Genomic DNA, 57,671 nt, shown 5'->3' with positions numbered 1-57,671 from the left:
GGCGCGGGCGATCTTCTTCCGCCCCGATGGCAGCATCCTGCGCGAGGGCGATATCCTGGCCCAGCCCAATCTGGCGGCGGTGATCAGCAATCTGCGCCGCAATACCGGCGACTTCTATCAGGGCATTGTCGCCCGCGAACTGGTGAAGTCGGTTCAGGCGGCGGGCGGCAGCCTGAGCCTGGAGGATCTGCGCGACATCCGCGCCAGTTGGCGTGACCCCATCGCGGTCAAGGTGGGCAACGAGACGGCCTATTTCGCGCCGCCCCCCTCGGTGGGCAGCACCATGAGCGCGCAGCTCACCGCCGCTCTTTGGGGTCGCTGGCGCGATACCCCTGCCGCCGACCGCCCCCATCTGATGGCCGAGGCTTCGGCACGGGCCTTCGCCGAGCGCGCCCGCTGGATGAACCCCAATGGCTGGAGCCCGGTGGACCCCGCCGAACTGGTGGCCGAGCCCCGCATCCAGGCCATGCTGGCCGATTACAGCCCCGATCGCCATAATCCGGTTACGGGTGTCAGCGCTCCTCCCGGCGATTCCTCGCTGGCCGCCGGTTTCGCCGCCATGGATTCCAAGGGAATGGGAGTGGCCTGCGCCGTCACTACCTATGGCCTGTTCGGCGTTGGCCGGGTTGCGCCGGGCACCGGCATCGTGCTGGCGGGCGCCCCCGGCCCCAACGGGCCGCCCTCGCTGACCACCATGCTGAGCCTTAATACCCATTCCAACGAAATCCACTTCGCCGGAGCGGCCTCGGGGGGCGGCACCGCGCCATCGGCCCTGGTCCAGACCTTCCTGGTCGCCACCGCCGACGACAAGCCCCTGGCCGAGGCACTGGCCACCCCCCGGGTGGTGCAGCCCGGCATGCCCGACGTCGCCTTCGTCGAGACCGGCGCCATCTCCGTTGATCCCGAACCGTTGCGTCAGCGCGGCCATCAGGTCAATCCGGTGGCCATGCCCAGCCGTGTTTCGGCGGTGCATTGCCCCAAGGGCTACCGTGACGCGGAAACCTGCGAGGCCGCCATCGACCCGCGCGGCTTCGGCATGGCGACCATGGTGGGAAAGCCCTGATGACCTTCAAGGCGGCGGAACGGGGGGCTATCTCCCCCTTCATCGTCATGGACGTCATGCGCGAGGCGGCAAGGCGTCAGGCCGAGGGCGCCGACGTCATCCACCTGGAGGTGGGGCAGCCCTCGGGCCAGGCCCCCGCCAGGGTGCGCGAGGCCGCCGCCCGCGCCCTGGTGGAGCAGCCGCTGGGCTATACCCTGGCCCTGGGCACCGATGGGCTGCGCCAGCGCATCTCCCGCCACTACCGCGAGAGCTATGGCGCCGATGTGGCGCCGGAGCGCATCTGCGTCACCACCGGCTCGTCGGCGGGTTTCCTGTTGTCCTTCCTGGCCGCCTTCGCCCCCGGTGACCGGGTGGCGGTGGCGGCGCCGGGCTATCCCGCCTATCGCAACATCCTGAAGGCGCTGGACATCGAGTGCATCAACGTACCGGTGGGCGCCGACAGCCGCTGGCAATTATCGGCCGAGGTGCTGGCCGGTGTGCCCGGCCGCCTGGACGGCGTGGTGGTGGCCAGCCCGTCCAACCCGACCGGCAGCATGCTCGACGCCGCCCAGGTCGCCGCCCTGGCGGCATGGTGCGAGGGTAACGGGGTTCGCCTGATCTCGGACGAGATCTACCACGGCATCAGTTATGGCCGGACCGCCGGCACGGTGGCGGGCATGGCGGCGGCGCCCCATGCGGTGGTCATCAACAGCTTTTCCAAGTATTACGCCATGACCGGCTGGCGGCTGGGCTGGATGGTGCTGCCCGACGATCTGACCCGGTCGGTGGAATGCCTGGCCCAGAATCTGTTCATCTCGCCCCCGACCCTGTCGCAGATCGCCGCCGAGGCGGTGTTCGACTGCACCGAGGAACTGGATGCCCGCGTCGCCGCCTATGGCGCCAATCGCGACATCTTGCTGAACGAGTTGCCGGGAGCCGGGTTCGACCGGCTGGCGCCGCCGGACGGTGCCTTCTATCTGTACGCGGATATTTCCCACCTGACCGGGAACAGTGCCGAGTTCTGCCGCCGCATGCTGGCCGAGACCGGCGTCGCCGCCACGCCGGGGGTGGATTTCGACCCCGTTGACGGCCACCGCACCATGCGCTTTTCCTATGCCGGATCGGCCGCGGATATGACCGAGGCCACCCGACGGCTGAGGGCCTGGCGCAAATAGAGGGTCATACTCACGGCCGTAATGCCTGACTGTTGGCCTGGCATTATGGCACCCTCAAACGCCGGGCGGCGGACCTCGGTCCGCCTTGGCTCCCGCGCCATGGGGCGCGCGGCCGCACTTGCGGCCGTCCAGCGGTCGAAAGTTTCGACCGCTGGTATCAGATCAGGTCGCGGGCCGAGGTGGTCATCTCGTCGGCGGTCTTGAACACCGTGGCGTTCATGGAATAGGCCTTCTGGGTGATGATCATCCGGCTGAACTCGTCGGCCAGATCCACATTGGAGGTCTCGACCGCCGACGAGGAAATCTGGGCGCCGCTGCCCTGCTCGCCGATGGCGCCGATACTCATGTCGCCCGCTTGCTGGGTGCGGCGGAACATGGTCCCGGAAATGGGATCAAGCTGATCGGCGGCGGTGAAGGTCGCCACCGGCACCATGGCCAGGGTGCGGGTCCGGCCATTGCTGAAATGGCCGATCAGTTCGCCGGTCTTGATGAATTCCATGCCGTCCAGCACGCCCGACTCATAGCCGTCCTGCTCGATGGTGCGGATGTCGATGGCGGTAGGCTTGCTGCCCACATACTGGGTCAGCTTGGACACGTCCAAGGCGACGGTATTGGTTCCGGCCGCCGTGGCCGCCGCCGTCCGGGCGGTCTGGGTGGCGGTATTGGCGGTATCGAAGGCGTCGTAGAGGGCCGTGGAATAAGTGGTCAGATCCGCGGCGGTGGCGGGGGCCGCGATGGCCACGGCACCGATGGCCGTATCCAACGCGGTCTGATAGGTGGCCAACTGTGCCGCCGTGGCCGGCATGGAGGGCTTGGTCACGCCTTGGACCGCCGTCTCCAGCGCCGTGGCATAGGGCTGCAGCACCGTCGGGATGGTCACCGCCGCCGGTTCAGTGGCGGTGACGCTGGGAGTCCAGGCATAGCCCAGGGTGATGGTCTTGGGCGACAGGATCTGACCGGTCCCGCTGAAGGTAATGGGGATCGACTGACCGGTACTGCCGTCATCGGCGGTGAGCGTGGTCATGGACCCCGTCGCGCTCTCGTTCTTGACGCGCATATACCAGGTGCCGCTGGTGGTGTGCTCGAAGCCCAGGGTCAGATTCTGCGGGTTATAGGCATTGTCGTAGACGGTCAAGGTGATGGGAACGTCGGTGATGGTGGGCTTGTTGGAATTGAGATCGATGCTGGGCGTGGTCGTGGTGGTGGCGCCTGCCGACCAGGCGATGGCGAGGTCGGCGAATCCGGTGCCCGAGGCCGAGGTGGCGGGCGCTGTCAGATTGCCGAAACGGTCCATGGTCACCGTGACCGGAGAGCCGGTAATGGTGCCGACGCTGCCCGAGGCCGGATTGGTCGGCAGCGAGAAATCAACCGACCAGTTATCGCCATCCACCCGCGTCCAGGTCATGGTCAGATCCTGGGCGGCGCCTGTCCCGTCGGTGACGCTGCTGCTGTCGGTAAAGCTTTGCGGGCTGGCGGTGGAACTGGCATCGGCGGGCAGGTTCATGATGGCCTGCATGGCGGTGGTCGCCACGCCGGTGATCAACTGACCCGGCTCGGTATAGATGGGCACCAGACTGCCCCCGCCTCCCGAAGACGACGAGGTCGAGCTTGAACTGGTGACCGGCGAGGACGCCGTGGTGACCTGACCGGGAATCTTGCCCTGGGCATCGGCCATCCACCCCATCAGGAACTGGCCGCTAGCGGTGGTGAAATAGCTTTTGGTGCCGATGGCACGCTGCTGGAAATTGCCTTCGCGGGTGTAGAGGGTTCCCTGGGAATCGGTCTCGGACACCGTGGACTGGGGATTGCCGGTGGTATCGGGCGCGGTCACCACGAAGAAGCCCCGGCCATTGATGCCAAGATCGCTCCAACTGTTGGTGGGCGTGATCACCCCTTGCTTGGTGATCAGATAGCGATCGACGGCACGGACCCCGAAGATGTCCAGGCCGGTGGTGGCGGTGGCGGTGGTCGGGCTGTTCTGACTGGTGCCGGGCGAGCTGTGGCTCTCCGACATCACCGTCTTGAACTCGGTGCTCTTGCGCTTGTAGCCGGTGGTATTGACGTTGGCGATGTTCTGGGAAATCGATCCCATCGCATGATCCATCGTCTGCATCGCCAGGCTGGCGTTATTGAATGCACCAAATAACATCGTCGCCTCCATCCACGACGGACACTGATCCGCCAAAGGACTTTGCAAGCGACAGGCCAACTAGCAACGCCTTGCTTTTCAATGGGTTGCCGAAAGGAGGGGCGGCAGCTTTGACCGCCATGGGCAGGCAGGAACCGACCCGGCGGCAGAACTTGCCTATCCTAATGGGACAGGAAGGAGTCCGGCTCGGGGCCGGCGCCGGTGCATTCCGCCACCATCTTGACCAGGCGGTAGGTGGCGGGGTCGAAGCGTAGCGCCACGAAGGCGCCTTCATAGCGCACGAACCGGCACATGCCGCCGATGCCGTGGTTGATGTCCATCTTGCCGTCCTTGGTGGGATACAAGGTGAAGCGCATGGGACCATCGGCCAGGGCGAAGCCGGATTCCAGCTTCATGCCCCCGGCCGAGATGCCCGCGACCTTGACCAGCTTGCCGCCGATATTGACCATCAGCCCCGCCCCCTGGAAACGGGGATAGCGGCGGCGGTCCTTTCCGTCGGCATCTCCTTGGTCGGGCATGGTCCGGTTTCCGAAGTCCTGTTCGCGGGGCCGACGAAGCCTATTCGATCGTGAAGTACTTGTGAAGCTTGCCCACGTTGATCAGGGCCTCCACCTGGCCGGACGCCCCTTTCAGGATCACCTCCCGCTTATCATGGGAGGCGGCGTCGCGAACGATCAGCAACATCCCCAGCGCCGAGGAATCAACGAAGGACACCCGGGCCAGATCGAAGCGGATACGGGCGGGCTTGTCCTGGTTGATGCGGGCGAGAATCTCGCGGAACCCCTTGTAATCGGCGTGGGTCATCCGACCGTCCAACACCACGGACAGACTGCCATTTCCTGATTCGAAGGCGAATTCCATGCCGATTCCTTTCCTCGGGGGGGCGACGATCACGTCTTACCCATTCCATATGTCACAACTTTCCGCCAAAATCGATGGGGAGCACGATCATGCCGCCATCGAATATTCAATTGGTCTCGCCGGACCTATCCCCGGCCGAATTAGAATCCCTGGGTCAGTCCTGTGGTTGGGGAACCGTGCCCAGCCCACGACGGATGATGGCGGCCGAGCGGCTGAGCCCCTTGTCGCTGGCGGCGGCGCTGCGCCCCCCCAATGCCGGCGTGATCGAGATCGAACGCGGGCACCCCTGTCGCCCCGGAGATAGTTTCCTGCACCATCTCCAACTGGGAGGACTGGGCTTGGCCATCGCCACCGGCACCGCCCACCGCTGCGATCTGGCCTTCACCTTCACCACCGCCTTGATGCTGCATTATCCGCAATGGCAAAGCCGCGAGGAAAGTATCGCCCGGGTCCTGCACGAGGCGGTAACCAACGCCATCGTCCACGGCAATCTCGATGTCGCGACGCCAACCGCCGACCTGGACGGATTCCACGCCTATTGCGCCGCCCTGGACGCCGCCCTGGACGACCCCGCCAAGGCTGGACGGCCGATTGAAATCTCGGCCGTCCACATCGATGGCCTTGGGCTGCAACTGGCGGTGCGAGATCACGGCCGTGGCTTTGTTCCGGCACCCGTCGAGACGCATACCGCCGAACCGCGCGAACACGGCCTGTCCATCATTTCGTCCCTGAGCAGGCTGCGCATCCTTGAGGGGGGCCGTTGCGCCGAGATCACCTTCCGGGACGAGGAGTCATGAATCTCGAAGATCTCCTGGTCCTGATCGTCGAAGACAACGCGGTCAATCAGCGGCTATTGGCAACCATCGTCCAGTCCATTGGCGTCAGCCGCATTGAAACCGCCTTCAACGGGCGCGAGGGGCTTGAAGCCATCGCCCGTGCCAAGCCCGACCTGGTGCTGCTCGACGTCATGATGCCGGTGATGGATGGCTACGAAATGTGCCGCCGCCTGCGCATCGAGCATGGCCAGACCGACCTGCCGGTCCTGTTCGTTACCGCGCTCAACAATCCGGAAAGCCGGGCCGCCTGCTTCGACGCCGGGGGCACCGACATGGTCAGCAAGCCCCTGAACATCGCCGAGGTGACCGCGCGGCTGCGGGTCCACCTGCAGAACCGCATCCTGCTGGCGGGACTGCAGGCCTACCGCACCCGCATGAGCGAGGAGGTGGACCTGGCCCGCTCGACCCAGGAGGCGCTCCATCCCAATCAGCGGCAGTTGGACCTGATCGCCGAGCGCACCGGGGTGACGGTCTGCGGCTCCATCGAAACCTCGTCCGAGCTGGGTGGCGATTTCTGGACCGTCTACGAGACCCATCGCGGCGATCTCGGCATCCTGGTGGCCGACTTCACCGGCCATGGCGTCGCCGCCTCGTTCAACACCGTGCGCCTGCATGCCCTGATGGCCCGCCGTCCGTGGGAACTGCACGGCCCCGGTGAGTTACTGGAATTCCTGAACCACGAACTGAAGCGGCTGTTGCAGCCAGGCCAGTTCGCCGCCGCCCTGGCCTGCGAATTGACCCCTGGCACCGGGGCCCTGACCTGCGCCGGAGCCATGACGCCGCAGCCCTTGGTGATGCGAGCCAATGGCAGTATCGAGGGGATCGAGGTCTCGGGTCCGCCATTGGGGGCTTTCATGAATGCCACCTATGGCCTGGAATCCATGGTCCTGGAGCCCGGGGAGACCCTGCTGGCCTATTCCGACGCCCTGGTGGAAAGCGTCGACCACGCCCACCAGCCGGTGGTGGATCAACCCACCCTGCTGGACTGGATGCGCGAGATTGGCCCGGCGGGCGATCTGGTGGGCGGTGTCTGGTCGCGCTTCCATCAACGCCTGCCCGGCCGCCCACCCGACGACCTGACCCTGGTCACCCTGCGACGGGGAGCCTAGAGTTTGTCCGGTTTAGGTGGGAGCATACTCTCTACCCGTCATGGCCGGGCTCGACCCGGCCATCCATGGACCCCCGGATCAAGTCCGGGGGTGACGACAGGGAGGGCCGGTTCCGCCAAACTCTGACAGCCTATAGCGCGGCTGCGCATCGACTATTTCTTCTGGCGGGTGGCGAGCCACAGGCCGCCGAAGATCATCACCCCGCCCAGGCCGTGGAACCAGTGGAAGCTTTCGCCCAGCAACGCCACCGCCAGCACGGCGGTGAACAGCGGCATCAGATAGGTGTACTGCCCGGCCACGGCGGCGCCCAGGGCGGCAACCCCCTTGTTCCAGAAGGTATAGGCCAGCAGCGACGGAAACACCGCCGTGTAGAGAATGGCGGTGGCGGCGGTCCAGGTGACCTCCATGGTGACGCCCGAGGCGATCTCCCACAGATAGAGCGGCAGGATGAAGACGGTGCCGATGGCGATCAGCACCGCCAGCAGGGTCTGTCCCGGCACGTCAAGGGGATAGCGCCTCAGCATGGCGGAATAGATGGTCCAGGACAGCACCGCCGCCAGCATCAGCAGATCGCCTGCCGCCAGCCCCAGACCCATCAGGCGGGCGGGATCACCCCGGCCGATGATGAACAGCACGCCCGCCAGGGACAGGGCGATACCCAGGCCCTGGGCCAGGCGGATAGGAGTCTTCAGCCAGACCCGGCTGAGGATCAGCAGCATCACCGGCATGGAGGTGGCCACCAGGGTGGCGTTGATGGCGGTGGTGGTCTGGAGCGCCAGATAGAGCAGGGTATTGTAGGCGGTGACGCTGGCCACGGCCATCACCGTCACCACCTGCCAGCGGGCACGGATCAGCGGCGCCACCCGGATCATGTCCCGTGCGGTGAAGGGCAGGATGATCAGCAAGGCGATGGCCCAGCGCCAGAAGGACAGGGCGATGGGCGGCACCTGCCCGACGGTGGCGCGGCCCACCAGGGCATTGCCCGCCCAGAACACGATGGTCAGCGCCAGCAGCAGGTGAAAGCGGGCATGGCTTCCCATCACAGATCCGCCAGTTCGACGGTGCCGATCTCGTCCAGGGACGGGAACAGGCGCCGGGCGATGCGGGCAAAGCGCTCGGGGGCGTCGGTGGCGATCAGGCTGAGGCCACCCGCCCCCCCGACCGGGGCTTCCAGGCCGCGCAGGGTCTCGGCCAGCATGGTCGATGTGGCTTCGGCACAATCCACCAGCCGCACTCCCGGCCCGGCCAGACGCGCCAGGGCGGGCGCCAGCAATGGGAAATGGGTACAGCCCAGCACGAGGCAGTCATCGCCGCCCAGGCGGTCGAACAACGGAGCCAGATAATGGCGGGCGACGCTTTCGACGATGGCGCCATCGGTCAGGCCCTCCTCGGCCAGCGACACGAACAGCGGACAGGGGACGCAGGTCACCCGGCACCCGCCGCGCCGCCGGGCGATGGCGCGCTCATAGGCCTGGGACCGACAGGTCCCTTCGGTGGCGGCCACCACGATACGGCCCGAGGCCGAAGCAGCGACAGCACCGGCGGCACCCGCCTCCACCACGCCCAGCAGCGGCAGCTCCGGGAATCGCTCGGCAATGGCCTCCAGCGCCACCGCCGAGGCGGTATTGCAGGCCACCACCAGGGCCTTGACGCCCCGGCCCACCAGGAATTCCGCCGCCTGCACCGCATAGCGGGTCACCGTCCGCGGCGATTTCGGACCATAAGGCTGGCGCGCCAGATCGGCCAGATACAACAGCTTTTCGGCGGGCATGGCGCGCCGAATGGCGGCGGCCACGGTCAGACCACCGATACCTGAGTCGAAAATTCCAACTGGATAATGCTTTGGCATAGGTTCCGATAAGGTGAAACCCTGAGTGGCGGGGGCGGCAGCCAGGGGGTTGGGCTTATTGATCATGGCCATGACTGGTTGCACAGAGAAATCACCAAGGCCGTCTGGAGGGAACACGGTTTCGGAGTCTTGGACATCACCGACAAATATCCTATAAGCTGCCAGTCGTCACTTCGACATTAGTGGCCACGGCGCGCAAGGGGCAGGCGTTTTGGATCGCATCGAACAACCACACGGCACCACGGCAAGCGTCCTGCCGCCTCCCCGGCCGGTCCGGTGGTCGCTGGTCCGCAAGGTTTCCCTGGCCCTGGTTTCCATCCTGCTCTCGACCCTGCTGCTGGCCGGGTTCTTCGCCTACTACAAGTTCGAGAGCGTTTACTCTTCCCTGGTGCAGTCGCGCTACAGCTTCGTGGTGTTCACCATCAAGAAGCGGGTCGAGGACAATCTGAATCTCGGCCTGGCCTTGCGCCAGTTGCGCCAGGTCCAGGATATCCTGGAACGCGAGAAGATGCGCGACGCCCAGGTCATCGCCGTGGAAATCTTCGACGCGCGGGGCGAGGTGCTGTTCGACACCGATCGCGGCGCCATCGGCAGCCGGGTGGCGGCCAATCTGGTCGAGGCCTTGAAGGGAGCTCCGGGGCAGCCCTTTGGCGCCACCGACGAGGACGCGCTGATCGTCGGCCTGCCGCTGGTGAACAATCTGGGCAAGGTCGAAGGCGGCGTCGTGCTGCGCTATCCCGCCGTCTACGTCAATTACGGCGTCAGCGGCCTGCTGCTGGAACTGAGCAAGGGTATCCTGCGCAATCTGGTGGTGTTCTCCATCCTGGCGGTGGCCGGGCTTTACCTGCTGTTCGGACGGGTCGGGCGTCGGCTCGACGCCATGGAGCGCAGCCTGAACACGGTCATGACCAATGGCGGCCCCGCCGTGGTCGACCGGCCGGGCGACGCCTTCGAGGAACGCTTCGCCGATTTCGTCGCCAAATCGCGCGAGGCGGTCGATCACATCCATGACGCGACCCAAGAGGTCGGCCGGTTGGACCGACTGCAATGACCCTGGACCGCACCCGCCCGCTGTTCATCCGCCTGCTGCTGCTGGCCCTGCTGGTCCTGGTGCCGCCGGTGGCCTTGCTGGCTCATGGCGCCATGGACGATTTCGCCCGTGGCCTGGTTCCGGAAATGGACAAAAAGGCCGCCGTGGTCGGCCGCGACCTGGCGTCGAGCATCGAGCGCGCCGTCAATTACGGCATTCCCCTGGACAAGCTGCATGGCATGCCGGAATTCTTCGAGCCGGTGCTGGGCGCCAATCGCGAAATCCGCTATCTGGCGGTGACCGACCGCGACGGCCGCATTCTCTTCATCAGTGGCGCCGATGCCGCTCTGCTAGCCCCCTTCTTCTCATCCGCCGATTTCGACATCGCCGCCTCGCGCAAGGCCCTGATCGACAATTTCGTCGATATCACCCAGCCGCTGATGTTCAAATCCGCCCTGATCGGCCATCTGCATGTGGGCCTCGACCAGGACTATGTGCAAAGCCGGGTGCTGGAGATCGGGGTCGATATCGGGGTGGTGACGCTGGTGTCCTTGCTGGTGGCGGTGGAAATCCTGCTGTTCGTTGTCACCTTCAACATCACCGGCCCCATCCGCGCGGCCTCGACGGTGATGGACCGGGTGCGGCATGGCGATTTCAGCGCCACCTGCGGCGTCACCTCGGAAGACGAGGTCGGCCGCTTCATCCATACCTTCAATGCCGCCATCCGCTATGCCGACGGGCTGTTCCGCCGCCTGGAAGCCTATCTGGACGAGGTCAAGACCGCCCATTTCGATAAGACGGTGGTCGAACGCGTCGCCGAGATCGAATCCCGCATCCGCTTCCTGTTCCGCTTCTCGCGCAGCAGCCAGCCCGAGGTGGTCAACGAGCATCAGGCCACCGATATCCGCCTGCCGCTGTTCCTGTTCGTGTTCGCCGAGGAAATCTCGCGCTCGTTCATGCCGCTTTACATCCGTGACCTCTATATGCCGGTGGACTGGCTGCCGCTGGAGATGGCCATCGCCCTGCCCATCGCCGTCTTCATGCTGTGCATCGCCGCCATTTCCCCCGCCGCCGCCCTGGTTTCGGCCAGGCGCGGCAGCCGCCGGGTGTTCCTGATCGGCCTGGCGCCCGCCACCATCGGCTTCCTGATGTCGGCGCTGGCCACCAATGTCTGGGATTTCACCTTGTGGCGGTCACTGACGGCGGTGGGATACGCCCTGGTGACCATGGCCTGCCAAAGCTATATCGCCCAGGCATCGCGCCAGCAGAACCGGACCCAGGGGCTTGGCGTCTATGTGGGGGCGGTTTTGACCGCCAGCATCTGCGGCACCGGCATCGGCGGCGTTCTGGCCGAACGGGTCGGCTTCGCCGCCACCTTCATGATTTCCGCCATCCTGGCGGTGATCGCCGGATTGCTGATCCATCGCCTGATGGAAGCCGCCCAGCCCGCCCAGGATGCCGCCCCCGAGCGCAGGGTGGCCTTTCTGCCGCTGCTGCGCAATTGGCGGTTTTCCGCCCTGGTCCTGTTCGCCGCCATTCCAAGCAAGATCGCGCTGACCGGCTTCTTCTTCTATCTGATGCCGCTGTCCCTGATGCGCAGCCCGGATACCGACCTGGGCGACATCGCCCGCATGATGATGCTCTATCCCATCGCGGTGGTGATCCTGTCGCCGCTGGCGTCACGGCTGGCCGACCGCATGGGCTGGAAGGCTGGTCTAGTGGCCATCGGCGGGCTGATCGGCGGCGCCGGTCTGGTCCTGCCCATGGTTTCGCCGGACAGCGACCTGCTGGGGCTGGCCATCGTCCTGCTGGGAGTTTCGCACGGCCTCTCCGCCTCGCCGCAGCTGGCCATGATCCCGGATATCTGCTGGACCGAATGCCGCAATATCGGCCAGACCAACGTCCTGGCCTTCCTGCGCCTGACCGAGCGCATCGGCAGCGTGATCGGGCCGTTCCTGGCCGCCGCCTTCATCCCCCTTTTCGACTATACCGGTGCCGTTGTGGCGCTGGGCTGGGTGGTGCTGGGCATGAGCACCGTCTTCGCCCTGTTGTCCTTCGCCTTTGGCTCGGGACCGCATATCGAGGCGGAGGACACGGAATGACCCTGTCCACCGCCCTCCGCCGACTCGCCGCGGCCCTTCTGCTGATGATGGTCGCCGTCTGGCCCGCCGCCGCCGCCGAGGACAAAGCCGCCGTCAAGCCGAAGCCGCTGCGCATCTACATGGCGCTGTGGCGCGGCTGGGAAGAGGCCGCCCAGGGCTTCAAGGACTATTTCATCAATCAGAACATCCCGGTGGAACTGATCGTCCGCGACGCCGCCCAGAACAAGGACAAGCTGAAGGAGTTCGTGGCCGAGGCCAAGCAGATGAAGGTCGACCTGGTCTTCACCTGGGGCACCACGGTCTCGGAGGAGATGCTGGGCCGCATCGACTCGGTGGACCCCACCCGCCACATCACCGACATCCCGGCCATCTTCGCCATCGTGTCGCAGCCGCTGGGCAGCATGGTGTCGGATTTCGCCTCGTCGGGGCGCAACATCACCGGCACCATCTATCTGGTTCCCACCGAGACCCAGGTCAACCTGATCCAGTCCTACCGACCCTTCAAGCGCCTGGGCGTGGTGTTCAATCCGCTGGAGCGCAACGCCCAGGTGGCCATCGCCGAACTGACCGCCATTGGCGCCAAGACCGGATTTTCCGTGGAATCGCGGGCGCTGGAGTTGAGCGACGGCAAGCCCGATCCGGCCAGCATCAAGGGAAAGGTCGCCGAACTGAAAGCGGCGGCGGTGGACTTCCTCTATATCGGCCCCGACACCTTCTTGAACGTCAACCGCGACATCCTGACCGGCGCGGCGCTGGAACATGCCATCCCCACCTTCGCCGCGGGCGAGAATCCGGTGCTGACCTCCAAGGCGCTGTTCGGCGGCGTCTATCGCTATTACACCGTCGGCCAGCTATCGGCCTACAAGGCCGAGCAAATCCTGCTGCACAAGATCAAGCCCGCCGACATTCCCATCGACCCGCCCAAGCGGCTGTCCATCATCATCAACATGCCGGTGGTGCGCCAGTTGGGACTGTACCCGCCCATGAAGCTGCTGGGACTGGCCGAGGTCATCGACCCGACCCAGGAGGGCAAGGCGAAATGACGCGGGCCGCGACCACCATCGGACGGAGGGGCCCATGCTGCTGCGCACGCGGGTAACCCTGATCGTCACCCTGACCTATACCCTGCTGGTGGCGGGGCTGACCTTCGCCGGTTTGAAGAGCGAGGAACTGGCCGACGAGCGCTATGCCAGCGCCACCTTGAACGGCCAGCAAATCTTCTGGGACAAGCTGGTGGAAAACACCGTCCAGCGCCTGGATGCCGCCACCCCCATCCTGCTGGCCAATCAAGGGATGATCGAGGCGACCGGACGCAAGAGCCCGTCGCAGATCCGCGAAGCCATGGCGGCCTCGGTCGGAGACTTGGCCCGCCGCACGGCCGTCGCCCATTACGAGATCGTCGGCCTTGATGGCGAGTTGCTCTATTCCTCCAAGGGATCGCTGCTGGACGCGCCGCTGGTGGATTCCGGCACCATCCGCCTGATCGCCGAAACCCGCAAGCCGCGCACCGGCATCATGCAGAACAGCGACAAGCGCTTCATCGTGGTGCTGACCCTGCCGCTGGCCCTGGCCGATGGCAGCGTGGTCGGCGTCGCCACCATGGTCTCCGACCTGAAGCCGCCCATCGCCGAATTCAAGGCCTCCACCGGCGCCGATGTCTATCTGGTGGATCGGTCGGGACACATGACCGATGGCACCGAGGCCGGGCTTTGGCAGGTGTTCGACGGCAAACTGTCGGTGCGCAAGAGCCGCCTGGAAACCTGGCGCGACGGCAACCTGTTCTATTCGGTCGTGGTCTTTCCCCTGGGCGATGGCCAGGGCCGGGTGATCGGTGCCCTGGTCAGCGTGCGCGACTCCACCGAGACCCAGGCCCGCCAGTACCAGATCCGCATGATCTCCATCGGCGCGGTGGCCGGATTCCTGGTGCTGGTGCTGGCCGTGTTCTCGCTCTATCTGCGCCGGTCGTTCGACCCTCTGGACCAGGCCATCACCGTGCTGAACGCCCTGTCGCGCGGTGATACCTCGGTGACGCTGGACGTCCAGAACGACAACGACGAGATCGGCCGCATCGCCAGCACCGTCGGCGTGTTCCGCGAGAATGCCATCAAGCTGGACCTGCTGGAGGAGAGGCGCGAACGCCAGCGCCGCCGCCAGGAACTGTTCATCCGCCTGCAGATGCTGAAGCTGTCCGAGATGCTGGAGCAGGATGCCCGCGAGGCTGTGCTGGAGGACCTGAAGCAGATCGAGGCCCTGTCCAGCCGCGAGGTGGGCGCCGATGGCACCCCTGATGGCGGCAAGGGCGAACTGGAAGTGCTGGCGGTGGCATTCCAGACCATGTCGTCGCGTATCCGCGAACAGCATGAACACCTGGAAAAGCTGATCACCGAGCGGACACGGGATGTGGAAATCCTGCGCGAAGCCTTGCGCACCCGCGACCAGTTGGCCCTGCTGCGCCAGGAGCTCGACTTCGCCCGCGAGCTGCAGTTGAGCTCCCTGCCCCAGGTCTTCCCCCCCTTCCCCGACCGGCAGGAATTCCAGATCCATGCCTCCATGGTTCCGGCCAAGGAAGTGGGAGGCGACTTCTACGACTTCTTCCTGATCGACCACCATCATCTCGGCTTCGTCATCGGCGACGCCTCGGGCAAGGGCGTGCCCGCGGCCATGTTCATCGCCATCACCCGCAGCCTGGTGAAGGCCGTGGCGCCGCTGTCCTCCTCTCCCGGCGAATGCATGGCCTTCGTCAACACCATGCTGTCGCGCGACAATCCCCAGACCCTGTTCGCCACCTGCTTCTATGCCGTGCTCGACACCAGGACAGGCGAGGTTGCCTTCTGCAATGCCGGTCATCCGCCACCGCTCATTCGCCGGGCCGACAGCACGGTGGAAGCCATCCGTGATGTCTCGGGCGTTGCCCTGGGCGTGATGGAGGACCTGGAATACGAGACCGGCAGCTTCACCCTGCAGCCGGGCGACGTGGTGCATATCTACACCGATGGCGTCACCGAAGCGCAGGACGCCAGCGACACCCTGTACGAGGAATCCCGCCTGATTCACGAATTGAGCGACATCGTCGACACCCGCCCCGAAGCGGTCATCGCCGCCGTGCTGAAGACGGTGGATGAATTCGTCGGCACCGCGCCCCAGTTCGACGACATCACCATGCTGACCCTGCGTTTCGACCAACCCAGCTCCGATAGCGATCTGGTGAACGAACCACAGCGGCGCCTGATGCTGACCGGCTTCCAGGGCGGCGAATCCGAGTCTGGCGCCAGTCAGGGCGGCATTGCTGCTCCCGCCGCCATCGAGCCGCCGCCAGCCGCCGCGCCGCCCCCCGCTCCCGCCGTGCTGAAGGGGGTAATCCGTCCGCCCCTGCCCAAACCGCAGCGCACCAGGGTCGAACCCGATATCCTGGCCGTCACCATAACCAATGATGTATCAGAGCTGGAAAATCTCGCCGAACAAGTCGATGCTTTCGTGGAAAAACACGGACTCCCAGAGAAATTGGCCTTCAACCTGAATGTCTGCCTGGACGAATTGATCACCAACATCATTTCTTATGGATATGATGATGATGGAGCCCATGACATCGGCGTAAAATTCAGTTACGACGGCGTTGAGTTCGTTACCGAGATCGAGGATGACGCCCGGGAGTACGACCCATTCACCGAGGCCCCCGAACCCGACCTTGAACTGGAAGTGGATGATCGCCCCATTGGCGGCTTGGGTGTGTTCCTGGTAAAGGAATTCATGGACGCGACTGACTACCGGCACGAGGCCGGCCACAACTGGACGACGCTCCGCAAGACCATCGGAGAGCAGGAGAGTTAGGATTCATGGAAATTCGCGAAGAAACCGTCGGCGACGCCACGATCCTGTCCCCTCTCGCGCGAGTGGACAGCTCGTCCGCCAAGATTTTCGAGGCCAAGGTGCTGACCGTGGTCAACAGTGGCACGCCCAAGATCGTCATCGATTTCAGTGAACTGAATTACATCTCCAGCGCCGGGTTGCGGGTGGTGCTGGTGGGGGCCAAGATGATGCGCGGTGGACGCAAATTCGTCCTGTGCGGCATGACCCCCAATATCCGGGAAATCTTCGACGTTTCCGGCTTCACCAAGATTCTCTCCATCTATCCCGACCGCGCCGCCGCCCTCGCCGCCGCATAGATGCCCCCACCCCGAAGGCGATGGTGTCGACCGCGCCTTCGGAGTAGGATGGAATGCCTGACACAGAGGTTTGATCAGGCTTGGGAAGAGAGACGCCACAATGAATGATCCGCTGAAGAACATGCTCGTTCTGCAAAAGGCCATGCTGGACGGCTGGATGACATCCTCCAACCAGATGCTGCAGTATTGGCAGCATGTGTTCGACCTGCAGGAAAAACTGTTCAATCAGGCCACCAGCTTCGCCCGCAATCATGTGGAAATCGACGACGGCCCCTCGTTTACCGGCAAATACGGCAAGCGACGCTTCGACATCGACCCCGAACGGGATGTCTGATGTCTGAGGCCTGATCGGGGGGGAGAACGGGCGTTGAGCGATTTGCGGAACGGATTCGGGCAGCCGGTGGGCGAGCCGGTGCCCGGCTGGACGGGTCGGCCGCGCCCCCCCCATGCCGTGGTGGAGGGTCGCTTCTGCCGCCTGGAGCCGCTGGATTGCGATCGCCACGGCCCCCAGCTCTATAACGGCATCACCGAGGACAAGGAAGGACAGACCTGGACCTATCTCTATTATGGTCCCTTCGAGTCCGAGTCCGATTTCCGGGCTTGGCTGTGCGCCGCCGCCGCCAGCACCGATCCGCTGTTCTTCGCGGTGGTGGACAAGGTCACTGGCGTGGCGTTGGGTGTGGTCAGCTATCTCAGGATCGAACCGGCGGGCGGCGCCATCGCCGTGGGCCATATCATCTTCGCGCCGTCGCTGCGACGCACCCCGGCCGCCACCGAATGCATGTTCCTGCTGCTCCGCCAAGCCTTCGACGGATTGGGCTATCGCCGCTGCGAATGGCGCTGCGACGCCCTGAACGGCAAGTCCCGCGCCGCCGCCCAGCGGTTCGGCTTCCGTCTGGAAGGGACGTTCCGTCAGGCCACCGTCAACAAGGGCCGCAATCGCGACACCGCCTGTTTCTCCATCATCGACAGCGAATGGCCGCACATCCGTGACAGCTTTGAACGCTGGCTGCGGCCCGAGAATTTCGGCCCGGACGGGCTCCAGCGCGAACGCCTGTCGCAGATGACGCAGCCGGGCGACTGATCAGTCCATCGGCGTGTGGCAGGCGACGCGATGTCCCTCGCCCATCTCCCGCAATTCCGGCATTTCCGTCTGACAGGCATCCGCGCCCAGCGGGCAGCGCCCGAAGAACCGGCAGACCTGGGGCGAGGGATCGATGGGGCTGCGCGGCTCGCCCGATAGCCGGATGCGCGGACCGCCCTCTTCTCCCCGTGATGGAATCGCCGACAGCAACGCCTTGGTATAGGGATGCCGGGGCGTGGCGAACACCGCTTCCACCGGCCCGCTTTCCACCACCTTGCCCAGATACATGACGATCACCCGCTCGCACAGCAGCCGGACCACGTTGAGGTCGTGGCTGACGAACAGATAGCTGACTCCCAGGCGACGGCGCAGATCATCCAGCAGCTTCAGCACCACCGCCTGCACCGAGACGTCCAGGGCGGAGGTCGGTTCATCCAGGATCAGCAGCCGGGGTTCCGGCCCCAGGGCGCGGGCGATGCCGACCCGGGCCTTCTGGCCGCCGGACAACTGGTGCGGAAAGCGTCCCAGCAGCTCGACCGGCAACCCCACCATGCCCGCCAGGTCCTCCACCCGCGCCTTCAGCCCGGCCGTCGTCCACGGCCCCTTCAGCCGCCGCAGCGGATCGGCGATGCAGTCGAAGGCGGTGAAGCGGGGATTCAGGCTTTCGGTGGGGTCCTGGAACACCATCTGGATCAGGGCGCGGTCGGGCGTGCGGGTGAATCGCGCCGCCGGGATATAGCCGATCTCGCGCTCGTCGAAGCGGATGGAGCCCTCGGTGGGGTCCAGCACCCGGGTCAGCATGCGCACCAGGGTGGACTTGCCGCAGCCGGATTCCCCCACCAGCCCCACCGCCTCGCCCGGCATCACATGCAGGCTGATCATGTCCACGGCGTGAAGCTGGGACTTGCCCACGGGGAAGCGGCGGCACAGATCGACGACGTCCAGCAGCGGTCTCATGCGGGCCTCCGGCAGGCGACCATGCGCCCGTTGTCGTCCTGGCGTGGCAGCGGCCCGGCATCGCACTCGGCCTGATACAGGTGGCAGCGGGCGCTATAGCGGCAAGGAGCCAGCTCGCCCCGCAGATCGGGCAGCGAGCCGGGAATGGGCTCCAGCGCCGCCAGCGAGGCGCCGGGGCGCGGCGTGGTGGAGATCAGGCGGGCGGTATAGGGATGACGTGGCCGGGCGAACAGCTCGGCGGTGGGCGCCACCTCCACCACATGCCCCGCATGCATCACCGCGATGCGGTCGCAGCGTTCCGCCGCCAGCCCCAGGTCGTGGGTGATCAACAGGGTCGCCATACGGCTTTCGCGGGCCAGCTCCCCCACCAGATCCATGATGGCCGCCTGGGTGGTGACGTCCAGGCCGGTGGTGGGCTCGTCGGCGATCAGCAGCTTGGGCGAGCAGGCCAGGGCCAGGGCGATCATCACCCGCTGGCACATGCCGCCCGACATCTCGAAGGGATAGGCCTTGGCCCGGCGCTCGGGATCGGGAATGCGCACCCGGGCCAGCATCTCCACCGCCTTGTCCTGGGCCTGGGCGCGGGTCACCCCGGCATGGCGCAGCAGTACGTCGGCGATCTGCCTGCCCACCGGCCGGATGGGGTTCAGCGCCGTGCGGGGGTTCTGGAAGATCATGGCCATCTCGGCGCCGCGCAGCTCGTCCAGGTCGGACGGCCCGGCCTTCAGCAGGTCGAGGCCCTCGAAGCGGATGGCGCCCTGGCTCACTGTGGCGGCGGCATCGGAGATGCCCATCACCGCGAAGGACAGCACCGACTTGCCCGAGCCGGACTCGCCCACCACCCCCAGGGTCTCGCCGCGGCCCACGCTCAGGCTGACATCCTCCAGCGCCTTGACCACGCCCGAGCGGGTGCGGAAGTTCAGCGACAGGTTGTCGATCTCCAGCAGCATCATGTCCGCCTCCCCTGGAGGTCTTGGTCGACGGCCATGGTCATGTCCGCCTCCGGGGATCGATGATGTCCCTCAAGCCGTCGCCCAGCAGGTTGAAGCAGAACACGGCGGCCATCAGCACCAGGCCGGGGAACAGGGCGATCCACCATTCTCCCGAGACGATATAGGTGGCGCCCTCGGCCACCATGATGCCCCATTCCGGCGTCGGCGGGCGCACCCCCAGACCGATGAAGGACAGGCCGGCGGCGTTGAGGATGGCATAGCCCAGATTCAGTGACACCTGCACCATCATGGGCGGCAGGATATTGGGGAAGACCTGGGCAGCCAGGATGCGGGCATCGGAATTGCCCGACAGCCGCGCCGCCTCGACGAAGCCCGCGTCTCGCCGGGCATTGGTCTCGGCCCGGGCCATGCGGGCGTAGAAGGGCAGATTGATGATGGCGGTGGCATAGATGATGTTGCCCACCGTATTGCCCAGGGCGGCGACGATGCCCATGGCCAGCACGAATAGCGGGAAGGCCATGATGGTGTCCACCACCCGGCCGATGGCGCGGTCGATACCGCCGCCATACCAGCCCGCCAGCACTCCCAGCAGGCTGCCGAACACGAAGGACAGCGCCACCGCCGCCAGGGCGATCTGCATATCCAGGCGGGCGGCGACGATGACGCGGGACAGAATGTCGCGGCCAAGATGGTCGGTGCCGAACCAATGGGCCAGGCTGGGCGGTTGCAGCGCGATGTCGGTGTCGCTGGCCAGGGGATCGAAGGGCGCGATCATCGGCCCGAACAGCGCCAGGGCGATCAGCAGGGCGAAGCCGACGAAGGCCCCGGCGGTGACCGGGTTCTCCGCCAGCACGTAGCGCATATGCCTGAGGGCGGGGCTCACGCCTCGATCCTCACGCGCGGATCGATCAGGCCGTACAGGATGTCGATCATCAGATTGAGCCCCACATACATGATGGCCATGGTCAGGATGAAGCCCTGCACCGGGGCATAGTCCGAGGCCACCAGCGCCTCGATGGCGTAGGAGCCGATGCCGGGCCAGGCGAAGACCTTTTCCACCAGCACATTGGCGCCCAGCAGGAACGAGAACACCATGCCCAGCGTGGTCACCACCGGCAGCAGGGCGTTCCTGAGCGCGTAAGTGACCAGCACGGTGCCGCGCGACAGCCCGCCCGCCCGGGCGGTGCGGATGAAGTCCGAGCCCAGCACGCCCAGCATGGAAGCCCTGGTCATGCGGGTCAGCGGCGCCAGGGCGAACAGGCCGAGCGTCAGGGCGGGCAGCACCAGTTGGGCGGCGGCGGCGCGGAAGGTGGCGAACTGGCCGGTGATCAGGCTGTCCACCAGATAGAAGCCGGTGATGGTGGTCGGCGCGCTGGCGAACAGGTCGAGGCGGCCCATGGGAGCGGGCGCCCAACCCAGCAGATAATAGAAGATATAGACCAGCAGCAGGCCGGTGAAGAACACCGGCAACGACACTCCGGCGGTGCTGATCACCCGCGCCATATGGTCGACCCACGACCCCGGCCTGGTGGCGGCGGCGACGCCCAAGGGCAGCGACACCGCCAGGGCCAGGGCAAGGCCGCACAGCGTCAGCTCCACCGAGGCGGGTAGCCGGGCCAGGATGTCGGCGGAAACCGGCTGGCCGGTAATCAGCGAGGTTCCCATCTCGCCCTGGGCCAGATCGCCGAGATAGGCCAGGAACTGCACCGGCAACGGCTTGTCCAGGCCCAGCTTGCGGCGGATTTCCTCCACCGACTGGGCATCGGCGGCGGGACCGGCGAAATAGGCGGCGGGATCGCCGGGCAGCGCCCGGGTCAGGACGAAGGTGACCACCACCACGGCGGCGATACTGGGAAGCGCGCCAAGCAGGCGTCTGAGGACAAGGCTCACAAGCACGGGCATGGCGCTCTCCCACGGTGGAGGGGAGGAAGGCCGTATGGCCCGCCTCCCCGACCGATCACTTCTTGCTGATGGACCGGAAGTCGATGGCGCGATGGAACCAGTAGGTGTAGCCCTGGACGTTCTTGCCCATGGCGGCATCCAGGTAGTACTGGAACAGCGGCGCGCGCGGCACGTCGTCCCAGGCCATCTTGACGAAGCCCTTGACCTGATCCTCGTACTTCTTGGCGTCGGTCTCGAAGCGCGATGCGTCGATCAGCTTGTCCATCTCGGGGTTCTGGTAGCTCATCACGTTGAACACCGCGTTCTGGCCGTGATAGCCCCAGAAGAAGTAGTAATCGGGATAGTTCAGCCAGCCCGCGAAGGTGTCGATGAACAGCGGCATGTCCTTCTTCAGCATGGCGGCGCGCCAATTGGCGCCGGGCACCTTGTTGATGGTGGCCTTGATGCCGATCTGGCCCAGGGATTCCTGCACCAGGGTGGCCATGGGTTCCGACAGGCTGGCGACGCCCTGGTTGATATGGATCACCGTCTCGAAGCCGTTGGGGAAGCCCGCCTCAGCCAGCAGTTTCCTGGCCTTGGCCATGTCGGTGTTATAGGGCGAGGGCTGCGGCCACACCGCCTTGGTGGGGGTGGCGGGACCGCCGAACATGGGAATGGCGCGGCCATAGACCACCGCATCCATGATCTTCTGATAGGGCAGCGCATAAGCCACCGCCTGGCGAACCTTGACATTGTCGAAGGGCGGCTGCTTGACGCCCATGCCGGTGTACCACAGCGAATTCTCGATGGGGGTGCCGGTGACCTTGACCTTGCCGCCCTTGGCCAGTTCCTGGGAATCCTTGGGCGGCAGGTCGAAGGACAGGTCCACATCGCCGCGTTCCACCAGGGCGCGACGATTGCCCGCCGAGGGAACGTCACGGATCACCACCTTCTTCAGCTTGGGCAGCGGACCGCTCTTCCAGTCGTCATAGCGGGCCAGAACCAGTTGCTCGCCCGGCTTCCAGCTTTCCACCTTGTAGGCGCCGCCACCGGCATCATTGAGCTTGCTCCATTCCAGGCCCCAGGGGTCCTTCTCGGTGGCGTGCTTCTTGATCAGTTCGGAATTGAGCACGATGGGAACCGGCACGCCCAGATCCGGCACGGTCAACTTGTCCTTCCTGAGCAGCTTGACCCGGAAGGTGTGGTCGTCCACGGCGATGAATTGCTCGGGCTTTTCCAGCGAGCCCGCCTTCATCTGGAAAGTGGGGAAGCCGCCCACCGCCACCATGCGGTCGAAGGACCACTTCACATCCTTGGCGGTGATGGGGGTGCCGTCGTGGAACTTGGCATCCTTGCGCAGATAGAAGGTGATCTCGTCGTCGGCGGTGAATTTCCAGCTTTCCGCCAGTTCCGGCTTGATATTGGTATGGTCATAGGACAGCGAGCCATCGGGCATGGTCTTGGTGCCATAGCTCAGCAGCCGGTCATAGATGTTCCACACCACGCCATAGCTGGCGGGATTGGCGCCCACCGCGTGAATGTCCAGACTGTTGGTGCCGGATTCCACCACCACCAGAAGGGTTTCGTCCCGGCTTTGAGCCAAGGCCGGAACGGCACAGGTGGCCAGGGCGGTTGCCAGACACAATCCGCGAAGCATAGCGTTCATCGGTCCCCTCCTTGCGGGCCTAGACGGCGGCAGCGACCGCCACATGTATGCAAGGCAGAGGCAAGCTTCATGCCAAGGATGGAATCTCCAGGAAACAAGGCCTTTTCCCGCATTTCCCCAGTCCCAAGCGCCGTGATGACGGCCAGGCCCAATGCCTAGCTTTTAATCGAAACTGTCGCCATATTGCCCAGGGACACCCCCACGGCCCAGCGCAACAGCCTGATTTTTAGGCCGCTTTTCAAGCGCGTCTATTTATTAGGCATGAGTGACGAAATATCAGGCCATTGCATGCACGCAACAGACCGCACCCCCGCGATTCCAGCACCAAAGCCGTCCGGCCCCGCATTTGCATGCAGTTGTGCATACATGCTCACCACCAGGGACCTCCGCCATGCCCGCCGCCAGCACTCCCAGCCTCGACATCGCCACATTGAGCGCCGCCTATGCTTCGGGACGACTGCGACCGACCCAGGTGGTCGATCTGGTGCTGCGACGCCTGGAACAGGCGGGAGACGACAAGGTCTGGATTCATCGCCCCCCCGCCGCGGCACTGCGCCGCCGCGCCGTTGATCTGGAAGCCCTGTCGCCGGACCAGCGCGCCGGCCTGCCCCTGTTTGGCATCCCTTTCGCGGTGAAGGACAATATCGACGTGGCCGGGCAGCCCACCACCGCCGCCTGTCCCGATTTCGCCTACGAGGCCAAGGCCCATGCCGGAGTGGTGGCGCGGCTGCTGGCGGCGGGTGCAATCCTGGTGGGCAAGACCAATATGGACCAGTTCGCCACCGGCCTGGTGGGGGTGCGCTCGCCCTATGGCGTGGCCCGCAATCCCTTCGATCCCGAGGTCATCCCCGGCGGGTCCAGTTCCGGCTCGGCGGTGGCGGTGGCGGCCGGGATGGTCAGCTTCTCGCTGGGGACCGACACCGCCGGATCGGGACGGGTGCCCGCCGGTTTCAACAATATCGTCGGCCTGAAGCCCACCAAGGGGCTGATCGGCACCAGTGGCGTGGTCCCGGCCTGCCGCTCGCTGGATTGCGTCTCGGTGTTCGGCCTGACGGTGGAAGATTGCATGCACGTCCTCAAGGTGGCGGCCGGAGCTGATCCGGCCGATCCCTTCAGCCGGGTGGCGCCGCCCATGGCCACCGCTCCGGCAAAGGGCCGCCGCATGGGCATTCCCGCCCCCGACCAGCTGCGCTTTTTCGGCGACGGCCCCGCCAAGGCGCTGTACCGCGACGCCGTGGACCGTGCCCGTGACCTGGGCTGGACGGTGGAGGAGATCGACTTCACCCCCTTCGCCGAGGCGGCCGAACTGCTGTATTCCGGCCCCTGGGTGGCCGAGCGCACCGCCGCCGTGGGCGATTTCATTGCCGCCCACCCTGAGTCGGCCTTGGAGGTCACACGCAAGATCATCATGGGCGGGGCCGGGCGCAGCGCCGTCGAGGCCTTCCGCGCCACCTACCGGCTGGAAGAACTTCGGCAGCGGGCCCAGGCGCAATGGCAGCGCATGGACCTGCTGTTGCTGCCCACCAGCGGCACCATCTACCGCATCGACGAGGTCATGGCCGATCCCATCGCCACCAATACCAACCTGGGCGCCTATACCAATTTCGTCAATCTGCTGGACCTGTGCGCCGTGGCGGTGCCCGCCGGTTTCCGCCCCGATGGACTGCCCTTCGGCGTCACCGTCATGGCCCCCGCCTTCGCCGAGTCCCTGGCGGCCGAGGCGGCGGCGGAACTGCACCGCTCGGCCGGGCTGAGCCTGGGTGCCACCGGCCACGCCATGCCCGCCGCCCGCGCCATTCCCGGCGAGGATGCAAGGCTGCTTCGGCTGATGGTGGTGGGCGGCCATCTGTCGGGCCAGCCCCTCAATCACCAGCTGACCGGACTGGGGGCGCGACTGGTGGAGTGCGGCCGCACCGCCCCCGTCTACCGGCTTTTCGCCCTGCCCGGCCTCCCCCGCCGCCCCGGCATGGTGCGAGTGGCCAAGGACGGCGTGGCGGTGGAGGGCGAAATCTGGGAGATGACGCCCGACGCTTTCGGCCGCTTCGTCGCCGCCATTCCAGCCCCGCTGGGGGTGGGATCGGTGGAGATGGCGGACGGAAGCCGGGTCTGCGGCTTCCTGTGCGAGGCGGTGGCCACCGAGGGCACCGAGGATATTTCCAGCTTCGGCGGCTGGCGCGCCTTCATCGCCTCGGCAGGCGATTGAGATAGTCGGCCGAGGCGTCGCTGACCGCCGAGACATGGGCGCGCATGACGTGATAGGCGGTCTCGCCATCGGCGCGCAGGATGGCCCGCACCACCGCGTCATGCTCGGCCCAGGAATGGGCCACCCGCCCGGTCATGCGGAACTGGGCGCGGCGGAAGGGACGCAGCCTTTGCCGCATGGCCCGCGCCGTTTCCTCAAGGAAGCCGTTATGGGCTCCGGCATAGATGGCGGAATGGAATTCGGTGTTGAACAGATCATAGGCCGACGGATCGGCCTCCGCCGCCAGTCGGGCGGCATCGGCATGCAGATCGGCCAGGGCGCGACGCTCGTCGGGCGTCATGCGCAGGGCGGCGAAGCGGGCGCAGGCGGCCTCGATCTCTCCCATGGCCTCGAACATCTCGGCCATGCGCTCGGGAGTGACGGTGGCCACCACCGCACCTTTGCGCGGGCGCTCCTGCACCAGCCCGGTGGCGGCCAGCAGCCGCAAGGCCTCGCGCACCGGCGTGCGCGACACCCCGAAGCGGGCCGCCAAATCCTGCTCGTCCAGATGCTGCCCCGGCGGCAGGCGACCGTCGAGAATCTCGTCGGCCATCTGGCGCCGCAGATCGTCGGCCAGGGTTCTCTTCTTGGGCTCCCGCGTCACCATGACTATCCGAAACAGCCGGTCCTGCACGCAAGGTAGCAGGTTTCACCGTCCCAGCCAGCCGATTCATGCCGGTCACGCATCGCCGTGCATGCAAGGGAGGAGGAGTCGCCTCAGGCGGCGGGCAGCACCACCGTGAAGGTGGTGCCCCGGCCGGGTTCGGATTCCAGGCCAATGGTCCCGCCATGGCGCTCGACGATCTTCTTGCAGATGGCGAGGCCAATACCGGTGCCTTCGTATTTCTCGCGGGTGTGCAGGCGCTGGAAGATGCCGAAGATGCGCTCGAAATACTGGGGTTCGATGCCGATGCCGTTGTCGGCGATATTGAATTCCCAGCCCCGCTCCACCCGATGACAGGTCACCTCCACCACCGACGGCCGGTCGGGAGCGCGGTACTTGATGGCGTTGCCGATCAGGTTCTGGAACAACCGAACGATCTGGCCGGCATCGCCAAGAATGCTGATACCGTCCATGGAGGGTGGCAGGGCAACCGTCGCCGAGGCATCCGCCATGGCCATGGACAGATTCTTCACCGCCAGTTCCAGGGCAGGTCCCGCCTCCATGGGCTTGATGGGAGAGCCGCGACGGTCGATGCGCGAGAATTCCAGCAGATCGAGGACCAGGCGGTCCAGGCGTTGCGCTCCGTCGCGGGCGAAACTCAGGAAGTCGTGTCCGTCCTTATCCAATTTCTCGCCATAGCGGCGTTCCAGCAGCGACAGATAGCTGGCCACCATGCGCAGGGGCTCACGCAGATCGTGGCTGGCCACATAGGCGAACTGCTCCAGTTCGGCATTGGAATGTTCCAGCGCCGCGGTTTTGCGGCCCAGATCGGCTTCCCACTGACGGCGCTCGGTGATGTCGCGGGCGATGACGAAGTGATAGGGGGCGCCATCATGGGTCACGTCGCGCGCCACCACATCCACCGGCACCCGGCGGCCATCGGCGGCCCGAAGCGTGGTCTCGAAGCGGCTGGAGCCGCCCTCGGCATCGGGGGGATTGGCGGCCACCGCCTCGGCGATTTCGTCCAGGCGCCGCCCCACAAGGGTTTCCGGGCTGCCGCCCAGTTGCTCGTAGACGAAGGGATTGGCATAGATCGCCGTCCACCCTCCATCGGCCAGAATCACCATCTCGGCCGAGCTTTCCACCATGGTGTTGATCAGGAACAGATCGCGCGACGCCTTGCGCAATTCATCGCTTTGGGATGTCAGGTCTTGCTTGTAGCGCTCCACCAGCCGGGCGGTGAGATGCGAGAACCACGCCCCCACCGTCAGCGCCACCAGCAATCCGATGCCGAGCGCGGTCAGGGTCAATGTGCGCTTGGCGCTGATGCTGCGTTCCATGACCTGTCGCCGCTCGGCGGTGGCGGTGGCGATGTCATCGAGAAACAGCCCCGCCGACAGGGTCCAGCCCCAATCCGCCATGCGCGACACATAGGTCACCTTGGTGGACACCGCCCCTTCTCCGCCATCACGGGCCCAGTCGTAACGGATGAAGCCATCGCCCTTGCGCCCCTGCTCGTAGATGGGCTTGGCCGCCACCTGCTTGTCCGGCGGCAATTCGGACACCTTCATGCCCTCGTTCCAGGGCCGCGAGGGCGACACCAGGATGCGTTCCTCGTCGTCGATGACCACGATATAGCCCGAGCCATCCTTGCCGAACCGGAAACTGCGCAGCCGGTCCAGCGCCTCCTGCTTCAGGGAGGCCTCGACATCGGCCACGTAGTGCCCGGTGCCGATCAGCCAGTTGAAAGGCTTGAAATGGCGGACATAGGCGATCTTGTCCGCCATCACCTTTGAATTCCCCGGCGCATACCAGCGATAGCGGGAATAGCCCTCACCCACCGGCTTCAGCGCCGCCTCGATCAGCCCACGCATGATGTAATGCCCGGTATCATCCCGGTTATCCATCAGCGATCCGCCTTCACGGGCGGGGGCGATGGGCAGCAGCACGCAACTGCCGTCCATGCCGTCGATAAAGAAATAGCCCTTGCCGCCGAAAAAGCGCAGCGGCCGCAGGGCCTCGACGATCAGGCGGCGAATTTCGGCTTCGGGTCGCTTACCCACCTCCTGGGCATAGATGGCTTCGGCCAGGGCATGGGCCTCGTCCACCTGCTCGCGGATTTCCGCCATCAGGATTTCCTCGGTGCGGGTCCGCATATTGGAGAGAAAGCCCTTGGCGGTCTCGATCTGGCGGACCAGCAGGTTTTCGTGCTGCTGGATCTCCTGAACCTCGAGAAGCTTGATATTGGCTTCATATTCGTCGGCGATCTGGCGGCTGAAGAAAAAGCCGAGCCCAAGCACCAGCACGGTGATCACCACTGCTGTGCCAACCAGTTGCAGGCGCGAGATCAGTCTTTCATCGACTGCGAACGGCATCCCCCACCTCGCACTCATGACCACCGCCATCCACGACCAAAGTTATAGCACAGTCGGGATGATGGCGATATCTCCACATTGGACCCTAGCACAACCGCAAGAGTATACAGGAGTTGAAGGCGCTGGCGAATCCTCGCTTGAACAGGGCAATGTTCTTCATTTTGCCTCCCAACTCGCCGCCCTCGTACAAGGGGCCGAAATGAAAGCGGGATTGGCCCCGAGCCTTGGCATGGATGATGGCGTAATGAATGGGGAGATGGCTGACCGGTTCGCGGGTGTCGTCGGCTCGGACCGTCGCCAGATCATAGGTCGTGGCCCCGTGACAAGACGACAGAACCGCCGAAACCGGCTGCCCCGCCATCATCCCCACGAAGCCCGACACCCGACCCGAGACCAGGGCAGCGGTCAGGTCCCCGCCCGCCAGCGCCGCCACCCGACCCGAGCGGCGATGAAGCTCCTCATAGACGGGAACAAAGTCGATGGCGGGGTCGTCATGGGCCAGGATGTCCATGATCTCGCCGCCACGACGCAACATATGCCGCGTCGTGGCGCGATAGCCGCGCCGGATGGCATCCTCGTCCAGGGTCAGATCGATCCAGCCGGTACGGAACGCCACCCGGCCCGCCGCCGGAAGTTCGCGGCTGCGATCGGCAACCGCGGGGGGCAGCGGAGAATCGGCCGCCACCTCCAGCCACAGATGGGGACAGCCCGCCCAGATGGCGATGGTCTCCAACTGCCGCAGCGCCAGTTCCTCGGCAACGGCCAGCACCGCAGGCTCATCGGCCAGCGGCGTCAGCACCGCCCCGACCTCGCGGCAACCGAGATAACGATCGCCCCGGGTGTCGCATTCCACCAGCATTACCGGGCTGGCATCCGCGTCCACCACGAAGAAGGAGTAGTCCTCGGCCAGCGCCTCGCCGCCCCGGTGCCACAGGGGCTTGGTCCAGGAAGGATCGCGCAAGGGGTCCTCGGCCAGGGGCGAGAATCCGACCCGCTCCAGCATATCCAGGTGGCGGGCGGGCTCGGCGAAGGCGCATCGAGCCGCGAGCGCCCCCAGCGAGAGTTCCGGCGGCCTCTCTCCCCCATTGCCCTCGCCGGCCAGACGATTGATGGCCCGCTGCCGTCCCTCGGCAGCCTCGACCAATCCCTGGCGCCGCTCGATGGCGAGGATATCCAGATGGGCGGGAATGCGTTCCGACCCCAGGGGCAGGGAATCGGCCTGACAGCCAAAGGCCGCCACCGCCGCCGCCGTCATGCCCGCCGATTCCAGGGTGCGGCCCAGGCGACCCATCTGCTCCGGATCGCTTCGCCCCTCGCTCACCCGGATCAGCCCGTCGAGGATGGGAGGGGGCATATGGGGGCGGATGGCGGCCAGGGCCTCGGCATCGCCATCGGCCAGGACACTCGCCATCAACCGGTCAGCCTCGTTGGCCGCTGCCACCTTCCGCCGTCCCATGCCTGATCCGCTCGAAGTTATGCCAGGGGCCGCGGAGGAAACAGGACATGGACGGTACAGCCGTCGCGACGATCCCGGTCCACCCAGACGAAGCCCTGATGACGGTTGACGATTTTTCGGCAGATGGCAAGGCCGACGCCAGCACCGGGATACTGGTCGGGACCATGAAGCTTGCGGAAAACCTCGAAGACATCCTCGGCATAGGTGGGAGCAATGCCGATACCGTTGTCGTTGACGGTCACATGGGCGCCCTTGGCATCCTCCAGGGCGGCGACCGTCACCACCGGAGGAATGCCCGGCAGCGCGAATTTCAGGGCATTGGCCAGCAATTGGCGAAACAGCTCGACCAGTTCCGCCCGGTCACCGACAACCTCAGGCAACGGCGCCACATGCACCACCGCCCGACTGTCGCGAATCGCCTCGGTCAAGCTCGCCACCGCTTCGGCCACAACCTCGCCCAGGGCGACCGGCTCGGCGGCGGCGTTCACCCCGCCGATGCGGGCATAGGCCAACAGCCCCTGGGCCTGATCGCGCATGCGCCGGGCCGCCGCCATGAGATAACCCAACAGTTCCCGGCATTCGTCGTCCAGTGTCTGGCCCAGGCGACGTTCGAGCAACTGGCTGAAGCTGACCACGCTGCGCACCGGCTCCTGCAGGTCGTGGCTGGCGATCTCGGTAATGCGGGCCAGTTCGGCATTCGCCTGGAGCAATTGGCCGATGGTTTCCGACAGCCGCTGCTCGGCCGCCTTGCGCTCGGTTACATCCTCCAGCGCGACGATCACCCGGTCCAACCGCTCGGTATGCCCCGGAGGCACCGCCCAATGCACCACCACCTGACGCCGACACCCGGTCAGGGTCTGAACCTCGCCCTCGACCTCGACCTCGCTTTCCCCGGCCCAGATGGCCAGAAGCTGGCGCCGGAAGGCATCCAGCGACGACGGCGTGAAGGTGGTGACCAGATTGCCCAGCAGGGCCTGCCGATCCGGGGCAGCGTGCAGGGCCAAGGTGGCGGCATTGACATCAATCACCCGCACCAGCGCGGCCAACTCCAACACCCGCTCGGGATGGCGGGACAGATAGGAATCGAAGTCGGCGCCCGTCTCGTTGCGCAGGTCGTCCACCCTGCGCTTGACCTCGGAAAAATCCTCTTCCCACAATGAAACCGGCGAACTGTCGAACAGGATGCGCAGCCGGGATTCGCTGTCGCGGACCTGCAGGAAGGCCGTCTGCGTCGCCAGATGCAGTTCGGTATAGGCCGAGGCCAGATCGAACAACTCGTCGTTATGCATATTGGCCGGCACGGGAAACGGAACCAGATGATCGGAGCGAACGGCCCGTTGGGCTCGGGCATGGGCCGCCATCCGGGCCAGCGGACGGGTGACCACCCGGTGGACCTGCCAGTAAAGCGCGCCCAGCACCCCCGCGATCAGAACCACATTAGACAGCAGGGCGAGGAACGCCCGCTCGGTGGCCTGCAGCCGCATCTCTTCCAGATTGGCCGACACCACCAGATTGCCGATGACCATGCTGCGCCCGAGATAGGTTCGGCGCAGCTCATAGCGGCGCACCAGTTCAGACGCGCCGATCCTTTCGCCACTTGCGGCAAGAACGGCCCCGGACTCGTCCTGGGTTTCCGCCAGTTGGATATGGGGGAAGTGCCGGATGCCATCCATCAGGTGAATGAGATGGTCGTGGTCCTTGAGCCAGACATGCTCGGTGACGCTGGGCAGGTAGCTGGCCTCGATCTGCTCGAAGACCTCGGCCACCTGGCGTTGGGTCATGTCATAGTCCCGCAGCACCACTATCGCCGAAATCGCCAGCGCAATGACGGTCCCGATAACGCCAAGCCGCGCCAACAGTCGATGTGCGACCGGCATGCGGCTCTGCTCCGAGGTCGGCGGCATTCTATTTCAATCCGGTGGTGCTGGCTCCCAGGTCGCCGAACGCCGTTCGGGCGATGGCGTCGTAGCTGCCATCCGCCTTCATGGCCCGCAGGGTCTGGGCCAAGGGCTCCACCAGCGCCCCATGGCGCCGGTTGAGATAGATGAACATGGGCGTTCTGGCCAGGGGAGCATCGGTGCAGACCAACTTCAGACCCTGGCGCTGGGCCTGCCACATGGCCTGCCAGCGCTCGTGCAGGATCAGCTCGGTATGTCCAGACCGGAGCAGTGCCAGCAGTTGCGAGGAATCCTTGACGGTGCTGAGATCGCGCACCTTGGGCAGGTTATGCTCGAAAACCTGCCAGCCGATGATATGGGCGACCGCCCGGGGGCCTAGATCGCCCCAATTGGCGGGCAAGGACGTTCCCGGCAGGCCGCAGGCGACGAAGTCGTTGACGAACATCCGCTCGGGAATTGCCACAAGATTGGGAAATTCCTTTTCCATGCCCGCCACCCGTCCGGCCAACCCGTCGGTGACGCCGTCATCGGCCAGCTTGAAGGCGCGGGCCGAGGCAAGGTTGACATCCAATTCGGCTTTCAGGCCGCGACGCTGAAACAGGTCGCGGATCAGCATCTGGTGAAATCCGGTTCCGGCGGAATTGGTCCACGGCTCGACCATGCCCGTGGTCAGGCGGAAATCCGGCTCGGCCGCTATGGCCGGCGCGCCCAGGACCAGCTCCCCCAGGGCCAGGATGGATAGCACGAATCTCGTGAGTGGGAAGCCGATGCGCATGTCTCAATCCTTGACCTTAGGAGTATACCATAAGCATCGAGACGGCGAAACCGACCATCACGGAACGCAAGGGCCATCGGGGGATGGGGATAAGGCCCTCACCATCTCCGATGGCCCTGGTCGCCCGGCCTTCCTTTGGCGCCACAGATTCAACGTAATATTTTTGTATTTTTATTATATTCAACAACTGCTATTCGTCATTTAAACCAGTATCGAATTTGGAGACCGCCATGTTCCCTCGCTTCCGCTCCCTGGCCGCCCTGGCGGCAATGATGCTCGCCGCTCCCGGGGCCATGGCCCAGGACAAGGCCCCGGGCGATTTGCTCAACGTCTCCTACGACATCGCCCGCGAACTGTTCCAGCAGGTCAACCCCGCCTTCCAGGCCAGTTGGAGCAAGTCCGGCGGCGCGGCGGTGGAGATCAAGCAGAGCCACGCCGGGTCGTCGAAGCAGGCCCGCGCCATTCTGGAAGGCCTGCCCGCCGATGTGGTGACCTTCAACCAGGTGACCGACGTGCAGGCGCTGGCGGATCGCGGCTTCGTGCGCAAGGACTGGCAGGGCGCCTTTCCCCATGGGGCCTCGCCCTATTATTCACTGCCCGCCTTCGTGGTGCGCAAGGGCAACCCCAAGGGCATCAAGTCATGGGAAGACCTGGCCCGCCCGGACGTCAAGGTGGTGTTCCCCAATCCCAAGACCTCGGGCAACGGGCGGTACACCTATCTGGCCGCCTATGCCTTCGCGCTGGAGAAATTCAAGGGCGATCACACCCAGGCCAAGGACTTCATCAAGAAGCTGGTCGCCAATGTGCCGGTGTTCGATACCGGCGGCCGCGGCGCCACCACCACCTTCGTCGAGCGGGCCACCGGCGACGTGCTGGTGACCTTCGAGGCCGAGGTCAATGGCGTGCTGAAGGAATTCGGCACCGACAAGTTCGACACCGTGGTTCCCGCCGTCAGCGTCCTGGCGGAATTCCCGGTGGCGGTGGTGGACAAGGTGGCCACCAAGCGCGGCAGCCAGAAGCTTGCCACGGCCTATCTCACCTATCTCTATTCCGACGAGGCCCAGGAAATCCTGGCCAAGAATTATTACCGGGTGCGCTCGGACAAGGTTGCGCGTAAGTTCGCCGCCCAATTCCCGGATGTGCGTCTCTACACCATCGAATTGTTCGGTGGCTGGGACAATATCCAGAAGATCCACTTCGCCGAGGGCGGCACCTTCGACCAGGTGTTCGAGAAGCGCTGACATGCCCCTTTTCCGCCGCAGGCTTCTGCCCGGCTTTTCACTGACCATGGGGATGACGCTGGGCTATCTCGGCGTCATCGTCCTCTTGCCCATCGGGGCCATGCTGATCAAGGCGGCGGGAATGAGCCTGGACGGCTTCCTGGCCGCCACCACCGGGCCACGCGCCCTGGCCACCTATGGTGTCACCTTGTTGTCGGCCGCCGAGGCGGTGGCCTTCAACGGCTTCGCCGGGCTGCTGTTCGCCTGGGTACTGGCCCGCTATCAGTTCCCCGGCCGCAATCTGCTGGACGCCCTGATCGACCTGCCCTTCGCCATGCCCACCGCCGTGGCGGGCCTGGCCCTGGCCGCCGCCTTCGCCCCCAATGGCTGGATCGGCCAGTATCTCGACCCGCTGGGCATCAAGATCGTCCACGCCCAGCCCGGCATCGCCATCGCCATGGCCTTCACCAGCCTGCCCTTCGTGGTCCGCAGCGTCCAGCCGGTGATCGAGGAGTTGGAGGACGAGGTGGAGGAGGCCGCCCGCACCCTGGGCGCCAACGAGGCGCAAATCTTCCTGAAGGTGGTGCTGCCCACCCTGCTGCCCGCCCTGATCGCCGGCATGTCGCTGGCCTTCGCCCGCTGCCTGGGCGAGTTCGGCGCCATCATCTTCATCGCGGGCAACCGCCCGTTCGAGACCGAGATCACCGCCCTGCTGATCTTCATCCGGCTCGAGGAATATTCCTTCGGCGCCGCCACCGCCATCGCCACGGTGGTGCTGGCCGCCGCCTTCGTGGTGATGCTGGTGACCAATGGCGTCCAGGCCTGGCAACAGCGCTATCTGGCGAAAGTCTGAAGACCATGATTCCCGCCATGGCCGTCCATCATCGCGTCCATCGCCAGCATCGCGGCCTCGGCCAGATGGTGCTGATCGGCCTGGCTGGTGTGCTGGCCCTGGGCTTCCTGATGGTGCCGCTGGCGGTCATCTTCGCCCAGGCCTTCGCCAAGGGCTGGATGGCGTGGTGGCATGCCGTCAGCCATCCCGAAACCGTTAAATCCATCGGCCTCAGCCTGCTGGTGCTGGCGGTGGTGGTGCCCATCAACGCCGTCTACGGCCTGGCCGTGGCCTGGACCGTGACCAAGTTCCGCTTCCGGGGCAAGAAATGGCTGATCAGCCTGGTGGAAATGCCGTTCTCGGTCTCGCCCATCGTTGCCGGTGTCGCCGCCCTGATGGTCTATGGCAGTTCGGGCCTGCTGGGACCCTTTCTGGAAGACAATGACATCAAGGTGATGTTCGCCATTCCCGGCATCATCATCGCCACCTTGTTCGTCACCAGCCCCTTCATCGCCCGCGAACTGCTGCCGCTGATGCAGTTGCAGGGCAGCGACGACGAAGAGGCCGCCCTGACCCTGGGGGCGGGTGGATTGTCCATCTTCCTGCGCGTCACCCTGCCCAACGTCAAATGGGCGCTGTATTACGGCATCATCCTGTGCGCCGCCCGCTCGCTGGGCGAATTCGGCGCCGTCTCGGTGGTATCGGGGCAGGTGCGCGGCGAGACCATGACCCTGCCGCTGCAGATCGATCTGCTGTATCACGACTACGACAGTTCCGGGGCCTTTGCCGCCGCCTCGGTCCTGACCCTGCTGGCCCTGGTGACGCTGGTCCTCAAGCTGGTGGTGGAGCGCTTCTACGACCGCGAGGTAGAAAGCACCCAGGCGGAACGCGCCCCCGAAAACTGATCGCGCCTCACTTGGGGAAGCTGACCGAGAAGATGCTGCCGCCGCCCGGCGCGGGCTCGACCCAGATGCGCCCGCCGTGCCGGGTCATGATCTTGCGGCAGATGGACAGGCCGATCCCGGCGCCCTCATATTCATCCTGGCGGACCAGACGCTGGAAGATGCCGAAAATCCGGTCGCGATGTTCTGGCGGAATGCCGATACCGTTGTCGCGAACCCGAATCTCCCATTCCCGTCCCCGGTCCAGCCAATCCAGCACGATCACCGGCGGGCGGTCGGGCGCGCGATACTTCACCGCATTGCCGATCAGGTTCTGGAACAGACGGATCAGCTCCGTCGAGTGTCCGCGCAGGCTGGGCAGGCCATCGGCCAGACTCACTGCCGCTCCAGCCTCCTTCACCGCCACCTTGAGGTTGACCAGACTTTGCTCGACGATATCGGCCAGCGGCAGCAATTCGAACGGCTCCTCGCTGCGGCCGGTGCGGGAATAGTCCAGCAAGGCCACGATCAGGGCATCCATGCGCTTGGCGCCATTGATGGCGAAGCCGTAATACTCGGCCATCTCGTCGGTAATCGCGTCCCCCATGCCGCGGCGGATCAGGGTCAGATAGCTCGTCACCATGCGCAAGGGCTGGCGCAGATCGTGGGAGGCCACATAGGCGAACTGTTCCAGCTCGGCATTGATGTCCGCCAGTTTTTCCGCCTGCCGGGCCAGGCTGGCCTGGGCCGCTTCCGCCTCTTCCTTGGCCGCAAGGATGTCGCGCCGCGACAGGTCGCGATCCATCACCGCCCCGACCCAGCGGGCCAGCAGCCGCATGAACTCCACATCGCCATCATCGAAGCCCCGGGAGTAGGGATCGGGCGAACTGAAATTGATGGTTCCGAAACGGGTGCCCCGCACCGTCACCGGCGCGCCCACATAGGCCTCCAGCCCGAAGGCGGAGTAGCAGGGATGCCCACCATGCACCGACTGCCCCATATTGGGAATGGCGACCACGTCCAGCGCCTCCAGGGTGATGGCGCAATAGGTCTGCCCCAGGGGAAAGCTTTGCCCGTCGGCCAAGGTCACGCCATCGGGCGCCACATGATGCAAGACGGTATAGGTGTCGTCCTGCACGGCACTGATGATGCCCAGGGGCAATCCCAGGTGACAGGAACCCAGGGCCAGGGCCTGGGTCAACTGCTCCTCGGCACCGCCCGGCAGGGCCGCGATATCGCTCAGCGCCCGCAGGCTTTCATAGTGGCGCTGCACCAGCTGGGTTCGTGCCGCCAGTTCCGCCTCGCCGATCTTTCGACCTGAGATATCCTCCTTGATACCGACGAAATGCGCGATCTCGCCCATATCGTCCAGGATGGGGAAAATGGCGGCCTCTTCCCAGTACAGTTCTCCGTTCTTCCTGCGATTGAGCAGCTCTCCCTGCCAGACCCGACCATCGGAGATGGTCCGCCACAGCTCGGCATAGGTTGATTTTGGCGTCTCTCCCGACGACACGAGGCTGGGGGTATGGCCGATGACCTCGGATGCGGCAAAGCCGGTGACCTGGGTGAAGCGCTGGTTCACATGCTGGATGGTGCCCTTGGGATCCGTCACCACCACCGATACCGGCGACTGTTCGACAATGCGCGAGAACAGACGCAACTGCATGGCGGCATCAGACTGGCTGGTGATGTTGGTGCCGCTGCCGCGATAGCCGATGAAGCTGCCGCTTTCGTCGTAACGGGGGGCGCCGCTCAGGCTGATCCACTGTGCCGTCTTGCCCTGGCCGATCCACAGGCGGAAATCCCTGAAGCGGCGATGGGCGGTGATATTTTCCAGGAATGAGTGGATTGCCGTCAGGTCACGGGGGCGATCCGTCAAACCATCTCCCCACCCCACCCGGCCGATGAACTCACTCGCATCGGCCCGCACAACCATCGGGAACGACCCCGACAGCCAGGAAATGCGATGAATCCGGTCTGTTTCCCAATACCAGTCGCTGGACGCCTCGGAAAACGCCCGCAAGGTGGCCTCTTCCTCCGACAGTTTGCCGACCAGTTCCTGGATGCGCGTGGCCATGGCATTGAAGGCCAGACCGGTTTCAGCCAGTTCGTCGCGGCCGTCCACCGCCACCCTGGCATCAAGGTCGCCCGAAGCCAGCAAATTGCCCACCACCCGCAACCGCTCGAGCCCCGTCGTGAGATAGGTGCCGAGAATCCATGAGAACAGGCCCGTCAGGGCCATCCCCCCCAGGCCAATGGCCAACAGGCGCCCCCCGGCCTCCTTTACCGCCCGATTCAATTCCCTGGTATCGAGCCCGACATGAACCTGGCCAAAGCCGTGCCCTCCCACAAAGACCGGCAGCCGCTTCTCCACAACTTCCGCCGCCGAGACCGAGCCGCCTTCAGCCAGCAACCGCCCATTCTCGTCCAGCAGGCGCAGCAAGGTGACACCGCTGCTCCGGGCGGCTTCCCCGACCATGGCGGCCAAGGTCGCATAGTCCTGGGAGATCATGGCATCGGCGGCGGCGGCACCGATCAGCCTGGCGGCCATGTCGGCGCGCCTGTCCAGTTCGACACCGCCAGAACGCCACATCACCTCCACCGTGCTCCCCAGCAGCAGGGCCAGAAGCAGGGCCTGAAGCAGCGCGATCCCAAGGATGGTCTTGGTCCGGAAGCTCATTCCACCACCTGCCCCAGCCAATGGCGAAGCAGCGAGATGTCCAGACCGCGGACATCGTCCCAATCCGCGTCGCGGGCCGCCGCGATCCCCTTCATGGCGACGCCGTCCAGGACACGGCGCCCGGTCTCGTCCGCCGACAGCCCCTGCATGGCAGCAACCACCCGCGCCGCCAGAGGAGCCGGTATCCGGGGATGAACCGCCACGGGATGGGGGGTGTAGTCCCGGGTCATGCTCAGAACGCGCAATCCCGCTTTCTGGTCCCCGGGCAGCGCCTCAAGGGTGCGGGTGATGCCGCCACCCGCGGCATAATGGCCGGACAGCACGCCAAGATAGACCGAGTCGTGGGAACTGACATATTTGGGAGCGATGGCTATGCCGTGGCGGGCGAACTCCGCCTGGGTGAGGATGCTGGCCGCGAAGGCGGCAGGTGCCGGAAAGATCACCGGCTTGCCCCGCAGGTCCTCCAGCCTTTGGTACGGGCTGTCGCCTCGCACCACGATCAAGCCGGTCAGACGCCGCCCCACCTCATGCGCAACCCCCTCATAGCCCGGTTTTTGATGGAAGACCGTATAATGATAGGGATTCATATAGGCGAAGTCATAGGCACCCTCCGCCAAGGCCGCCTCGAAGGCCGGAATGTCCTTGGCCGTGCGGAAAACCAGCCTGACCCCGGCCCGACGGCCAACCTCGTCCAGGAATGGCAGCCACTGCTCGGCCAGACGCGTCGAGGCCGTTTGCGGCACCACGCCGAAGCTCAGGACCGGCTCATCCGCCCGCGAAGAGGCGACGAATGACAGCAGCACGGCCAGCCAGCTCAGACAGGCCAGCCCGACCCTCCGCCCCCCATATACCTTTGTCATTTCCAGCCGCCCCGAACCACCTTTAGGTTATGGCATCATATGTCATTCGTATGAACCGCCTATTGGATGAATGCAAACACATCTTGAATGAAAGCGTTTTCCGGGATGGATTATGACTCGTGGTGTTAACCACCCTGTCGCAGCGAACTCGCATTTTTGTTCCTGAGTTGACCTTTGTTTTGCCAGCAATCAATATGTTGGAAGATTTTGGAACACTTTGATGCACAGCAGAATCTCCACTGATAAGCGGAATGAATACTGGATTTGGCGCGCCAGGGTGGTTGCGGCCATTCTTGTGCTGTCCATCTGTTCCTTGTGGGCCTGGCAAAGCTGGCAAAACCGCGAACGGGAGCTGGCCAATGCAGAGATTCTGGTCGGTTCCCTGGCCCGCGCCTCGGAATCCCAGGTGGACGGGGCCATGCGGGCCGCGGAATTCCTGCTGGACGAAGCCGCCGCTCGCATCGATGTGATGTCGGGAATCGATCCCGCCGAGTATGAATGGTTTCGGGCACGCCTGAGCGGCATGCCGGAAATCAGCGCCATGGTGGTGGCCGATGCCAATGGCGACGTGATCGGCCCCACCATTTCGCGCGAACCCGCCCGCCTGCCACAGGGGCGGACCAACATCGCCGACCGTCACTATTTCGAGGAAGTGAAGGCCCAGTTTCCCCAGCGGAAGTTCCTTATCGGCAGGCCCCTGCCCAGCCGCTTCTCGGATCGGCTCAGCATACCGGTGGTCCGTGCCTTGACGGCCCTGGATGGCGGCTTCGCGGGAGTGATCGTCGCCGGTTACCAGCCTTCGGCGCTGCGTGACCGCATCTCTTCGGTGGTGATCGAGGACGAAGGGGGGGCCGCCGTATTCCGGCACGACGCCGTGATGATGGCCCGTGTCCCGGGCCACGACCAGTATATCGGCAAGGCGTTTCCCAATACCCCGATCTTTCAGGAATTATTGCCAAAGCAGCGATCGGGGGTCTCCCGCTTCGTCGCCCCCACGGATGGCAATGACAAGATCATCGCCTATCGTGCCCTCGAACGCTATCCGCTGGTGGTGACCGTTGGCATCACCAAGAATACGGTTCTGGCCAACTGGCGGCGCGACACCCTGTTCCAGGGGGTGGCGCTGGGCATCCTGTCCTCGGCCCTGATCGCCATCGCCCTGCTCTATGACCGGCGCGCCGCCGCCGCCCTGCTTCTGACCCGGCAACTGGCTGACAGCCACGCCACGCTGGAAGCCCAGGTCGAGGAGCGCACCGCCCATCTGGCGGCCGCCAATGCCGAGTTGGAACATTTCGCCTATGCCGCCTCCCACGACCTGCAGGAACCGCTACGCAATGTGACCAGCTTCCTGCAATTGCTGGCCCGGCGCTATCGGGGCCAATTGGATAGCGAGGCCGACGAGTTCATTGATTATGCCGTCCGTGGCGCCAAGCAAATGTCGACCCTGATTACGGATGTCCTGGCCTATTCCAGCGCCGGGCGGCTGGATACCCAGCCGGAAGTCCATGATTCAGAGCCCTTGGCGCGCGCGGCGATCGCCGCCTTGGATACAGCCATCCGGGACGCCGGGGCCACCATCCAGATTGGCGCCTTGCCCACCATCCTCGGCCATCCGGTGCTCGTCCAAAGCCTGTTCCAGAATCTGATCGCCAATGCGGTGAAGTACCGGCACCCGGACCGCCCCCCCATGGTTACCATCGAAGCCAAGATATCCCCCGACGCTCCCATGGTGGAATTCGCCATTTCCGACAATGGAATCGGGATCGAGGCGGACTATCTTGAACGGATTTTCGGCCTGTTCCAGCGGCTGCATCCCCGTGACCGTTTCGAGGGAACCGGCATCGGCCTGGCTTTGTGCCGGAAGATCGTCGAGCGTCACGGCGGCCGTATCTGGGCCGAATCGCAGCGGGGGCTGGGAACCACCGTGCGCTTCACCCTGCCGGCGCATCCCATCTGACCGGTCGAGCCCCCTGGATCAGGCCAGGGTATCCAATGCCTTGGACTCGGTCTCGGCGATCCGGGCAAAAGCCTTGGCCGCCGCGCCGTAACTGGTCTTGGCCAGAACCAAATTGACCATCTCGGTGCCCAGGTCCACCTCTCCCTCGGGTGGCAAGGGGACATAGCCCGCCCCGTTCAGTGGCCGCGACACCAATTGCCCCTGCTCGGCCTGATAGCCGGGGGTGGTGGCGTTGACGATATTGGTCGCGGCGGTATTGGCAACCCGGCTCTGGGCCTCAAGACCGGTCGCAAGGGTAGCGAGGGAAACCGAGGAAATCATCGGAGTTCGTCCATGGGCGCGACACCGTCATCATGCGCCCGCGAACTGGCGTGGTGCAAGACCGTCATGGCGGCAGGGCAAGGAGGCGGCGCAGCATGTCGCGCGCGCTGGGACGGCGTAGCGGGTCGCGCACCAGCGCCTCGCAGAGCAGATCGGCGAAACTGGGCGCCAGTCCGGGTACCGCCGCCAGCAACTCCCGATCCGGAAAGCGGCCGGTCAGCATGCGGATACCGATCACCCCGACCGAGAACACGTCCGAACGATCCGTGGCCAGGGTGGTATTGGCGTATTGCTCCGGACTCATATAGTCGCGGGTGCCAAACCAGATGGCGGTCTTGGAGCGGGGTTCGTCCGGCGCCTTGGCCATGCCGAAATCCGCCAGCTTGACCCGGCTGCCCGGCCCATCGACCAGCAACAGGTTGCGCGGCTTGACGTCCCTGTGAACCAGCCCCTGGCCATGCACTTCCACCAGGGCCGCCAGGACATCCAGCAGGACCTGCCGGGTGCGGCCTGGTCTGACGGCACGCGGCCGATCCTCGGGGCTCATCTCTCCGATCTGCCCGGGGTCGAAGACATCGATGCCGATCTCTCGGCGTAGCGTCCCCCCCATGCATTGCATCAACAGGCAGGGCCGCCCATCGGCCAAGGCGGTCAGCGCCATCACCGGCACGATGTTGGGGTGATCAAACCGGGCCATGATGCGGGCTTCCTGGATGAAACGACGCCGCCACTCCTCGACGGGAAACGGCGGCACCATGCCGTGCTCGTCGGGCTTGGGCGCGAAGATCTTCGCCGCGGCCCGCCGCCCCAGCGCCACATCCTCAACCAGCCAAATTTCCGAGAAGTCCGTCGAGGCCAGCCTGCGATGAAATTTCCAGCCCATCAGGCGGGGCACCGGCGGGACAATCAAGGCATCCATGCAATTTCCTCGGAAAAAGGGCCCGCCGCCTTTCGGCGAGCGGGCCCATGATCCTGACCTCGGGAAGGTTAGTACTTGATGGATTCGATGTTGGTGAACTCGATGGTCTGGTCGCCCTGGTCGGAGTGAACGGTAATGGTACCGGCCTTGTCCTGACCCAACTGCAACTCGCCCGCGGCTTGATGGTCGCCATCGGTTTCCACCGTCCAGCTGTTGCCACCGACGCTGATGGTCATGGTGGCACCATCGCTCATATTGGTGGACAGGTCGATGGTGTCGGTCCAGTTGCCACCGGCACCGCCGTTCACCGTGTCATGGCCGAGGCCGAAGTCGAACAGGAAGGTGTCGCCGCCATCCTGACCCATCAGCAGGTCGGCGCCTTCACCGGCCACGATGGTGTCCTCACCGCCACCGCCATGGATGGTGTTGCCACCATCGCCGGCCACCAGCAGATCATCGCCCGAGGACGACCAGATCACGTCATGGCCCGAGCCACCGGCCACGGTCAAGTCGCCGTAGTCGTAGCGGGTCGAGGTCATGTCGAGGATGACGTTGTCGCCGTCACCCAACTGGATGTGGTCGAAGCCGAAGATCTTCTGCTGGCCATCGGCACCTTCCAACGACATGTAGTCGTTGCCCTCGGTCCCCACCAGGGTCTCGCCCGCCTCGCCGCTATAGACCTCGTCGTGACGGTTGTAGCCGGTGATGGAGATGGTATCGCCAGAGCCGACATGCCCGCCATTGCCGACATCCGCCGCATACCAGCCGTTGCCCCAATTGCTGGCGTCGTCGGAAGCATAGGTGACGTCGCCGACCTGACCACCGCTGTGACCGCCACCGCTGTGACCGCCACCGCTGTGACCGCCACCGCTGTGGCCGCCATGGCCGTGTCCGCCGCCGCTGTGTCCGCCGCCGCTATGACCGCCGCCGCTGTGGCCGCCGCCGCTGTGGCCGCCGCGACCACGTCCACCATGGCTGCCGCCGCCACTGCCGTTCTCGCCATTGTTGTGGTCTCCGGAACCGCCAGGAGCATCCTGGTCGCCGTTGCCCCAACCGTTGTTGCCATGGCCGCCGCCGCTATGGCTGCCACCACCGCTACCGCCCACGGTCCAGGACCCATCGGGACCCCAGCTCTCGTCACGGCCACCGCCATTGCCCCAGCCGATGGGCTGTCCGTCATCGCCCGAGTCGGTGACGTTGATGGAAACCCGGGCGGTGTCGAAGCCGCCATGGCCATCGGACACGGTGTAGTCGAAGCTGGCGGCGCCGCTATAGCCCTCATCGGCGGTGAAGACGATGTTGCCATTGGCATCCAGCGAAACCGTGCCGTGATTGGCCAAGCCAACCGAAGTGATACTCAGGGCATCGCCATTGGCATCGGAGTCGTTGGCCAGCAGATCGGTGGCCGAGATGGTCAGACGGCCGCCCTCGGACACCTTGATGCTCTCATCGGCGGTGGTATCGCCCGCATTGACGCCCTCGCCGGTCACCGTCACGGTGGCGGTATTGCCGCCATGATCCTCGGCCGAGGTGACCGAAGTGGTCATCCCCGACAGATCCAGCGGCTCGTTGCTGACCACGGTCAGTTCCACCGGCTGGCCGGAGGTCACATTGACCGAGTAGCTGCCGTCCTGATTGGCACTCAGCACGCTGTCGCCCTGCATCAGGGTCGCACCCTCGGGGATATTGTCGAGGGTCACCACCGACAGGCTTTCCGAACCGTCGGTATCGTTCAAGGTCGCGGTGATGGTCAGCGGATACTGGTAGGTGTCGGGGGTACCGCCCTCGGTTTCGAACGCCGAGGCGTCGCCGATCACCTGGCCGTCGGAGAACTTGATGTTCTCGAAGTCCTTGACGTAGCCCTTGATGCCGTTGGTGTTGGCATCCCACTGCGCCTTGGTGACGCCGGTCAGCTCGATAGAGTCGGTACCCGAGCCGCCGGTGACCGTGGCCCACAAATTCTGGCCGGTGATGGTCAGGTGGTCGTCGCCCGAGCCCATATCGACCTTGGACGAGATATCGCCGCTAATCTGGACCGTGTCGTTGCCGGAACCGGCGTCGACCGACGCCCAGGCATCGTCGCCGACCTTCAGGTAGTCGTCGCCCGCGCCCAGCTCGACCTTGGAATTGATGTCGCCGTCCACCAGGACTCGATCATCGCCTTCACCCGCCACGATGGAGGCATTGGCATCGCCGCCGACATCCAGATCGTCGTCGCCCGAGCCCAGTTCAACCTTGGTATTGAGCGAACCGCCCATCTTCACGTCATCGGAGCCGGACCCGGTGGAGATGGAGGCGTTGGCATCGCCACCGATCTCGAGCCGGTTATCGCCGTTACCCAGATCGATCCTGGCGTTCAGGTCATCCCCCACCCGCACGGTATCATTGCCGGAACCGGCGGAGACCGAGGCGTTGACATCATCAACGACATCCAGGGCATTGTTGCCGTTGCCCAGATCGAGCTTGGCATTGACGTTGCGGCCGATGGTGACCTGATCATCACCGTTGCCGGTGCTGATGCTGGAATTGTTGTCACGGCCGACGCTGACAAGGTCGGTGGTGTTGCCATTGAAATTGAGGGCCGAGTTGAGATCACTGCCATAGGTCGTGGTCGCGGCGGCCGTGGTCGGATCGCCCATGGCATCCAGCCCATCCCAGCCAGTCGCTTCCGCGGGAGTGCCCTCGATGACGTTCACAGTGCCGATATCGACGGACAGGGCCGCGCCCTGCGCCACGGTATCGATGGCGGAGTCATCGGTGGCCACCGGTCCGATATCGCTATTGGTCACCCGCACCGACACTTCGGCCGGGGTCGAGGTGGCGCCATGGTTGTCCACGGCCACGACGGAGAAGGTGTCCACCACGCTCTGCCCAGCGCCCAGCGAGGTTCCCTCGGCGGGCGTGAAGACGTATTCGCCGGTGGCGCTGTCGATGGTCACGGTGCCGTGGGCGGTGGTCAGGCTGTCCACCTGATGACCGGCCGCGTCGACCAGATGATAGCTGACAGCGTCGCCGACATTGGCGTCGGTGGCGTCCACGTCGCCTTCGGCGCTGCCGTCACCCGTATAGGTGTCGATGCTCACCGAGGTGGTGGTGTTGGCCAGATCGATCACCGGCGCCGCATTGGGCGAGGCCACGGTGACGCTGACGGTCTCGACGGTGCTGCCGCCATGACCGTCATCGATCACCACCTTGAAGCTGTCGGTGCCGACGAAGTTGGTGGACGGGGTATAGGTGAAGCTGCCATCGGGCTGCAGCACGACACTGCCATGCTGCGGACCGTCATTACCGGTGGCCAGGCTGAAGTTGAGCTGGTCACCATCGGTGTCGGTGGCTTCCACCTCGCCGCTGACCGTGACGTTCTTGTTGGTGGTCACGCTCTCGGCCGCACCGGCATCGGGGCCGTCATTGCCGAGATCCAGGGTCACCTCGGCACTGGCCGAGGAACTGGCGATGGAGCTGCCGTCCGCCGCGGTGGCGGTGACATCGACGCTCAGTTCGCCGCTGAACCCGGCGGGCGTGGTGACGGTCAGACCCGCCAGATCGGTGGGATCAAGCGCGTAGCTGCCATCGGCGCCCGGGGTCAGGACCACGCCGTCCTGCATCAGCACCGCACCTTCCGGCAGGCCGCTGATGGTGACGGTGTGGCCTTCCGAGCCGTCCATGTCGGGGAAGTTGGCCGACACGGTCAGCGGATGGGTCGAGGTCGGTTCGGCCTCGTTCCAGCTCACCGACATGTTGAGATCGTTGTAGTCGCGGTCGCCGCCGCCGTTCAGGTCTTCCCAGTTCTGGTTGCCACCATCCTTGCTGGTGTCTTCCATATGGGTCAGGCGATCGGAATTCAGCGCCGGATTGTCGAACAGAACCTTGGTGCCGGTGCCCGACAAGGCACGTCCGTTGCCGTCCAAAACCTGCCAATTACCCGAGGCATCCTTGGAGAAGCTAATGTCGGAACCGTCACGGATCGAGCCGTTCTGGTCGCCATTGGGGATGATGAAGAAGCCCACCTGGTCGGGATCGACGCCTTCGATGGTCACCGACTGGCCGTTGGTGTCATGGACATCCTTCCAGATGACCTCGCCGCTGACCGGGTTGCCATTATCGTCCATGACGTAATAGCCGTAGGTATTGTGATACCCGGCCTCGCCGTCATGGTTGGTGACGGTGAAGCTGCCGCCCGGCTCGACGGTGCCGTCGCCGATGGCGACGGAAACACTGGCCTGATCGGCCACCGCATCCACATGCACGTCGACGCTCTGGGTGACGCTGCCGCCGTTGCCGTCCGAAACGGTGACGCTGAAGCTGTCATCGCCCGACCAGTTGGCATTGGGAGTGAAGGTGTACTCGCCCGTGCTGGTGTTCAGGCTGACAGTGCCGTGGTCGGTGGTCAGAAGCTCGTTGCCCTGTCCATCCGAGACGCCACCATCCACATGGAAGCCCAGGGTATCGCCGACATCGATATCGGCGCCGACCACCTGGCCGGTCACCGCGTTGTCCTCGGTGCCGGTTCCGCCCTCAAGGGTTACCGTCGGATCATTGTTATGACTTTCCACGGTGACGCTGACCGAGGTCGAGGCCGACGCTTGGTTGCTGGATTCGGTCGAAGTCGCGGTGGCGCCCAGGGTGAAGCCTTCGCTATCGGCAGGCACCCGCAGGGTCAGTCCGTCGAGTTGACCGCCAGGCAGCGACCAGGTGCCATCGCCGGCATCCGTCCCGACCACATTGCCAAGAGCGTCCATGATGATCGCGCCCTCGGGCAGGCCGTTCAGGCTGACCGCCAGGCTCTCAGAGCCATCGGCATCGGTCAGACTGGCCGTAACATTCAGCGGATAGTCGACGACCCGGTCGCCGGGCTCGGCTTCCTGGAAGCTGATGGAGTTGATCATGTAGTCGTTGTCGCCGCCGCTGGGCGCCGAGAAAACGATCTGATCGAAGCTGCCGCCATTGGTGGGGCTGACGCTGATGGTCGGATCGACCCTGTCGGTGATGCCGCTCACCGTCCCCTCGCCCACCTTCACGCCGTCCTTGTACAGGTCGTAATGGGCCTGCTCGTTGCTCGCCAGCCAACCGAACGAGACATCGGCAGACGAGACATCGTTGTCGAATTCGACCACGATCTTCTCGGAACTGCCGCGCGACTGGCCCAGTTCAGCGGAATCGCCCGAGGCGCCACCAGCGACACCGAAGCCATATTGGTTGCTCGAAAGGTTTCCGGCCGAACCGTCCAGTTTGAGCGCCGACACCGAGAATCCGCTATCCCCGGCCAGCATGTTGGCGGAGGTGATGGTCACTTCCGTCGTCTCGCCCGGCAGAGTCACCGACGAACCGGTCCCCAGTTCCAGGCTGAGTTCGGGGGCGTCGGCCACCGCGTCCACATTCAGGTTGACCGCCTGGGTAACGCTGCCGCCATGGCCGTCCGAGACGGTGACGCTGAAGCTGTCATTGCCAGACCAATTGGCATCGGGGGTGAAAGTGTACTCACCCGTGCTGGTGTTCAGGCTGACGGTGCCATGGTCCGTGGTCAGCACCTCGTTGCCCTGGCCATCGGCCACACCGCCGGAAACGTGATAGGCCATGGTATCGCCGGTATCGATGTCGTGGCCGGAGACCGTACCGGTCACCACACGATCCTCGGTCCCAGAGCCGCCCGCCAGAGTCACGGTCGGGCCGTCATTGCTGCCGGTGATGGTGACGCCCACGGTGGAGGCCGCGCTGGACACGCCGTGATTATCGGTGGCCACAACCTTGAAGCTGTCGGTGACGGAAGCGCCCACGCCCATATGCTGGGCATCGGCATTGGGGGTGAAGGTGTATTCGCCAGTGGTGGCGTTCAGGCTGACCGTGCCGTGCTCGGTGGTCAGGCTGGAAACCTTGTTGCCCGCCGCGTCCACCAGCGAATAGGTGACGGTGTCGCCCGGATCGCTATCGGCCGCCGTGATGGTCGCGCTCTTGGTGTGATCCTCGTCGGTGGTCGAAGACGGCGCATTGGTGATGGTCGGCGCGTTCTCCAGGTTGACCTCGCGGCCATCCACCACGACCTTGACGCCTTCCCAATTCTTGGCATCGACGCCAAGGGTGTTGAAGTGGAAGCTCTGGCCCTGATTGGCCGGATTGGCGACAAAGGCCTCGAACTGCTGCAACTCGGCATGGACCGCCGGGGTATACTGGGCCGCGGTCAACTGCACCTTGAAGGTGTCGGTGCCCGAACCGCCGTCATAGACGTCGCTTCCGCCCTGACCGGCCACGAACACGCCGGTATCATTTCCGGCGCCGCCGTCGATCACGTCGTTGCCCCAACCGCCGTTGAGGGTATCGGCACCCTCGCCGCCGCGCAGGGTGTCGTTGCCCGACGCGCCGTACAGGTAGTCGTTGCCGCTGCCGCCATCGATGACGTCGTTGCCCTGGCTGGCCATCAGCACGTCGTTGCCCGAACCGCCATCGATGGCGGTGTCGCCCACCGCGTAGCGGTTGGAGGTCAGATCGACCACGTCGTTGCCGTCACCGGCATTGATGCTTTCGATGCCGTCGATGCGGGCGCCGCCGGTCGGCGAGGCGCTGTAGCCGTCATCCAGGAACAGGGCGTCATTGCCCGATCCCATGACGATGGTGTCGGTACCGGCGCCGCCGCGGAACACGTCCTGGCTCTGATTGTCGCCCGCGATGGCGAAGGTCTCGTTAGTGCCGCCATGCTGCATGTCGCCGACATTCTTGGCGACGAAGCCGCCGCTCCAGGACCCATCGGCCGAGAAGTTCAGCACGTCGTTGCCCGCGCCGCCGTCCAGCAGGTCGGAGCCCGCGCCACCCGACAGGGTGTCGTTGCCCGCCGCCGTGCCGGTGAAGGTCACGTCGAAGCTGGTGGTGGTGGTCGCGGTGTCGCCGTTGGAGGCTTCCACCGAACCCGCGCTCACCGTCAGGTGCAGATTGCTGCCCTCGGTGCTGGTCACGGTCAGACCGCTCAGCTGGTCGGAGGACAAAGTCCAGCTGCCATCGGCATTCTGGGTTCCGGCCGACAGGGTCGCCCCGGCGGGCAAGCCGCTGATGGTGACACTGCTCAGGCTTTCCGAGCCATCGGTATCGGTCAAACGGTCGGAGATGTTGAGCGGAACCGTGACAGTCCCGGTGCCATCGCCATAGATGACGTCGTTGCCCGCGCCACCATTGATCACGTCATTGCCGGAACCGCCGGAAATGGTATCGGCATTGGCGGTGCCGCTCAGCGTCTGGGCCTGGCCCGCGCCGAGATCAACACTGATGTTCGACGCCGACAGGATGGGCGCATCGGCATCCGCCGCCAGATCGAAACTGGCGCTGGCCGATGTGGAACCGCCCTGGCCGTCGGACACGGTGTAGCTGAGGTCGATGCCGCCGCTGTAATTGGCCTCGGGGGTGAAGGTGAAGGTGCCGTCGCCATTGTCGGTGATGGTGCCGTGGCTGGCGCTCAGGCCGCTCACCGACAGGGTATCACCGTCCACGTCGCTGGCATTGCCCAGCAGGTCGCGGGCATTGATGGTCACCGAGCGATCCTCGGTGCCCGCGCCCAGGCTGACGTCACCGGACACCGTCGGGCCGTCATTGACCGCGTTGACGTCCAGCGTCGCCGAACCCGCAACCGTGCCGCCCTGGCCGTCCGAGACCGTATAGGTCACCTCGACCGAGCCGTTGAAATTGGCGTCGGGGGTGAAGGTGAAGGTGCCGTCGGCGTTCTCGGTCAGCTGGCCATTGGCCACCGACAGATTGCTCACCGACAGCGTGTCGCCGTCGATATCCGACGCATTGGCCAGCAGCTGGTCACGGGTGAAGGTGATCGAGCCGTCCTCGGCCATGTCGCCCAGGTCGACGCCCGCATTGGTCGGGCCGTCATTGACCGACGCCAGATCGATGCTGGTTTCACCGGTAGCGGTACCGCCGTTACCATCGGACACCGTGTAGCTGAACTCAACCGCGCCGTTGTAGTTGGCATCGGGGGTAAAGGTGAAGGTGCCGTCACCATTGTCCACAACAGTACCGTGGGTGGCGCTGAGACTGCTCACCGACAGGGTATCGCCATCAAGATCGGTAGCGCCCTGCAACAGGTCGCTGGCACGGATGATGACGGAGGTATCCTCGGCCCCGCCGGCCAGGGTCACGGCCTCGATTTCCGGCCCATCATTGGCGCCGTCGATGGTGACGTCGAACGAGGCGGTGGTGACACCGCCCTCGCCATCGCTGACCTGGATATCGAACAGATCGGTGATGCTTTCCCCGGCGGCCAGGGCGCGGGTGTCGTCATTGGCGGTGAAGGTATAGCGGCCGGTATCGGCATCGATGGTGATGGTGCCGTGCTCGTTGGTGATGCTGTCCACCAATTGGCCGGTGGCATCCACCAGATGATAGGTCAGGGCCTCGCTGTCGGGATCCACCGCGCTGATAGTGCCGGTGATGGTGGAGGCCTGGTCCACGCTGGCGAGCTGGTCAGCCACTTCCGGCGGAGCATTGACCTCGATGGAAATGGTCCGCGAGGTGATGGCGGTGGCGTGCTCGGCCAGTTGGGCACCATGATCGACGGCGGTGGCTTCCACCACCAGATCGATCTTGCCCCAGAAATCTTCCGGCGGCTTGATGGACAGGTTGGGCGAATTGGCCTGGTCGGCGCTCAGGGAGAAGCTGCCATCGGCGTTCTGGGCGATAACCTCGTCACCGATGGTGAGCGTGGTGCCCATGGGGGCGCCGTTCAGGCTGACCCCGGTCACATCCTCGTTATAGTGGGCGTCGACCACATTGAGGTCGAGACCGAACTGGCCGCCTTCCTGGATGAACACCGAGTCCACCGAGGTGATGGTGGCGCCATCGGCCATGCCTTCGATATTGACCGAGAAGGTCTTCGACACCGAATGACCGTTACCGTCATCGACGGTGACGGTGAAGGAATCGGTGCCGTTCCAGTCGCCTTCCAGATTGTAGATGTATTCGCCGCTGGCGTTCTGGGTGATGCTGCCATGGGCGGGATTGGTGATGGCGAAAGTCAGGGTGTCGCCATCGGCATCCGAGGCCGACACGCCGAAACGGAAGCTGCGAGGGGTATCTTCCAGCGAGTAGAGAGAAGCCCCGGTCAGTTCCGGGCTGACATTCTCGGCCTCGCCGGTATCGATGGTGATTTCCGGCGCGTCAGGGGCGGTGTTGATGGTCTCCTGCTGCTCGGCTTCCTCGACGACCGGGGCTTCCTCGACCACGGCCTGCTGGATGCCGCCGGTCACCACGCCATCGGGAGCATCGACTTCGGTCGGGCGCCCCTCGGGCAGTTCCTGCGGCTTGAAGGTCTCGTCCGGGCGGGCCAGATCGTCGAAAGCGCGCACGTTCAGCGGCTTGGCCGACTGCGCCTCGATTTCGACCACCGGAGTTTCCTCGACGGTGTCCACCGGCGTGGATTCCAACTCGACCGGCTTGGTGGTCCCGCCCTGGGTGCTTTCGATGGCGACGTCAAGCGCGACACTGACGCCGCCGGTGATGGCACCGACATCCTGGACCTGCGGGGCGCTGCGCGAGCCCTGCTGGACATTGGCCAGATTGCCGAGCGAGGTGTCGCTGACATCCACCGGCCGGGCCACATTAAGGCGCGTATCGCCGAGCGTCTGGTTCTCGACGTTCTGCAATACCGTCAGATCGTCCAACGCCTGTTGGGCATTTTCGCCGCTACCGGAGTTTTCGGTATTGGGCGAATTGGTGTCGTTCTGGTCGGCCATCGCGCAGCTCCTTGAGCAAAAAAAATCCCGGCCTCAATGAGGTCCGGGGTTCACTGGACTACTCTGAACCGACTCGGGGACGATGTGCAAAGGAAAAATCACAGCCCTGACCTTAGGTATGACCATTGCGCCGGAAGCATGGGACCCCTGCCGGAAAGGATGTGGCTTTTTCCGAACAGGCCGCAATATGTTGATTGTGCACCGCAGCATAAACAGACTGGAGTAGCCGCCGTGCTTGAAGAATGGATCCGAAACATCCCCATGTCCCTGGTGGAGCGCATCGTCGCCGATACCAGGGTCAGGGGGTCGCGCATCTGGGGCCTGGCCACCACCGAACTGCAGCGCCGCCGCGGGCTGCTGTTCCAGGCGGCCTGAGCCCGAGCCCTACATCTCGATGACGTCCAGCAGGAACTCCATCGGGTAGAACATGCCGACCAACCCGGCCAGATGGCCGGCAGTGTCGTTATAGACCGCCTTGAAGAAGACGCCGCGCCGCACGATACCGTCGCCATAGCGAACCGACGAGGCGTAGCGTTGGGTGCCGCCTTCGGCCATCAGCTTCATGTCGGCATCGTGATAGACCTGGGCTAGGTCCGATGGCGCCACTTCGAACACCGTGCGTCCCAGGATGTTTTCACGTTCGACCCCCAACATGGCGCAGAACTGCTGATTGCAGCCGAGATAGCGCCCATCCTTGTCCTTGAAGAAGATCGGATGGGGAATGACGTCCATCATGGAACTCACCAGATCGGTGTTCTGGATGATTTCCCAGTCGGTAATCGCGGAACCGGCCATCGCTGCCCATCCGAAATTTCAATGCCAAGCGGATTTGATCTGTCTATCATGACGGACGCCCGCAATGGTAGGACCGAACGGACGCACCCCGTCGCCCACCCGAATTTTGGAAATATTATTACTTCTTCAAGGCCGTTTTCGTAAGGGACTTGCGGAGAATCGGGGGCGCCGTCTATTCTGCCGGTCCCTTGGCCGACCGATGGAGAGCGCAGACTCCCGGGCCAGGGGGAGGTTTAAGACAACGCAGCTATAGAGTGGGGCCGATATGGCGAAAAGGGCTTTGATCACGGTCGATGGCAACGAGGCTTGCGCCTCCGTGGCTTACCGGGTCAGCGAGGTTGCGGCGATCTATCCGATCACGCCGTCGTCCACCATGGGCGAACTGGCCGATCAGTGGGCGGCCGAGCACAAGAAGAACATCTGGGGCGTCATCCCGGAAGTGGCCGAGATGCAGCATGAGGGCGGCGCCGCCGGCGCGGTCCACGGCGCGCTCCAGGCGGGATCGCTGGCGACCACCTTCACGGCCAGCCAGGGCCTGCTGCTGATGATCCCCAACATGTACAAGATCGCGGGCGAGCTGACCTCGTTCTGCATGCATGTCAGCGCGCGCACCGTCGCCACCCATGGCCTGTCCATCTTCGGCGACCATTCCGATATCATGGCCTGCCGCCAGACCGGCTTCGCCATGCTGGGCGCCGCTTCGGTGCAGGAAGCCCACGACATGGCCGCCATCGCCCATGCCTCGACGCTGCATTCGCGCGTCCCCTTCGTCCATTTCTTCGACGGCTTCCGCACCTCGCACGAGGTGGCCAAGATCGAGGAACTGACCGACGACGACCTCCATTCGCTCATGGATGACGCGGCCATCAAGGGCCATCGCGACCGCTCGCTCTCTCCCGACCATCCCACGCTCCGCGGCACCGCCCAGAACCCGGACACCTTCTTCCAGATGCAGGAAGCGAGGAACCGCTGGCACGACGCCTGTCCCGGCATCGTGCAGCAGGAGATGGATCGCTTCGCCAAGCTGACGGGCCGCGCCTACAAGCTGTTCGACTATGTCGGCCACCCGGAGGCCGAGCGGGTCATCATCATCATGGGCTCGGGCGCCGAGACGGTGCACGAGACCGCCGCCGCCCTGGTTGCCCGGGGCGAGAAGGTGGGCGTGCTGAAGGTGCGTCTGTATCGCCCGTTCTCCATCGACGCCTTCGTCTCCGCCATTCCGCCCAGCGCGCGAGCCATCGCGGTGATGGATCGCTGCAAGGAACACGGCGCCGTCGGCGAGCCGCTCTATCTCGACGTGGTCGCCGCCCTGGCCGAGGCCAAGGCGGAGGGACGCCGCGTCACCACCCTGGCCGATCCGGTGGTGATCGGCGGCCGTTACGGCCTGGCCTCCAAGGAATTCACCCCCGCCATGGTCAAGGCGGTCTATGACGAACTGGCCAAGGACAAGCCCAAGCGCCGCTTCACCGTCGGCATCCTGGACGACGTCACCCATCTGTCGCTGGCGGTGGACTCCTCGTTCCGCCTGGACCAGCCCAAGGTCAAGAGCGCGGTGTTCTTCGGCCTGGGCGCCGACGGCACCGTGGGCGCCAACAAGAATTCCATCAAGATCATCGCCGAGAACGCCGGGTTCCAGGGCCAGGGCTATTTCGTCTATGATTCGAAGAAGTCGGGCGCCATCACCATCTCGCATCTGCGCTTCAGCCCCGAGCCGATCCAGTCGGCCTATCTGCTGGAAGAGGCCGACTTCGTCGCCTGCCACCACTTCGTCTTCCTGGATAAGTACGAGGTGCTGCGCTACGCCAAGCCCGGCGCCACCTTCCTGCTGAACTCGCCCTATTCCAAGGACGAGGCCTGGGACCACATGCCGCGCGAGGTCCAGCAGGAGATCATCGACAAGCAGGTCAAGGTCCATGTGATCGACGCCCGCAAGGTGGCCCTGGCCACCGGCATGGGCAACCGCATCAACACCATCATGCAGACCTGTTTCTTCGCGCTGAGCGGCGTGCTGCCCCGCGACGAGGCCATCGGCCATATCAAGAAGGCCATCGAGAAGACCTATGGCCGCAAGTCGGAAAAGATCGTCGCCAAGAACTTCGAGGCGGTGGACCAGACGCTGCACCACCTGGAAGAGATGACCATCCCGGCCCAGGCCTCCTCCAGCCGGGCCAAGCCGCCCATCGTGCCGGACTACTCGCCCGACTTCGTCAAGCGGGTCACCGCCATGATGCTGGGCAACCACGGCGACCTGCTGCCGGTCTCGGCCTTCCCCGTCGATGGGGTGTGGCCCACCGCCACCGCCCAGTACGAGCGCCGCAACATCGCCGCCGAAATCCCGGTCTGGGACCAGGGGCCGTGCATCCAGTGCAACAAATGCGCCCTGGTCTGCCCCCATGCCGCCATCCGCGCCAAGGTGGCCAGCCCGGCCGACATGGCCAACGCGCCCGCCGATTTCAAGCGCATGGATTATCGCGGCGGCGAGTTCAAGGGCGATTCCTACATCATCCAGGTGGCGCCCGAGGACTGCACCGGCTGCACGCTGTGCGTCAAGGTCTGCCCCGGCAAGGACAAGAAGGACCCGTCGCGCCTCGCCCTCAAGATGGTCGACAAGACCGACACCATCGAGGCCGAGAAGATCAACTGGGACTTCTTCCGCGCCCTGCCCGAGGTCGACAAGGAAAAGCTGGGCACACCCTCGGTCAAGACCGCCCAGTTCCTTCAGCCGCTGTTCGAATTCTCCGGCGCCTGCCTGGGCTGCGGCGAGACTCCCTATCTCAAGCTGATGACCCAGTTGTGGGGCGACCGGCTGATGATCGCCAACGCCACCGGCTGCTCGTCCATCTATGGCGGCAACCTGCCCTCGACGCCCTACAGCGTCAATGACGAGGGAAGGGGACCGGCCTGGGCCAATTCGCTGTTCGAGGACAACGCGGAATTCGGCTTTGGCTTCCGCCTCGCCCTCGACCGCCACAAGGAACACGCCCGCATCCTGCTTTCCGCCCTGGCCTCGACGGGCAAGGTGCCTTCAATCCTGGCCAACGAGATCTTCCATGCCGACCAGTCCACCGAGGTGCTGATTGGGGTCCAGCGCAAGCGGATCGAGGATTTGCGCCGGGCCATTTCCGGCGTCAATGACCCGCTGGCGCGCCGCCTGGAGCAGGTGGCCGACTATCTGGTGGAAAAGGTGGTGTGGATCGTCGGTGGTGACGGCTGGGCCTACGACATCGGCTATGGCGGCCTCGACCACGTCTTCGCCTCGGGCAAGAACGTCAACATCCTGGTGATGGATACCGAGGTCTATTCCAATACCGGCGGCCAGCAGTCCAAGGCGACCCCCATCGGCGCCTCGGCCAAGTTCGCCACCGCCGGCAAGACCCTGCCCAAGAAGGACCTGGGCATGATGGCCATGGCCTATGAGGACGTCTATGTGGCCAATATCGCCTTCGGCTCCAAGGACGTGCAGACGGTGCGCGCCTTCCAGGACGCGGTGTCCTGGCCGGGCGTGTCGCTGATCGTGGCCTATTCCCACTGCATCGCCCACGGCTATGACCTGGCCCATGGCCTGGACCAGCAGAAGATGGCGGTGGATGCCGGCTATTGGCCGCTCTATCGCTGGGACCCGCGCAAGCTGGGCACCAATGAAAGCCCCCTCACCCTCGACAGCAAGGAGCCCAACGGCAAGCTGGACGAGTTCATGAAGGGCGAGGCCCGCTTCCAGATGGTGGAACGGGCCGATCCGGAGCGCTATCGCGGTCTGGTGGACCACGCCGAGTCCAATATCCGCCGTCGCTTCGCCATGCTGCGCCGCTTCGCCGGAGCCCCCGACGTGACGCCGCCGCCCAAGACCGACGCGGCGGAATAGGACCTTATCCTGAAGTAAGCCCCTCCCCCACGGGAGGGGCTTTTTCGTTGCCGCGCGGCCTCGGCTTGGCTAGCCTCGGCACTGGTAATACCGGAGAACGAGAATGCGCATCCTGATTCTGGGGGCCGGAGGCACCGGCGGCTATTTCGGCGGGCGGCTGGCCCAGGCTGGCGAGGATGTCACCTTCCTGGTGCGGCCCAAGCGCGCCGCCAAGCTGGCCGAGACCGGACTGGTGATCAAGAGCCCCACCGGCGATGCCGCCTTTCCGGTCAAGACCGTCACCGCCGAATCCCTGTCGGGCCACTGGGACCTGATCGTCCTTAGTTGCAAGGCCTATGATCTGGCCGAATCCATCGCCGCCGTCGCCCCCGCGGTGGGGCCGGACACCACCGTGCTGCCCATCCTCAACGGCCTGGCCCATTACGGGCCGCTGGACGCCGCCTTCGGCCGCGACAAGGTGCTGGGCGGGCTGTGCCACATCTTCTCCACCCTGGGTCCCGATGGCGAGGTGGTGGTGATGAACACCATCAACCGCGTCACCTTCGGCGAGCGTGACGGCGGCACCAGCCCGCGCAGCGAGACCATTGCCGCCAGTTTCGCCAAGGCGGCATTCACCAGCGTCCATTCGCCGGAGCTGATGCAGGAGGCCTGGGAGAAATACACCCTGCTGGCCACCCTGGCGGGCATGACCTGCCTGATGCGGGCCGATGTGGGCGCCATCATGGCGACGTCGGAGGGCGAGGCCATCACCCGCGAAGTGTTCGAGGAATGCGCCGCCATCGCCGCCGCCGCCGGGCATGCGCCGCGTCAGGCCGCCCGTGATCTGGCTCTGGGCTTCGTCACCGATCCGGCCTCGCGCCAGACCGCCTCCATGCTGCGCGACCTGGAGGCGGGGGGCCGCACCGAGGGCGAGCACATCATCGGCGACATGGTGGACCGCGCCAGGGCCTCTGGCCTGGCGGCGCCGACCCTGCGCCTCGCCCGCTGCCACCTTCAGGCCTACGAGGCGAGACGGAGTCGCTAGGCTAGCGGAGCGCGGGCGCCTTCGCCCGCCTCCTTCCCGCCCATCACGCCGTGCGCACGTCGTTAAGGAAGTGGTCGATGGTGCCCTTCAGGCTGCTGGACTGCCGCGCCAGGGACTGCGAGGCGTCCAGCACCTCGCGCGAGGCCGAGCCGGTCTGATCGGCCGCCGCCTGCACCTGGATGACATTGCTGCTGACTTCCGTCGTCCCGGCCGCCGCCTGCTCCACGTTGCGGGCGATTTCCTGGGTGGCGGCGCTTTGGGCGCTGACCCCATCGGCCACATGGCTGGAAATCTCGCCGATTTCCTCGATCACCTGGACGATGCTGCCGATGGTGTCCACCACCCGGCGGGTCTGATCCTGGATGGCGGTGATCTGGGTGCCGATCTCGCCGGT

41 protein-coding genes (2 of these 41 running past the window's edge) are annotated in these 57,671 nt (G+C 65.1%); 19 read left to right on the top strand and 22 right to left on the bottom strand.

Annotated elements, in window-relative coordinates; translation table 11 throughout:
- Together A6A04_RS21380 and A6A04_RS21375 are read left to right on the top strand one after the other, a co-directional pair.
- Positions 1-1,063 carry the 3' portion of a gamma-glutamyltransferase gene (locus tag A6A04_RS21380; RefSeq protein WP_068496042.1) on the top strand. The gene continues 578 nt to the left of window position 1, outside the view, so 1,063 of the gene's 1,641 nt are visible here — the last part of the coding sequence; the start codon falls outside the window, past its left edge; it ends in the stop codon at positions 1,061-1,063.
- Positions 1,063-2,217: a pyridoxal phosphate-dependent aminotransferase gene (locus A6A04_RS21375; protein ID WP_068496041.1), complete on the top strand. Its 1,155-nt coding sequence runs from the start codon at positions 1,063-1,065 to the stop codon at positions 2,215-2,217. The genes A6A04_RS21380 and A6A04_RS21375 overlap by 1 nt, the downstream gene beginning before the upstream one ends.
- A 157-nt stretch (positions 2,218-2,374) precedes the next feature.
- Here the strand turns inward: A6A04_RS21375 and A6A04_RS21370 are convergent, their stop codons facing one another.
- The 3 genes from A6A04_RS21370 to A6A04_RS21360 form a co-directional block, all read right to left on the bottom strand.
- Complete coding sequence (locus A6A04_RS21370; protein ID WP_281196798.1) at positions 2,375-4,366, bottom strand: flagellar hook-basal body complex protein; 1,992 nt, start codon at positions 4,364-4,366, stop codon at positions 2,375-2,377.
- A gap of 161 nt (positions 4,367-4,527) precedes the next feature.
- Complete coding sequence (locus A6A04_RS21365; RefSeq protein WP_068496039.1) at positions 4,528-4,884, bottom strand: hypothetical protein; 357 nt, start codon at positions 4,882-4,884, stop codon at positions 4,528-4,530.
- 40 nt (positions 4,885-4,924) lie between these two features.
- The gene (locus tag A6A04_RS21360) at positions 4,925-5,227 is read right to left on the bottom strand and encodes an STAS domain-containing protein (protein WP_068496038.1); all 303 of its coding nucleotides are present in this window, start codon (positions 5,225-5,227) and stop codon (positions 4,925-4,927) included.
- Positions 5,228-5,403: 176 nt separating this feature from the next.
- Between A6A04_RS21360 and A6A04_RS21355 the strand changes: the two genes are divergently transcribed.
- Together A6A04_RS21355 and A6A04_RS21350 are read left to right on the top strand one after the other, a co-directional pair.
- Entirely contained in the window at positions 5,404-6,024 is a 621-nt protein-coding gene (locus tag A6A04_RS21355; RefSeq protein ID WP_156612734.1) for an ATP-binding protein, read from the top strand.
- Positions 6,021-7,172 carry a PP2C family protein-serine/threonine phosphatase gene (locus A6A04_RS21350; protein ID WP_068496036.1) on the top strand — a complete coding sequence of 384 codons (1,152 nt, stop codon included), beginning with the start codon at positions 6,021-6,023 and terminating at the stop codon, positions 7,170-7,172. Before A6A04_RS21355 ends, A6A04_RS21350 begins: the two co-directional genes overlap by 4 nt.
- Before the next feature lie 152 nt (positions 7,173-7,324).
- Here A6A04_RS21350 and A6A04_RS21345 read toward each other — a convergent pair whose 3' ends face one another.
- Both A6A04_RS21345 and murI read right to left on the bottom strand, forming a co-directional pair.
- On the bottom strand, positions 7,325-8,212 hold the full coding sequence (locus A6A04_RS21345) for a DMT family transporter (RefSeq protein ID WP_068496035.1): 888 nt from the start codon (positions 8,210-8,212) through the stop codon (positions 7,325-7,327).
- Complete coding sequence (murI, locus tag A6A04_RS21340; protein WP_068496060.1) at positions 8,212-9,021, bottom strand: glutamate racemase; 810 nt, start codon at positions 9,019-9,021, stop codon at positions 8,212-8,214. Before murI ends, A6A04_RS21345 begins: the two co-directional genes overlap by 1 nt.
- 211 nt (positions 9,022-9,232) lie before the next feature.
- Between murI and A6A04_RS21335 the strand changes: the two genes are divergently transcribed.
- The 7 genes from A6A04_RS21335 to A6A04_RS21305 all read left to right on the top strand — a co-directional run bounded on the left by A6A04_RS21335 (position 9,233) and on the right by A6A04_RS21305 (position 17,400).
- Entirely contained in the window at positions 9,233-10,072 is an 840-nt protein-coding gene (locus tag A6A04_RS21335) for a hypothetical protein (protein WP_068496034.1), read from the top strand.
- Positions 10,069-12,153, top strand: a complete 2,085-nt coding sequence (locus A6A04_RS21330) for an MFS transporter (RefSeq protein WP_068496033.1) — start codon at positions 10,069-10,071, stop codon at positions 12,151-12,153. Before A6A04_RS21335 ends, A6A04_RS21330 begins: the two co-directional genes overlap by 4 nt.
- Positions 12,150-13,196: an ABC transporter substrate-binding protein gene (locus A6A04_RS21325; RefSeq protein WP_082915121.1), complete on the top strand. Its 1,047-nt coding sequence runs from the start codon at positions 12,150-12,152 to the stop codon at positions 13,194-13,196. Before A6A04_RS21330 ends, A6A04_RS21325 begins: the two co-directional genes overlap by 4 nt.
- 34 nt (positions 13,197-13,230) lie before the next feature.
- The gene (locus A6A04_RS21320; RefSeq protein ID WP_068496032.1) at positions 13,231-15,981 is read left to right on the top strand and encodes a SpoIIE family protein phosphatase; all 2,751 of its coding nucleotides are present in this window, start codon (positions 13,231-13,233) and stop codon (positions 15,979-15,981) included.
- A 5-nt stretch (positions 15,982-15,986) separates the two neighbouring features.
- Complete coding sequence (locus A6A04_RS21315) at positions 15,987-16,316, top strand: STAS domain-containing protein (RefSeq protein WP_068496031.1); 330 nt, start codon at positions 15,987-15,989, stop codon at positions 16,314-16,316.
- Positions 16,317-16,416: 100 nt separating this feature from the next.
- On the top strand, positions 16,417-16,650 hold the full coding sequence (locus A6A04_RS21310; protein ID WP_068496030.1) for a hypothetical protein: 234 nt from the start codon (positions 16,417-16,419) through the stop codon (positions 16,648-16,650).
- 33 nt (positions 16,651-16,683) lie between these two features.
- Positions 16,684-17,400, top strand: a complete 717-nt coding sequence (locus A6A04_RS21305) for a GNAT family N-acetyltransferase (protein ID WP_068496029.1) — start codon at positions 16,684-16,686, stop codon at positions 17,398-17,400.
- Here A6A04_RS21305 and A6A04_RS21300 read toward each other — a convergent pair whose 3' ends face one another.
- From A6A04_RS21300 to A6A04_RS21280, 5 genes are read right to left on the bottom strand one after another with little or no spacing between them, the layout of a single operon-like run.
- Complete coding sequence (locus A6A04_RS21300) at positions 17,401-18,357, bottom strand: oligopeptide/dipeptide ABC transporter ATP-binding protein (protein WP_068496028.1); 957 nt, start codon at positions 18,355-18,357, stop codon at positions 17,401-17,403.
- Positions 18,354-19,310, bottom strand: a complete 957-nt coding sequence (locus tag A6A04_RS21295; protein WP_068496027.1) for an ABC transporter ATP-binding protein — start codon at positions 19,308-19,310, stop codon at positions 18,354-18,356. The genes A6A04_RS21300 and A6A04_RS21295 overlap by 4 nt, the downstream gene beginning before the upstream one ends.
- Before the next feature lie 37 nt (positions 19,311-19,347).
- Positions 19,348-20,193 carry an ABC transporter permease gene (locus A6A04_RS21290; RefSeq protein WP_245651338.1) on the bottom strand — a complete coding sequence of 282 codons (846 nt, stop codon included), beginning with the start codon at positions 20,191-20,193 and terminating at the stop codon, positions 19,348-19,350.
- Entirely contained in the window at positions 20,190-21,212 is a 1,023-nt protein-coding gene (locus A6A04_RS21285; RefSeq protein ID WP_068496025.1) for an ABC transporter permease, read from the bottom strand. The genes A6A04_RS21290 and A6A04_RS21285 overlap by 4 nt, the downstream gene beginning before the upstream one ends.
- Positions 21,213-21,267: 55 nt before the next feature.
- Entirely contained in the window at positions 21,268-22,857 is a 1,590-nt protein-coding gene (locus A6A04_RS21280) for an ABC transporter substrate-binding protein (protein ID WP_068496024.1), read from the bottom strand.
- 391 nt (positions 22,858-23,248) lie between these two features.
- On the opposite strand from A6A04_RS21280, the gene atzF reads away from it, so the two are divergent.
- Entirely contained in the window at positions 23,249-25,060 is a 1,812-nt protein-coding gene (atzF, locus tag A6A04_RS21275; RefSeq protein ID WP_068496023.1) for an allophanate hydrolase, read from the top strand.
- On the opposite strand, the gene A6A04_RS21270 is transcribed toward atzF, so the two are convergent.
- From A6A04_RS21270 to A6A04_RS21250, 5 genes are all read right to left on the bottom strand, one after another.
- Positions 25,038-25,706 (bottom strand): GntR family transcriptional regulator, encoded by a 669-nt coding sequence (locus A6A04_RS21270; protein ID WP_068496022.1) that lies wholly within the window; start codon positions 25,704-25,706, stop codon positions 25,038-25,040. The genes atzF and A6A04_RS21270 overlap by 23 nt on opposite strands.
- Before the next feature lie 110 nt (positions 25,707-25,816).
- Positions 25,817-28,078 carry a cache domain-containing protein gene (locus tag A6A04_RS21265; protein WP_068496021.1) on the bottom strand — a complete coding sequence of 754 codons (2,262 nt, stop codon included), beginning with the start codon at positions 28,076-28,078 and terminating at the stop codon, positions 25,817-25,819.
- Positions 28,079-28,163: 85 nt separating this feature from the next.
- A complete protein-coding gene (locus tag A6A04_RS21260) occupies positions 28,164-29,534 on the bottom strand; it encodes a GNAT family N-acetyltransferase (RefSeq protein ID WP_068496020.1) in 1,371 nt (456 codons plus the stop codon).
- Between the two features lie 17 nt (positions 29,535-29,551).
- On the bottom strand, positions 29,552-31,411 hold the full coding sequence (locus A6A04_RS21255) for an ATP-binding protein (RefSeq protein WP_245651337.1): 1,860 nt from the start codon (positions 31,409-31,411) through the stop codon (positions 29,552-29,554).
- 28 nt (positions 31,412-31,439) lie between these two features.
- Positions 31,440-32,207, bottom strand: coding sequence for a substrate-binding periplasmic protein (locus A6A04_RS21250; RefSeq protein ID WP_068496018.1), 768 nt, complete (start codon positions 32,205-32,207; stop codon positions 31,440-31,442).
- Positions 32,208-32,437: 230 nt separating this feature from the next.
- Here A6A04_RS21250 and A6A04_RS21245 point away from each other — a divergent pair, with 230 nt between their 5' ends.
- The 3 genes from A6A04_RS21245 to cysW are packed head-to-tail and all read left to right on the top strand — an operon-like array spanning position 32,438 to position 35,164.
- Positions 32,438-33,448, top strand: coding sequence for a sulfate ABC transporter substrate-binding protein (locus A6A04_RS21245; RefSeq protein ID WP_068496017.1), 1,011 nt, complete (start codon positions 32,438-32,440; stop codon positions 33,446-33,448).
- 1 nt (position 33,449) lies between these two features.
- The gene (cysT, locus tag A6A04_RS21240) at positions 33,450-34,280 is read left to right on the top strand and encodes a sulfate ABC transporter permease subunit CysT (RefSeq protein WP_068496016.1); all 831 of its coding nucleotides are present in this window, start codon (positions 33,450-33,452) and stop codon (positions 34,278-34,280) included.
- 17 nt (positions 34,281-34,297) lie between these two features.
- The gene (cysW, locus tag A6A04_RS21235) at positions 34,298-35,164 is read left to right on the top strand and encodes a sulfate ABC transporter permease subunit CysW (protein WP_082915131.1); all 867 of its coding nucleotides are present in this window, start codon (positions 34,298-34,300) and stop codon (positions 35,162-35,164) included.
- A 7-nt stretch (positions 35,165-35,171) separates the two neighbouring features.
- Here cysW and A6A04_RS21230 read toward each other — a convergent pair whose 3' ends face one another.
- Together A6A04_RS21230 and A6A04_RS21225 are read right to left on the bottom strand one after the other, a co-directional pair.
- A complete protein-coding gene (locus A6A04_RS21230; protein WP_068496014.1) occupies positions 35,172-37,820 on the bottom strand; it encodes an ATP-binding protein in 2,649 nt (882 codons plus the stop codon).
- Positions 37,817-38,680: a phosphate/phosphite/phosphonate ABC transporter substrate-binding protein gene (locus A6A04_RS21225; protein WP_068496013.1), complete on the bottom strand. Its 864-nt coding sequence runs from the start codon at positions 38,678-38,680 to the stop codon at positions 37,817-37,819. The genes A6A04_RS21230 and A6A04_RS21225 overlap by 4 nt, the downstream gene beginning before the upstream one ends.
- A 277-nt stretch (positions 38,681-38,957) precedes the next feature.
- Between A6A04_RS21225 and A6A04_RS21220 the strand changes: the two genes are divergently transcribed.
- Positions 38,958-40,637: a sensor histidine kinase gene (locus A6A04_RS21220; RefSeq protein WP_068496012.1), complete on the top strand. Its 1,680-nt coding sequence runs from the start codon at positions 38,958-38,960 to the stop codon at positions 40,635-40,637.
- Between the two features lie 18 nt (positions 40,638-40,655).
- Here the strand turns inward: A6A04_RS21220 and A6A04_RS21215 are convergent, their stop codons facing one another.
- From A6A04_RS21215 to A6A04_RS21205, 3 genes are all read right to left on the bottom strand, one after another.
- Positions 40,656-40,958 carry a hypothetical protein gene (locus A6A04_RS21215; protein ID WP_068496011.1) on the bottom strand — a complete coding sequence of 101 codons (303 nt, stop codon included), beginning with the start codon at positions 40,956-40,958 and terminating at the stop codon, positions 40,656-40,658.
- Between the two features lie 64 nt (positions 40,959-41,022).
- A complete protein-coding gene (locus A6A04_RS21210) occupies positions 41,023-41,877 on the bottom strand; it encodes a serine/threonine-protein kinase (protein WP_068496010.1) in 855 nt (284 codons plus the stop codon).
- Positions 41,878-41,945: 68 nt separating this feature from the next.
- On the bottom strand, positions 41,946-51,596 hold the full coding sequence (locus tag A6A04_RS21205; RefSeq protein ID WP_068496009.1) for a tandem-95 repeat protein: 9,651 nt from the start codon (positions 51,594-51,596) through the stop codon (positions 41,946-41,948).
- Positions 51,597-51,827: 231 nt separating this feature from the next.
- On the opposite strand from A6A04_RS21205, the gene A6A04_RS22600 reads away from it, so the two are divergent.
- Complete coding sequence (locus tag A6A04_RS22600) at positions 51,828-51,971, top strand: hypothetical protein (RefSeq protein WP_156612732.1); 144 nt, start codon at positions 51,828-51,830, stop codon at positions 51,969-51,971.
- A gap of 9 nt (positions 51,972-51,980) precedes the next feature.
- On the opposite strand, the gene A6A04_RS21200 is transcribed toward A6A04_RS22600, so the two are convergent.
- Complete coding sequence (locus A6A04_RS21200) at positions 51,981-52,391, bottom strand: PAS domain-containing protein (RefSeq protein WP_068496008.1); 411 nt, start codon at positions 52,389-52,391, stop codon at positions 51,981-51,983.
- 265 nt (positions 52,392-52,656) lie between these two features.
- On the opposite strand from A6A04_RS21200, the gene nifJ reads away from it, so the two are divergent.
- Positions 52,657-56,253: a pyruvate:ferredoxin (flavodoxin) oxidoreductase gene (nifJ, locus tag A6A04_RS21195; RefSeq protein ID WP_082915118.1), complete on the top strand. Its 3,597-nt coding sequence runs from the start codon at positions 52,657-52,659 to the stop codon at positions 56,251-56,253.
- 103 nt (positions 56,254-56,356) lie between these two features.
- A complete protein-coding gene (panE, locus tag A6A04_RS21190; protein ID WP_068496007.1) occupies positions 56,357-57,277 on the top strand; it encodes a 2-dehydropantoate 2-reductase in 921 nt (306 codons plus the stop codon).
- A gap of 43 nt (positions 57,278-57,320) precedes the next feature.
- Here panE and A6A04_RS21185 read toward each other — a convergent pair whose 3' ends face one another.
- On the bottom strand, positions 57,321-57,671 hold the 3' end of the coding sequence (locus A6A04_RS21185; protein WP_082915130.1) for a methyl-accepting chemotaxis protein. The gene runs 1,341 nt beyond the window's last position; the window shows 351 of its 1,692 coding nt (coding positions 1,342-1,692); its start codon lies beyond the right edge, outside the window; the stop codon is at positions 57,321-57,323.

Origin of the sequence: Paramagnetospirillum marisnigri, from assembly GCF_001650715.1 — a bacterium.
Taxonomy (GTDB): Bacteria; Pseudomonadota; Alphaproteobacteria; order Rhodospirillales; family Magnetospirillaceae; genus Phaeospirillum; species Phaeospirillum marisnigri.
Note: the sequence above shows the minus strand (reverse complement) of the source record. Positions and strands in the feature narration are given on the sequence as shown.

What these genes read in the sequence shown, in the direction of transcription:
- A6A04_RS21350 (WP_068496036.1), top strand. Translation starts at nt 6,021, where the DNA reads ATGAATCTCGAAGATCTCCTGGTCCTGATCGTCGAAGACAACGCGGTC.
- A6A04_RS21250 (WP_068496018.1), bottom strand. Translation starts at nt 32,207, where the DNA reads ATGCGCATCGGCTTCCCACTCACGAGATTCGTGCTATCCATCCTGGCC.
- A6A04_RS21215 (WP_068496011.1), bottom strand. Translation starts at nt 40,958, where the DNA reads ATGATTTCCTCGGTTTCCCTCGCTACCCTTGCGACCGGTCTTGAGGCC.
- A6A04_RS21365 (WP_068496039.1), bottom strand. Translation starts at nt 4,884, where the DNA reads ATGCCCGACCAAGGAGATGCCGACGGAAAGGACCGCCGCCGCTATCCC.
- A6A04_RS21245 (WP_068496017.1), top strand. Translation starts at nt 32,438, where the DNA reads ATGTTCCCTCGCTTCCGCTCCCTGGCCGCCCTGGCGGCAATGATGCTC.
- A6A04_RS21370 (WP_281196798.1), bottom strand. Translation starts at nt 4,366, where the DNA reads ATGTTATTTGGTGCATTCAATAACGCCAGCCTGGCGATGCAGACGATG.
- A6A04_RS21375 (WP_068496041.1), top strand. Translation starts at nt 1,063, where the DNA reads ATGACCTTCAAGGCGGCGGAACGGGGGGCTATCTCCCCCTTCATCGTC.
- A6A04_RS21295 (WP_068496027.1), bottom strand. Translation starts at nt 19,310, where the DNA reads ATGATGCTGCTGGAGATCGACAACCTGTCGCTGAACTTCCGCACCCGC.
- A6A04_RS21315 (WP_068496031.1), top strand. Translation starts at nt 15,987, where the DNA reads ATGGAAATTCGCGAAGAAACCGTCGGCGACGCCACGATCCTGTCCCCT.
- A6A04_RS21225 (WP_068496013.1), bottom strand. Translation starts at nt 38,680, where the DNA reads ATGACAAAGGTATATGGGGGGCGGAGGGTCGGGCTGGCCTGTCTGAGC.
- A6A04_RS21325 (WP_082915121.1), top strand. Translation starts at nt 12,150, where the DNA reads ATGACCCTGTCCACCGCCCTCCGCCGACTCGCCGCGGCCCTTCTGCTG.
- atzF (WP_068496023.1), top strand. Translation starts at nt 23,249, where the DNA reads ATGCCCGCCGCCAGCACTCCCAGCCTCGACATCGCCACATTGAGCGCC.
- A6A04_RS21310 (WP_068496030.1), top strand. Translation starts at nt 16,417, where the DNA reads ATGAATGATCCGCTGAAGAACATGCTCGTTCTGCAAAAGGCCATGCTG.
- A6A04_RS21205 (WP_068496009.1), bottom strand. Translation starts at nt 51,596, where the DNA reads ATGGCCGACCAGAACGACACCAATTCGCCCAATACCGAAAACTCCGGT.
- A6A04_RS21260 (WP_068496020.1), bottom strand. Translation starts at nt 29,534, where the DNA reads ATGGGACGGCGGAAGGTGGCAGCGGCCAACGAGGCTGACCGGTTGATG.
- A6A04_RS21210 (WP_068496010.1), bottom strand. Translation starts at nt 41,877, where the DNA reads ATGGATGCCTTGATTGTCCCGCCGGTGCCCCGCCTGATGGGCTGGAAA.
- A6A04_RS21345 (WP_068496035.1), bottom strand. Translation starts at nt 8,212, where the DNA reads ATGGGAAGCCATGCCCGCTTTCACCTGCTGCTGGCGCTGACCATCGTG.
- cysW (WP_082915131.1), top strand. Translation starts at nt 34,298, where the DNA reads ATGGCCGTCCATCATCGCGTCCATCGCCAGCATCGCGGCCTCGGCCAG.
- cysT (WP_068496016.1), top strand. Translation starts at nt 33,450, where the DNA reads ATGCCCCTTTTCCGCCGCAGGCTTCTGCCCGGCTTTTCACTGACCATG.
- A6A04_RS21285 (WP_068496025.1), bottom strand. Translation starts at nt 21,212, where the DNA reads ATGCCCGTGCTTGTGAGCCTTGTCCTCAGACGCCTGCTTGGCGCGCTT.
- A6A04_RS21230 (WP_068496014.1), bottom strand. Translation starts at nt 37,820, where the DNA reads ATGAGCTTCCGGACCAAGACCATCCTTGGGATCGCGCTGCTTCAGGCC.
- A6A04_RS21255 (WP_245651337.1), bottom strand. Translation starts at nt 31,411, where the DNA reads ATGCCGGTCGCACATCGACTGTTGGCGCGGCTTGGCGTTATCGGGACC.
- A6A04_RS21300 (WP_068496028.1), bottom strand. Translation starts at nt 18,357, where the DNA reads ATGAGACCGCTGCTGGACGTCGTCGATCTGTGCCGCCGCTTCCCCGTG.
- A6A04_RS21320 (WP_068496032.1), top strand. Translation starts at nt 13,231, where the DNA reads ATGCTGCTGCGCACGCGGGTAACCCTGATCGTCACCCTGACCTATACC.
- A6A04_RS21270 (WP_068496022.1), bottom strand. Translation starts at nt 25,706, where the DNA reads ATGGTGACGCGGGAGCCCAAGAAGAGAACCCTGGCCGACGATCTGCGG.
- nifJ (WP_082915118.1), top strand. Translation starts at nt 52,657, where the DNA reads ATGGCGAAAAGGGCTTTGATCACGGTCGATGGCAACGAGGCTTGCGCC.
- murI (WP_068496060.1), bottom strand. Translation starts at nt 9,021, where the DNA reads ATGCCAAAGCATTATCCAGTTGGAATTTTCGACTCAGGTATCGGTGGT.
- A6A04_RS21265 (WP_068496021.1), bottom strand. Translation starts at nt 28,078, where the DNA reads ATGCCGTTCGCAGTCGATGAAAGACTGATCTCGCGCCTGCAACTGGTT.
- panE (WP_068496007.1), top strand. Translation starts at nt 56,357, where the DNA reads ATGCGCATCCTGATTCTGGGGGCCGGAGGCACCGGCGGCTATTTCGGC.
- A6A04_RS21330 (WP_068496033.1), top strand. Translation starts at nt 10,069, where the DNA reads ATGACCCTGGACCGCACCCGCCCGCTGTTCATCCGCCTGCTGCTGCTG.
- A6A04_RS21360 (WP_068496038.1), bottom strand. Translation starts at nt 5,227, where the DNA reads ATGGAATTCGCCTTCGAATCAGGAAATGGCAGTCTGTCCGTGGTGTTG.
- A6A04_RS21280 (WP_068496024.1), bottom strand. Translation starts at nt 22,857, where the DNA reads ATGAACGCTATGCTTCGCGGATTGTGTCTGGCAACCGCCCTGGCCACC.
- A6A04_RS21200 (WP_068496008.1), bottom strand. Translation starts at nt 52,391, where the DNA reads ATGGCCGGTTCCGCGATTACCGACTGGGAAATCATCCAGAACACCGAT.